We start from the raw sequence: 57,671 nt of genomic DNA, 5'->3' as shown, positions 1-57,671 counted from the left end.
CCAGTAGAGGCTGTTCAGCGGGCAGGCGTTCTCCGTTGTTTTTTCTTTCACGCTGTAATGGCAGTCACGGCAGTAGTCGCTCATCTTGTTGATGTAATTGCCGCTGGCCGCATAAGGTTTTGACGCCACCAGCCCGCCGTCGCCAAACTGGCTCATACCCCGGGTGTTGGGCAGTTCCACCCACTCAATGGCATCCAGGTAAATCCCCAGGTACCAGTCATCGACCTGGCCTGGCTCAATCCCGGCAAGTAAACAGAAGTTGCCGGTCACCATCAGTCGCTGAATATGGTGGGCATAGGCGAAATCCAGGGACTGGCTGATGGCCTGCTGCAAACAACGCATTCGGGTTTCGCCGGTCCAGAAAAACGCAGGCAATGTTTGCCGGGCCTTAAAATGGTTCATCGTCCGGTATTCCGGCATATTGGCCCAGTACATGCCCCGCACAAATTCACGCCACCCCAGTATCTGCCGGACAAAACCTTCCACCTGGGCAATGGAGATAGTGTCAGGCGACGCGTGCCAGGCAGCAATGGCCGCGTCAATCACCTGTTTCGGATGCAGCATCTTGGTATTGAGCGCAAACGACAGCCGTGAATGATACAGACTCCAGCGATGTTCACTGTCAGCAGTCATAGCATCCTGAAAACGCCCAAACGACGGCAGGCAATATCGACAGAAATGCTTGAGTACCTGTAAGGATTGCCTGCGGGTAACGGGCCATATCAAGGGATCGATCGGTACACCGAAATGTGCCACCCGGTGACGCTCAATGCGCTGCAGAATAGCCGTAACCGGGTTGGCGAAAAGAATCGGTTCAGGAATCGTGGCAAGGTCCGATTTTTTCAGGGATTGCCGGTTATCACTGTCAAAATTCCACTGCCCGCCTGCAGGCTGTTCGCCCTCCATCAGGATATCGAATCGCTTGCGCATCTTGCGGTAAAACGCTTCCATCCTTACCGCTTTGCCGGGCGTAAAACAGGATTCCAGTTCATCAAACGGCAGCATGAAATGTTCTGACTCATACCGGCTGATGGTAATCCCTGCCCCCAGGGACAGCTGTGATAGCTGTTGCTGGAGCCGGTACTCATCAGGCTGCTGATATTCAAATTCAGTGATGCCGTATTTTTCCGTCACATGCTTCAGCAGTGCCGGCAAATCGTTAAATGACGCGGTATCGTCCAGCGTCAGGTGCTGCACATGGTGGCCGGATTGTTTCAAGGCACCCGCAAACGATGCCATGGCCGAAAAAAACGCACAGAGCTTCTGGATATGATGGCGAACGTAATCTGTTTCCCGGGGCAATTCGGCGATCAGGTAAAGACAGCCGTCATCCTTTTTCCGGAACCAGCGGTGTGCGGCATTAAGCTGATCCCCCAGGATCAGGCGAAGGCGCTGGTACTTTTTCATGACTTCCCTACCCGGTTACGGTTGCGACGACAACGCTCAGAGCAATACCTGACCTGCTGCCAGCATCGGGCCCATTTCTTTCGCCAGGTGAAGGGGCGCTGGCATACGGCGCAGATTTTTACATCATGGGTTTTGTTATGGGGTTCTGACTGGCTGGCCACCAGGGGCATCCTGATTATCCACGTCAATCCATACAGCATAACGGCTAAACGGGATTGAGTAGAAGCAACCCGTCGTTTTCATCGGAAGCGGCCATGTTTGTCATCCGCACCGTTTTTCATCAAATACGACAGACATGATCACAATACGGCCTGAAAAACAGGGTTCATCACCCTGGCACAGGACAAACACTGTTCAATGAGGCGTTTTCAGTATCCCTGGTTTCCCGCCAATTTTTGAGTGTCAATCGCACTGAAACATTGGATCATGTGCCCAACGCGTATGGACAGGTCTTCGAGTCTCCATCAGCTGCAGGGATGCCTGGCGCTCAAAACAGCGTCAGTTCAACGACACAAGGTAATTTCATGACCACCCACTTGCCAAAAGCGACCATCATTCGTTATCCCGAAGGGGGGACCAGCGGTACGGGAACCGTAGTGAAAACCGTCCCCCTGAACGACAATCGTAGTGCGATCCTGGTGGACAACACCCCCTTCCACCCCGTCGACTACCAGTGGCCGGACCAGCCCGCCGACCACGGCGAGATACACTGCGATGGTATGGTTTACCCTGTCGTATCCTGCCTCACTGGCGCCATTAACCTGGAAGATGACACGCTTTATCTGGATACCGATATCCCGGTCAAAAAAGGTGCTGACGACTGGTGTTTTGTAGTCGCGCATGTGATTGACGGCACACCGGATCTGACTGGCAAAACGGTTCATCTTCAGGTGGATGCGTCCTACCGACATGCCCTGGATTGCGGTCACAGCGCCTGCCATATCGCCGCCCTGGCGTTGAACCGTGCCCTGCAGGGTTACTGGCGAAAAGACCCGGGACGGCACGACGCCCTGGGGCAGATTGATTTTGATCAGCAGGCCATCACACAGTCGTCCATCGGTGAGTACCAGAGCACTGACCGTTATCGCTGCGGCAAATCACTGAAGAAAAAAGGCCTCAATGCCGCAGATGTGTTCACGGATTTAAACGACATTGAGCAAGCGGTTAACCGACAGCTGGCTACCTGGCTTGAAGAAGGTGGTGAGATCCATGTGCGTTGTGAAGGACAAACGCTGACCGACCGCCGATATTGGGAGTGCCAGCTCGACCAGGAAAACAAGGTGATCATTCCCTGCGGCGGCAGTCATGCGGATACGCTGGGAGCACTTGGCAAAATCACTGTGTCAATGCACGCGCTGGATGAACAAACGTTTGAAGTTATCACCCGCTGCCAGCCATAAGTCAAACAGCGCTATCTCATAATGGGTATGGGCACTGGCGATGTGGGCGGCATCCGCCAGTGCCGGATTTTGGATTCTCGTGGTATCACTGGCAAATATCACGATCTTTTCACCACACCTGACGCCAACGGATCTGCCGGGCACAAGACCCATCCGGCGCCAAACGGAAATAGTCGTGATTTAACGCATGGCATTAACGTCCCATCAGGCATACCATGTCGCAATTTTTTTTGAGCCACTGACCGGACCCCTGCCGTGACTATCGACCTTCTGGCGCTCCTCAACCAGAGTTCTGAGCTACTTCTGTTTGTTATCCTGGGTATTGGTTTGCTGATTGGCAAACTGTCGATTGGCACTTTCAAGCTCGGGGCGACGATCGGGGTGCTGGCAACGGCGCTGGCGTTCGGAGAGATGGGGTTCTACCTGCCACCCGGCATAGAAAGTGTCGGTTTCATGGTCTTTATCTTCTGTGTCGGGATTGAAGCCGGACCCCATTTTTTCAGCGTCTTTCTGCGGGACGGCAAGTACTATGCGTCACTGGCCCTGTTCCTCACCGGCACCGCTTTCGGCCTGACACTGCTGATGTCGCAACTGTTTGATTTTGACAAAGGTCTCACCGCCGGCCTGCTCGCCGGTTCACTGACGTCTACCCCTGCCCTCGTCGGTGCACAGGAAGCCCTGAAAAGCCTCAGTAATCCAGACGTGGTCAGTCATCTCAGCACACTGCAGGACAACATGAGCATCGGCTATGCCCTTACCTACCTGGTCGGTCTGGTCGGTTTGATGCTGGTTGTCAGGTACCTGCCACGCATCGCCCGTGTCGATCTGCCCGATGCCGCCAGCACGATCGCCCGCGAACGGGGAATAGACGACAGCGAAAATCAGAAAACCTATCTGCCTATCATCCGTGCTTACCGGGTCAGCAAAGACCTGGCGGCCTCCTTTGCCGGCCAGAACCTGCGTGAGGTTGGCATCTACCGGCGCACCGGTTGCTATATCGAAAGAATCCGGCGCAAAGGCATCCTGGCCGAACCGGCCGGCGACGCCATGCTGCAAAAAGGTGATGAAATCGCCCTGCTGGGTTACCCGGACAGCCATGCACTGCTCGACCCGCTGTTTCGTGAAGGTAACGAGGTCTTTGACCGGGACCTGCTCGACATGCAGATTGTCACCGAGGATATCGTGGTCAAGAACGACCAGCTGGTCGGCAAACACCTCAGTGACCTGAACCTGACCGAGGCCGGCTGCTTTCTGAACCGGATTACCCGTTCCCAGATAGAGATGCCGGCCGAGCGGGATATTCTGCTGAACAAAGGGGATGTCCTGCGCGTCAGTGGTGAAAAACGACGGGTGGCCGCCCAGGCCGACAAGATTGGTTTTGTCAGTATTCACAGTCGTGTGACTGACCTGGTCGCCTTTTCAACATTCCTGGCCATCGGCCTGCTGATCGGGCAAATCACACTACGCTTCAACAACTATGACTTTACGATCGGTAATGCCACCGGCCTGCTGATTTCCGGCATCATGATGGGCTATCTCCGCGCCATGCACCCGACGATTGGCCACGTACCGGAGGCCGCGTTGCGTCTGTTAAAAGACCTCGGGTTGCTGGTTTTTATGGTCGGCATTGGTTTGAATGCGGGACGGGGTATCCTGGAATACATGGCCCAGGTGGGGCCAATGATCATTGCATCCGGCCTGGTGGTCAGCACGGTGCCTGTGATTTTGTCGTATATCTTTGGCCGTTATGTTCTGAACATGAACCCCGCCCTGCTGCTCGGCGCCATTACCGGCGCTCGCACCTGCGCACCGGCTATGGAGACAGTCAACGATATGTCCCGCAGCTCCATTCCTTCACTGGGCTATGTGGGCACCTACGCACTGGCTAACGTGTTGTTCACCGTGGCAGGTTCGCTGATTGCCACGCTGTTCTGATAACGCGTCAGACGCCTGTCGTTGACCCTGGTGGTATTGAGCCGATGTGACCGGGATTGTCGGCACGGTGAGAATAGAAAGGGACGCAGAGACCAGCCAGAAGCGACGGGTGTCAAGAAGCCTGGGCCTGCGCCTCACGGATAATACCCAGCTTCTGCATACGCGACAGCAAGGTGGTTCGTGGTAAAGCCAACTCACGGGCAACCGCGGAAAGGTTATGGTTGTGCCGTTGTACCGCTGTGCGAATCAGTTGTGTTTCATAACTGGCCAGACTTTCCCGCAACGGTTTTGCTTCAGGCAACGGTAACGCACCGCGGTTATCCAGTCCGGAGGCCAGGTCAGACAGACTATCCGGCATCAGGGTAACGGTTTCCATGGTGGCGTCATGCCCCGCCAGCAACAGACTACGACGGATGACATTTTCCAGCTCACGCACATTGCCTGGCCAGTCATGCTGTTCCAGTTGTCGGATCGCGGTTTCCCCCAGGTGGGTCACTGCCGGATTCAGGGACGGGCCGTACCGGGAAACAAAGCGCCGGGAAATAATACCAATGTCGTTCATTCGATCCCGAAGGGGTGGTATTACGATAAACCCGACGCTGATCCGGTAATAAAGGTCTTCCCGAAGGTTACCGTCCCGAACCGCATCAAACGGCGGCTGGTTCATGGCAGTAATCAAACGGATATCGGCTTTCAACGGTTCCTGACTTCCCAGCGGCCGGTAATAACCATCCTGCAAAACCCGTAGCAACTTGCTTTGCAGGGTAATGGGCATGGAGTTCAGTTCGTCCAGAAACAGTGTGCCGCCATCCGCCAGCGCCAAAAGACCCTTGCGATTTTCCGCGCCAGTAAAGGCACCGCGGGTGGTGCCGAAGAGCGTACTTTCGAGCAGGTTTTCAGGAATCGCCGCACAGTTCAGGCAGAGCATGGATCGACCCGCCCGTGGACTCATGGCATGGGCCCGGCGGGCAAACAGTTCCTTTCCGGTTCCCGTTTCTCCGTAAATCAGTACGGGCAATTCACTGGCGCCATAAATATCCACCGCCTCGATCTGCCGACGCATGGCCGGATCGTCACTGATAATCTCCGGGATTTCACGCTGTTTGTCGTGTTTATCCGGGCAAGCCGTCAGGACACGTCCAATTTCAATGGCGCCGATAATGTCACCACTTCGTCCATACAGCGGCATCGCACTGTGCATATAGTGCAACTGTTCTCCGGCCACACCATTGTATGCCTGGTAATGATCGGTGAAGCGGGACTGCTCCGACAGGCAACGCAGTAACGTGCTGTCTTCCATCTGCAACCAGGGGCTGACCTCAAGGATATGGTGGCCCAGGATATTGTCCGGATCGACGCCATCCATTCGCGCACTCGCCCGGTTGTAATACACAAAATACCCGTCGCGATCGACGATTGTGACCGGTTGTGCCAATGAATCCAGCACATGCTTCATGCTCAGGACCAGCCAGTTCAGCTCTTCCACCCATCCCCCTTTATCGTTTTTTCGACAGGTCTTGATCAATACCCTGTATCAGCAGGCAAATTCATCTGTCGTATTTTCGACCCCTGTCGAAAAACGGACAAAACCGGCGGCAATCATTGCTGAAAACACCCCCGGCCTCCAGAAAAAACAGCGAAAAACCGGATAAACAGCACCTTTTTCATGATCTGCATCAACAGTCACCGGCACCGGCTTGGCACGCATGTTGTTAGAGAAGGAAGCGTAGATATAACGACGAAAAAGGTAGCAGTTCATGTTCAAGCACATCATCGCCCGTACCCCCTGTCGTGCATTGGTTGACGGCCTGAGTGAAGCTAACCTGGGCAAGCCCGATTACGCCAGGGCGCTGGCGCAGCACAACACCTATATCCAGGCCCTGCAAACCTGCGGCGTTGACATCACCATTCTCCCGCCGGCTGAAGACTTTCCCGATTCTGTGTTTGTTGAAGACCCCGCACTCTGTACACCGCACTGCGCCATTGTCACCCGCCCGGGCGCAGACAGCCGTCGTCAGGAAGCCGAACTGATTGCCCCGGTTCTGCACCGTTTTTACAAGAATGTTGAACGCATCGTTGAACCCGGCACGCTGGATGCCGGCGATGTGATGATGGTCGGCAGCCATTACTACATTGGCAAGTCCGCACGCACCAATGAAGAAGGGGCGCAACAGCTGATCGCCATCCTGGAAAAATATGGCATGACCGGCTCCATCGTCACCCTCGAAGAAGTCCTGCACCTGAAAACCGGCCTGGCCTACCTGGAAAACAACAACCTGCTGGCGGCTGGCGAGTTTGTCACCAAGCCCGAATTCCAGAAATACAACATTATCGAGGTGCCGGTCGAAGAGTCCTACGCCGCCAACTGCATCTGGGTCAACGGCAAGGTCATCATGCCATCCGGCTACCCCAACACCCGCGACAAGATTGCCGCACTGGGATACGAAGTGATTGAACTGGACACCTCCGAATACCGCAAGGTAGACGGCGGTGTGAGCTGCATGTCTCTGCGTTTCTGAATCATCCCCGGTGGTTCACACCCGCAACAGGGATGCCCGTGCATCCCTGTTCCCGCCCTTACCCAAAGGCAGACACGGAGTACACAATGACGCAGGGGCATGAGAAAAAACTGGGCGTTGTCGCCATGACCGCCCTGGTGGTCGGCGCAGTGGTCGGCAGCGGCATTTTCAGCCTGCCACAGAATATGGCGGAAGGGGCAGGCGCCGGCCCTATCGTTATCGCGTGGGTCATTACCTTTATCGGTATGCTGGCACTGACGCGTATCTTCCAATGGCTCTCCCTGAACCGTCCGGATATTAACGACGGTGTTTACGGTTATGCCCGCACCGGCTTTGGTGATTACCTGGGGTTCAACGCGGCCTGGGGCTACTGGATCTCTGTCTGGGTTGGCAATGTCGGTTACCTGGTGCTGTTGTTCAGCGCACTCGGTTCCTTCTCATCCCTGGGCTTCTTTGGGGAAGGCAGCACACTGCCTGCCATGCTGTGCGGACTTGCCGTTCTCTGGACACTGCACTGTTTTGTGCTGCGAGGCATCCGGTCAGCGGCCATTCTGAACATCATTGTGACCCTGGCCAAGATTGTGCCGATCGGTTTGTTCGTCCTGTGTGTCATGCTGGCGTTCAAGGTGGAAACATTCCAGATGGACTTCTGGGGTAATGATGCACTCGGCAGCATTACCGACCAGGTCAAGAACACCATGCTTTATACCGTCTGGGTGTTCCTGGGCATTGAATCTGCGACAGTATATGCCAGCCGTGCGCGCGACATGAAGGTCGTCAGCCAGGCGACACTGCTGGGCTTTTTCATTACCATCTCGCTGCTGGTCTGCGTGTCAGTACTCTCTCTTGGGGTTGTGCCCCAGGCGGAACTGGCCACCATGCGCAACCCTTCCATGGCGGAGGTAATGGAACGGGCTGTTGGCCCGTGGGGCAGCGTACTGATCAACCTGGGTCTGATCATATCGGTCAGTGGTGCATTGTTGGCCTGGAGCCTGATCTCATCCGAAATGCTGTACCTCGCGGCACGGGGAAAACAGAATACGGCGCCCGCCTTTTTTGGCCGTCTCAACAGCCATGGCACACCCGCCAACACCATGTGGCTGACCAACTCCCTGATTTCACTGTTCCTGATCATTAACCATTTCAACGGCGCCGGTTACAACCTGCTGATCCAGCTGGCTTCATCCATGGCGCTGATTCCTTACCTGCTCTGCGCGGCGTTCGGATTGAAAATGGCGCTCAAGGCCGAAGTTCGCTCCATCACGCTGATTGGTTTAACGGCGCTGGGAACACTGTATGGCGCCTGGTTGATCTACGCCGGCGGTACGGAATTCCTTCTGCTATCAATGATCCTTTATATGATAGGTGCACCGTTTTATCTGAAAGCACGGCATGAACGGGGTGAAAAACTGTTTGCCTCACCGCTGGAGACCACCGGTGCGGTTTTGGTGGTCGTGTTAGGGATCTCGGCACTCTATCTATTAAACGTCGGAGAACTGGTAATCTGATGTTCTAAACCTGAAAAATCATCGAGTCTTCTTTGTTATTCACGCCCTGTCAGACTGGCAAACATATCTTGTCAGTCTGACTGTCCTGTTTGTTATGTTCATTCCCAGACTCTACAGTTAAAAAAATTGCAGCAAAAATAACAATTGTTGAACGGGGTTCAGCCCTGTAGTCTGCAAACCCTTTTTTACCTGCTGACCGGAACCGGGACGACACATTGATTACCACCGCCAATATCACCATGCAGTTCGGGGACAAGCCCCTGTTCGAAGACATCTCCGTCAAGTTTGGTGACGGCAACCGCTACGGCCTGATTGGCGCCAACGGCTGCGGCAAATCCACACTGATGAAAATCCTGAGCCGTGAGCTTGAGCCTTCCTCCGGTACGATCAGCAAGGATCCGAACGACCGCGTCGCTAAACTGAACCAGGATCAGTTTGCCTACGAACAGCACACCGTGATTGATACGGTCATCATGGGTCATGCCGAGCTCTGGAAGGTCAAGCAGGAACGCGACCGTATCTATTCCCTGCCGGAGATGACCGAAGAAGACGGTATGCGCGTGGCCGACCTGGAAGTCCAGTTCGCGGAAATGGACGGTTACTCGGCCGAAGCCCGTGCCGGTGAACTGCTGCTGGGTGTCGGCATTCCCACCGAACAGCATTTCGGCTTGATGAGCGCCGTCGCTCCCGGCTGGAAACTGCGGGTTCTGCTGGCACAGGTGCTGTTTGCCGATCCGGATATCATGTTGCTGGACGAACCGACCAACAACCTGGATATCAACGCCATTCGCTGGCTGGAAGGCGTGCTGAGCCAGCGTGACTGCACCATGATCATCATCTCCCACGACCGCCACTTCCTGAACAGCGTCTGCACCCATATGGCCGACCTGGATTACGGTGAACTGCGCGTCTACCCCGGCTCCTATGATGAATACATGACCGCCGCCACCCAGGCCCGTGAACGCCTGCAGGCCGACAATGCCCGCAAGAAAGCCCAGATTGCCGAACTGCAGACCTTTGTCAGCCGCTTCTCCGCCAATGCCTCCAAGGCGAAGCAGGCGACCTCTCGCGCCCGCCAGATCGACAAGATCAAGCTGGATGAAATCAAGCCTTCCAGCCGACAGAGTCCGTTTATCCGGTTTGAGCAGGAGAAAAAACTGTTCCGCCAGGCGCTGGAGGTGACCAACCTGTCACAGGGCTATGGTGACGAGTTACTGTTCTCCGGCGTCAAGTTGCTGGTAGACGTCGGCGAACGTATTGCAGTGATTGGCCAGAACGGTATCGGCAAGAGCACCTTCATGAATACGCTGGCAGGTGCAATGGCGCCGAAGTCAGGCGAAGTGAAATGGTCGGAAAACGCCAACATCGGTTACTACGCCCAGGATCACAGCGCAGACTTTGAAACCGACATGAACCTGTATGACTGGATGGACCAATGGAAGCCGGCCGGTAACGATGAGCAGTTTACCCGCAGCTTCCTGGGCCGGATGCTGTTCTCCCAGAACGACATCAAGAAATCCACCCGCGTCATTTCCGGTGGTGAGCAGGGACGGATGCTGTTCGGCAAGCTGATGATGCAGCAGCCCAACATCCTGCTGATGGACGAACCCACCAACCACATGGACATGGAATCCATCGAAGCACTGAACCTGGCGCTGGAGAATTACGAGGGTACGCTGATCTTTGTCAGCCATGACCGGCAGTTTGTGTCCTCCCTGGCGACGCGGATCATCGAGATCACGGAAAACGGCATTACTGACTTCCATGGCAGCTATGATGATTACCTGCGTAGCCTGGATGTCACCGGCTGATTAGCAGACATGTAAATAGCTCACGAGACACGTTGTATTGAAGGCGGGAGTCCCTCTCGCCTTGATTACGCCGACATTATTCTCTCTTTAGCGAGATCAAACCAAACCCTGTCAGTGACACGTCTGCCTAACCGGATCAAAGCAGATCCAGCAAATCATCAAACGCGAACGGCTTTTCCAGGATAACATCTGCACCTTCACGCTGCGCTTTACGCAGATAAGAACCGACCAGGTTATGGTTTTCCTCGGATACCTTGCCACCGCCTGATATCGCCACGATTTTCAGCTCGGGCCGGTTTTTCCGTAATTCCTCGCATAACTCCATGCCATCCATTTTGGGCATGAGGATATCGGTAATCACGGTACCGACATCGTCCTGCTGCGCCAGTACTTCCAGCGCCTCAATACCGTTGCCCGCCTGGTACACCCGGAAACCTTCATCTTCCAGGCAGAGTGCCAGCTCTTCACGGAGTTCACTCACATCATCAACTACCAGGATCGCCTTGGCCATCGTTATGCTCCTTGCTCAATGTCAGGATGAAACAGGTATTGGGGCATTGGGTATCCACCCTGAGGACGCCGCCGTGCCCACGAATAATGGTCTGGGAAATGCTGAGCCCGAGTCCGGTGCCCTTGCCGATATCCTTGGTGGTATACATGGGGTCGAATATCCGCTGGACAATTTTCCCGGGAATACCGGAACCGGAATCGATCACCCGCAATGCCACCTGCTTGTCGGACTGGTTCACCTGGATGCGAATCCATTTGTCATCCAGTTCGCTGACCGCGTCAAAGGCGTTATTCAGGAGATTGACAATGACCCGCGACAGGTGGAGCCGCTGGCAGTCAATCTCGGTGGAGCCGGTGTCGTCCTGGAAGTCCACCTCGAAACCAATACCGTTGACCTGGAATTTTTCGTTGACCAGGCCAGTGGCGTCCGTGACAAAATCCCTGACCTGGCAACGCTTGAACTCTTCATGGTGACTGTGGCGCGACAGCTTGCTGATGCTGTTGATGATCCCGGAAACCCGCTGCACCGATGACTGGATCTTGTCCAGGGAGTCAATGTCTTTTTCCTCCAGCCCCCCCTTGCGCATCTTGCGGGTCAGTCGCTCGGCGCTGAGCCTGATGGCCTGTATCGGGCTGTTGATCTCGTGGGCCATGCCGCTGGCCATATCGCCCAGCGCCGCTTTCTTGGCTGAAATCATCGCCTTGGCCTGGTTCTGCAGGATAGCGAATTCTTTTTTCTTGAGCTGCGTACGCATGGCGTCGAAGGCCCGGGCCAGTTTGCCGATCTCGTCCTGGCGCTTCACCGGCAGCACCGCGGAGTAGCTGCCGGTGGCCAGGGCCTCCGAGGCCTTGATCACGTCCTCCAGCGGGTTGAGGATACGATGCGCCCAGAGGCCGACAATCGCCATGCAGGCCACCACCAGCAACGACAGGAAGACCAGGGTCTGATACAACACGCCCATGGAGTCCGCCAGCATCATCCGCTCGGACGACAGCAGGAACACGCGGATAAACCGCCCGCTGTCCCCGGGATCAAACCGGGCCAGTTTCATCCGGAACAGCCAGTCCTCCCCGCTGGAATGAAAGTGATGATCTTCCTTAGCGTCAAACACCGTCGATTCCCACCACAGTTCCTCGGGCACATGGTCGGCCATGTTCGACTGTTGGTTGAATTCAAAGGCAAAATTGAGCGAGCCGTCCGGGTTCAACAGGATATCGCCCCGGGCATTGGTCAGGTAGATATCTGCATGGGGCAGGGAGTTGGCAATGATACGCTCAAATGTCGGCTGGAACGCCATGCTGATCACCACCAGTCCCCGGAGTTCTCCCTTAACGTAAACGGGGCTGGACACCCGCATCACCGGCCTGTACGGCCTGGAAACCAACCCGTATTCACGGTTCAGGGTAATATCAGAGAGATAAACCTCCCCCGGGGCCAGCGTGAGTGAATGCTTGTAATAGAGGCGGTGCGACTTGTTCTGAAGTTCCTGTTCCGAGAGGTTGTCTATCCTTTCCTGGCGCCGCTCCATCGAGACAATCTCCTCTCCCCCGTTGGCCACGCCAATCAACCGCACCTTGTAGTAATGGGGCCGGGAAAGGGCGAATTGCAGCAGAATGTCTTCGAGGTGTTTTCTGTCATGGGCAGCCCGCCTGCCCTGTGGATCCGCGGGGGATACAGCCGACAACACCGTGTGAACAGGCTCCAGCCGCCCCAGGAACACCGCGTCATTGATGAGGTTGTCAATCTCCTCCACCAGCACCATGCTGGCCATCCGGGCTTCCAGGTCAAGACTGGACTCCGCCTGCTCAACCAGGATATGCGCCGAACTGCGAAACAGCAAGGCGCCCAGCACCAGCGTCGCCAGGAAAACGGAAACGCCGGTCACCAGCGAAAATTTTGACGTTATGGTCAGCGTATGCAGGAACGGTTTGAAGAACTTAATCATCCCTGGAAGTCGTCCGGTATTATCAGTACTCCAATCTATTCAACATAGTTCATCTGGTTATTCATTACGGATTCAAGCGATCCGCAGAGGGCACAAATCCAGTCATCCTGCCTTATCGCTATGACACACCCTGGTGAAATAACAAAAATGGCAAATCCGGCGGGGTGTTAATCTTTCCTAAATAATCAGCAATGCCCGCCTGATAAAGTCAACCTATGGAAATCAAACCGCTGGAATAGGACCTGTCGCAATAAAAAATGTGGATACAGGCTTTTATTGATGCAATGCAAAAAGGGGCGCCAGGAAGGAATGCTATAACAGCGCCGACGAACACGAGCACACATTCAACATTGCCCATGACACATTTGCACCAGATTTATGATGTCGATATCAAACTGCTGCGGCTGTTTACGGCCATTGTCCGTTGCGGCGGGTTTTCTTCGGCCCAGACGCAGTTGAACATGAGTCAGTCGACCATCAGTCACCAGATGAGCCAGCTCGAAGACCGGTTAGGCCTGGTGCTGTGTCAGCGAGGGCGCGGGGGGTTTGCGCTGACCAGGGAAGGAACCGCGGTATTCAGTGCAGCGGAGCGATTACTGGCCGCAGTGGAAATGTTTCGCCAGGAAGTCGGCACCATCAACCATGTATTGTCAGGCGATCTCAGCATCGGTGTCGTCGATAACACCATCACCGATCGCACTATGCCGCTGACAACCGCGATCCGGGAATTCAGTAAGCTCGGCGGTGACGTCAACATCCATATTTCCGTGGACTCGCCTGAGCACCTGGTCGCTGATGTCGTCCAGGGAAAACTCCACCTGGCTATCGGCCTCTTTCCTGTCGCCCATAGCGGATTGAACCATACGCCACTTTACCGGGAAAAACATTGCCTCTACTGCGCCAGCAGTCATCCGTTTTATTTTGAAACACCGTCACTGTATGACCTGGCGGAATGTCCGGCAGTCCTGCGCAGCTATATGTACGACAACGACCAGAAGTATATCGGCAATGGCGCCCGAAACGCCTATGCCAATAATATTGAAGCGCTGGTGACATTAATTCTGACCGGCGGCTATATCGGCTTCCTGCCTGAACACTATGCCCGGAAATGGCTGGAGAATGGCGACTTGAAAGTGCTGCATCCCGACACCTGTGTCCGCTATTCAACCTTTGACCTGGTCACGGCCAGGAAACAGCCGGATACGCTCGTGCTCAGGCAGTTTATACAGTTGTTCAGGTCACTGTTGGATCAGCATCATCCATCAACAGGAACCCGCCATGCTATCGGACAGAATGCGTGAGTGAAAAGAAAGAGAGGATCAATGAACAACCTGCCCGGGACAAGGCAGGTTGTTCATCGATCAGATCAAGTCCTGTTAACGGAGGGTAATCGCAGCCGGTGCCGGGTCAGCATGAAAATGACCGATGGTTTCCAGAACAAGCCCTTCCTCACGAGCCGTAGCCAGAAATGCCTGCTCGGCATCGGGGCTGACCGCAACCAGCAAACCACCACTGGTCTGGGGATCGAGCAGGATTTTGATATCCCTTTCTGCCATCGGCGCAATACGCTCACCATAACTGTCGTAGTTGCGCTGGCTGCCACCCGGTGCACAGCCCAGTGCCAGGTAGCGGTCCACATCCGGCAACAATGGCACGGCATCACAGTAGACAACAGCACCCAGGCCACTGCCTTCACACATCTCCAGAAGGTGCCCCAGCAACCCAAAGCCTGTGACATCGGTCATCGCCGTCACACCCTCGAGCGCCGCAAACGCCGCACCCGGTTTGTTCAGGCAACACATGGTTTCCGTCACCAGACGTTCATGCTCTGGCAGGCAATGCCCTTTCTTGATTGCCGTCGACAGAATACCGATACCCAATGGCTTGGTCAGGTACAGTCGGTCACCGGCTTTCGCGTCACTGTTACGCTTCAGGCGATCAACCGGCACACGGCCATTGACGGATAAACCGAAGATCGGTTCCGGCGCATCAATGCTGTGTCCACCCGCCAGCGGCATGCCGGCATCGCGACACGCATCACGACCACCGCGCAAGACTTCACGGGCCACTTCCGGCGGCAACGTATTGACTGGCCAGCCCAGAATGGCAAGCGCCATCATCGGCGTTCCGCCCATCGCGTACACATCGCTGATGGCATTGGCTGCCGCTATTCGTCCGAAGTCGTAGGGATCATCGACAATCGGCATGAAAAAGTCAGTGGTGCTGATAATGGCTTCACCGTTATCCAGCGCATAAACCGCGGCGTCGTCCGCGGTATCGTTGCCCACCAGCAACGACGGGTGTCCGGTATTATCGGACAACCCTTCAAGCATCGTTCCCAGGACCCTGGGAGAAATTTTGCAGCCTCAGCCACCGCCATGGGAGTAACGGGTCAGGCGCACCTTCTCCGTGGTTTCATCCGCCCGGACCGGACGGAGATCGGCGTTGTTGTCACTCATACGTCACACTCTCACCAGGGCGGGATCAATGGCTTCCAGGCCGGATTTCAGGAGCTGGTAATCAATCAGCTGGAAATCGCCCAGCGTTCTGTCATCGTAATACCGGTTCCGTGGTGTTGCCGTCATCGTATTGAAACGGTCAATCGCACTTTCAATGACTTCCAGCGAGCGCATATCCAGCGTGCCTTCAATGTCATCAATCGCCACGGAACGGTAAGGCGACTCGCCGGGTTTCACACTGCCCGCCAGCGGGTGGGTCAGCAAACGGGCGCCGCCGTGTATCCGGTTACGAACCTGGTGCAGCACCTGCTCATAGCTGTCACAGGCCTGCTGGTTCAGCGTCGCAAAATCGGACGCCACCTTGGGATTGTTGCTGATGATCAGCAGTTGTTTTGCCATGGTTATGCCGCCTTATCCTGAGCATCAGGCAGTTTCAGTACGATACGGTCGTTGTCGTCCCGCCGGACCCAGCGATCCAGTTCCATTTTGTTCAACAGGGGAATCATGTATTTACGGCTAAGCCCGGTGCGTTCACGGGCCAGGTTGATGCCGAAACGTTCACCTTCGGTCAGACCCGCCAGAACATCCCGCAACAGTTGTTCGTAGAGTTCTGTCGCGTAATAGATCTTGCCTTCAAGCGCAACAACAAACCCCAGTCGCACAAGGTTCCGCAACAGTTTCTGGCCACCGACGATCTTTTCCTTATCCGCTTCAAGGCCGTCCTTGCCGCAGGCACGGATACGGGCCAGTAACTGTTGCCCATCCTGACCCAGATCGTCTTCGGAGGCACCGCCACCGGCCATCCAGGCATCCTTGCTCATACGAACTTTGTCTTCGTCTTTCAGACCCAGCAGTACCTGTTCCATCACAGCGACATTGACTGACAACCGCGTACTGAGCTCTACCAGCGTCATGGCGATACCTTCGCCATCCAGCAGTTTCAGGATACGTTCACGTAACGCATCACTGAACGTACGGCTGATCAGCCAGTCACCCAGCGCAAGGTAATTGTCGCTGTTGATCACGGCGTCACCCGCCGCTACCGCCGCCAACGGCGCATAACCGTTCAGGTCAAGGCTGAGCCGTAACTGGGCAGACGGCGCCAGCGCTTCCGGCAGGTCATTCAAAAGCGCCTGCAGTCGTTTACGCAGATGCATGGACACATCACTGGTCCAGACAATATGGCCACTGTGAATCAGTTCACTGCCACCATGGCGGATCATGGCCATGGACTGTCCCCAGAAACAGGGAACCGGTTTATCCAGTTTCAGCAGGGCAAGGCGGGTGTCCTTGATGTAAACCAGTCGCGCCAGTCCATTCCAGGTACCGAGTGCAACTTCCACTTCCCGGTTACGGCGACTGGTATCCGCGCCTTCCTCAAGGCGAACAAACAGACGATCTGTGACCTGGCAAAGGGCATCACGCCCAGCGATACAGCAGCCACGTTCCAGTTCCTTTCGGGTCACGCCTTTCAGACCGACCGCGACACGGGAGACCGGCTCAGCCTCATCCAGGTTTTTGTGATACGACTGCAGGGTTCTGACCTGTACATCCTTGCCGGAAGGGTACATCTTCAGCCGGTCACCCACTTTCAGGGAACCGTCTGCAAGGCTGCCGGTGACTACTGTGCCAATGCCGTTTACCGTGAACACCCGGTCAATATACAGGTGAGCTGCATGGCCTAATGGCTGACGCTCAACCTGGCGCAACTGTCGTAGAATCATCTTGCGCAGGGCGTTGATATTATCCCCTGTCAGGGCAGAGACGGTGATGGATTCCGGTATTTCGTCGGTGATGGCAAGGCAGTGTTCCAGCGCTTCTTCTTCCACCAGCGCCAGTGTTTCGGCGTCTACAGTGTCCGACTTGTTGATGCAGAGAATGACATTACGGATCCCCATGGCATGCGCCACTTTCAAATGATCCGTGGTCATTGGCATCCAGCCTTCGTCGGCCGCTACCACCAACAAGACCAGGTCAAGGCTCCAGACCCCGGCGACCATGTTGCGAATAAAACGTTCATGACCAGGTACGTCGATAACCCCAACGGTATTACCGTCATCATCATCGAAGTGGGCAAAACCCAGATCCAGGGTCATGCCCCGTGCCTGCTCCACCGGCCGGGCGGTGGTTATACCGGTCAGCGCCTTGATCAGGGCGGTCTTGCCATGGTCCACATGGCCGGCTGTGCCAATCACCGCTTTCATAAGCCGAGGTAACTCCTGAGTTGTTCTGTCAGCACGGGGATTTCCCGGGGCAGAATCGCCGCCATGTTCAGCTGTACACGGTCATTCCTGATCACACCAATCACCGGCAACGGCATGGCCCGCAGATCCGCAAGGATCTGGTCAGCCGGTTTATCGCTCTGTAATTCCAGCGACCAGGACGGGAAAAATTCATCCGGCAACGTGCCGCCACCCACAACCATTTCCGAGGGCAGCAAACGTACTTTGTCGCCCAGTTCGGACGCCAGCTGCTGAGCACGCTCCTGGATGACAACCTGGCCGGTCGCCGCCTTTTCTGCCACGCCCTGCCCTTCCGATTCGCGGTTGAGTTTGCGAATCAGCAGTTCTTCGAGCAGGGAATACACCATCCGACCGGGACGGAAGGCTCGCATCAGGGGATTTTTCTCCAGCTTCTGCACCAGCGATTTCCGGCCGCAGATGATACCTGCCTGGGGACCACCGAGAATCTTGTCGCCTGAGAAACAGACAAGATCGGCGCCCGCACGGATATAATGCGACGACGGTGTTTCATTCGCGGCAAAACGCTCTGTCGACAGTCCTGATCCCTGGTCAACCGCCAGGATCACATGATCCGGCAACCGACGGGCAACTTCACGAATATCCGGGGATTCAGTAAAACCACGCACGACGAAGTTTGAACAATGCACCATCAACACCATCGCGGTGTTTTCTGTGACGGCATTGATATAGTCATCAGCTGTCGTAATGTTAGTGGTGCCGACCTCAACCAGTTTTGCGCCAGACAAGGCAAGAATATCGGGAATTCTGAATCCACCGCCGATCTGAATCTGTTCACCACGGGAAACAATCACTTCCTTACCGCGGGCCAGTTCATTTAACAGCAGGTACACGGAAGCGGCGTTATTGTTGACCACCATCCCTTCTTCGGCACCGGTCAGGCTGCTCAGCAACTGACTGACAATGCCCTTGCGCTGGCCGCGCTTGCCATCCGAGAGTTTGATCTCCAGATTGCAGTAACCCGTGTTCACATCAGCAACAGAGTCCCACAACGCAGGATCAATCGGCGAACGTCCAAGGTTGGTATGCACGACAGTTCCCGTGGCATTGATCACACGGGCATGGCGCTGGTTCAGCAGGAAACGACAGTCGTCTTCCAGCCGGGCATATAACGCTTCATCGGAAATACCGCCTGTGCGGAAAGAAGCCTCTTGTCGTATGGCTGCCAGTGTACGGCGCACGACATCGGTAACCAGCGGACGACTCAGTTGACGGATATAGGGGGCAAGGATCGGTTCCTGGAGCAGCTGCTCCACTTGCGGCAGGCGAACGATTCCCTTCGGGTTTGCGCTCATGGCTATAACAACCCCGCAGTCTTGCGTGTAATAAGAAGGAAAGAAAAGCGGTGGCGGAAGGAGCAGGAATCGAACCTACCAGAGCCTTCGCGGCTCACATTGGTTTTGAAGACCAAGGGGACCACCAGATCCCATCCACTTCCGGAGTACGGGACGGATTATCTGGATCAGATTGACGAAATCCTATTACGGTTTTCCGCAATCAAGAGCATGATGCAGGGTTTTATTGAGCAATATCAACTTTCTCACCTTTTCCACTACGACCCGCTGTTTTTGAACGTCACACTGACGACCGCATCAGCCTGGCTTCACCGATTGCGGGCAAAGCCAATATTCAGACCACTTTTTGCTTGCGTCTGCATTTCCCTACTTCTACTTTTGGTGCAGTCATATGCAGTGACATATACGCGATTAGGACATCATGATGCCAAATATTAAACCAGAACCTATAACCCGATAGGTATGCTAGTAATGAATATCTTCGCGAAAGTGAGATCAACGCCTGCACTGGCTTTTTTTTACAGCATAATGCTGATCAGTGTAATTTATAGCAGCCAGGCACTGCCAGACCATCATGAGTTTATAAAAGAAAATAGAAATACGGATGTGGCGCTGGCGACCTTCAACAATTTATACAGCTTATCCCGTAATGTAGAAATCCATTATGGTTACCCTTCATCATCGTATGATGAGATGACACATGTTATCGGCTCACTGGGTAACAATAAAAAACTTCCACTCCCTTATGGCACACGGGTCATTGTCAACTTTTGGCCTCTCTTTGATTTATGGTGTTACTATTTTGATGTTGTTGGCACAGGCAACACAAAAATAGATTTTTTTTCATTATTTGGGGAAACATACTTCCGGGTGGCAAATACCAATATTATCAAACCCGTCTTCGGCTCCGACTTTGGTTACATCGAGTCCGACGATCATTACAGGTGCCCTTGGCCAAGCCCAAACTAACTTAAATAAATAAATAAATAAAAATGATAGTGATGCATTTTCTGATGCATCACTATCTAATTAGAACTGATCTATTTTTTTCACTCATCCAGTTAGCATTTAGCATATTGACTTCAATACATTTCCACCATCTTTACTACAAATCAAACATTAAAACATACCACCTAAACATCACCTTTGTTTCGCTAAAGATGAATAAGCATCATGAGAACCTACCAAAATACCCACCATCAAAAAAGAACCCGATCGAATACAGTTAACCAGCACCTGACGTCAAAACTATTTCAACGTGACAAACCGTCAAAAAAACACCATTATCCAGCAATTCCATTCTCCAAACGCATCAATATAACCAATACCGAAATAAAGAAACATCGTCCTGAATAAGAGATATCACTTTAGCAATAATCCACATTCCATTGTTTTTATATGATTTATTATTCACCACTTATCTGTAGACAAATCTCAAATTGCTGTCTTATATCATGAGGCTTGCCAGTCAGCGGGAACATTCCTCATGGGAGATTTCACAAGTTACGCTATCCGAGGTGGTGCTGAAGGCGTAAAAAGAATGCGACTGATTGCCCCACTCATCGCTACAGATACCAACGCCTTGCTCGATCGTGTGGGTATTCACAGCGGCCTTGATTGCCTTGATATTGGCTGTGGCGGAGGCGATGTCTCGCTGGAGCTGGCCCGCCGGGTGGGACCTGACGGGCAGGTAACCGGCGCGGATATTGACGAAACCAAACTGACCATGGCACGGACGGAGGCCCATTTACAGGGTGTGGATAATGTGACATTCACGACACTGGATATCAGGACTCTGCGCGAGACATCCTGTTATGACATGGTCTATGCACGTTTTCTGTTAACCCATCTGCAGGATCCAGCCCAGGCTATCGCCAATCTCTACCAGAGCCTGAGACCGGGTGGCAGCATTATCCTTGAAGACATTGATTTCAAAGGCAATATCACCTACCCGGAATGTCCTGCTTTCGAGCGCTACCAGACCCTGTACTGCGCCTGCGTCAAACGCCGGGGAGGAGACCCCTTTATTGGCCCGAGATTACCCTCTCTTCTCAGGCAAAACCGCTTCACCAATATCAGAATGGCAGCAACGCAAACCCTGGGTATGGAGGGTGATATCAAGCTGATTGCAGCCATTACCATGGAAAATATCGCTGATACCGTGCTTAACGATGGGTTGGCGAGCGCACTGGAAATCAATGAAATCATCACAGAACTGTATGCGTTCGCAGATAATCCAGACACCATCGCCGGTATGCCACGCGTCATCCAGGCCTGGGGGTTCAGGCCCCTGGAAGAGTAACGCCTGTAACCGAATAATCAGCCGCTTACTACAGGCGATTTACTGTACAACGCTAAAACCAGCGACAGAAAATCGTCAAATCCCCGCTGAAAAGGGACTTTTCCTGCGTTGCCTGATACACGGGCCTACCCCTTTTTTTGGCAAAAGCGCTGCCCTGTAAATTCTGTGGTCAACAGCTCATCCAATGACCGGTTTTCCTCCATGGCACGGCACTGAAGGCGACGCCAGCGAATCGCATACTCATCGACAGATTCTCGCACCAGCAGTCGCAGCGAAACACTCAACACAATGACCACAACACCGGCCAGCGAGGGTATGGGTGACTCAATGGAAAATACCAGGGTAATCAACTCACACCCCATCAATCCACACCCCACCACGCTGGTCACAACCACCACATGGCTTAACAGGCTTTCCGCGAATACCAGGTTGGCAATTCGCTGATTACTAAGACGACCAAGAAACCAGCACCACACTGATCAACTCCCCCTGTATCCTGCTGCCAGAAAGCAGAAAAAGAGCCTACATTGCAGGACTAAAACCTTGCGCGCTCTAAATGTGTTTAACAGAAATGCTATTGACGGATACGCTGCACGACGTCAGCGATGATTATGCTTCTTCAAGGTGAGATCCCCCCATGATCACCTGTCCGGACATTCCGTCCGTCAGGCGCTGTATCGGCAGGTGCTTTTGCACACATATAACGATTTATCTCATTTTTCATGAATGGCAGATGGTACACGCTTTAAAACCCCCTTCAATAGATCACCCCCATGGCTTCTGAAGATGGGTAAATAACACGATAAAGCGCTGATCTTTGACCAGAGCCAGTATTTTTTGCTGAACAGATTCATCCGGACAATAACTTTTACGGCGTTTTCCCTGGAAGATCAGTATCACTTAGAGCAATCCATACGCCTAAAGAAGAAAAAAAGCATTCCACCCGACAAAAACAATAAGCCGGATGCCCTGAAAGGGCCGCCTTCCGTTTTCAGGCCAAACAACGTCATCGTTTTATCGTGCCTCGGCTATCCCATAGAAAAGGCTTGTCCACATACAACCTGCCTACGTATAAAAACAGGGCAACGGTCGTCGCTTTTTTGATCTGCGTTAAAACATGGCTTGCATCCTTTCGGCATATTAGTGGCCTTCTGCGACTATTGAACTCGCAACAAAAGGAAATACATGTTGTACTCATCGATTACCAAGGCACTTGGCCTGGGTGGTATGGTGCTGTTTATTGCCGCCTGCCAACCGGATAGCCAATCAATGACCACACCCGCAGCTTACAAGACGATTGATGCACCGCAGTTGTCCCAAAAGCTAAATTCACCGCAATACACCCTGATTGATGCCCGAAGCCCTGATGCCTTCAACGGCTGGACATTGCAGGATGAAAAACGGGGTGGACATATCCCCGGAGCAAAACTGCTCTCCGCTGACTGGATTAACCGCGACCTGCCGGAACTGGATACGGCGTATCAACGTACCGGCATCCAGCCTGATCAATCCATTGTCGTTTATGGCTATGACAATGACCAAAGTACGGTGGTTGCAAACTGGCTTGTCAATGAAGCTGGCCTCAGCACAGATCGTATCACGCTACTGAAAGGCGGTTATCAAGCGTGGGTGACCACCGAGGAAAACCCTGTTTCCTATTTGCCAGGTTATCGCTCACTGATTCCTTCCGGTTATCTCAACGCGCAGATAAAGAACAACCCTCGATTGAAAGTTGTTGAGATTGGTTGGGACGGCGGCAAAGGGAAAGACTATCGGAAAGGACATATTCCCGGTGCACTCTATTGGGATGACCTGGAATTCGAACACCCGCCCATCTACGAACTCAACAGCGTAGCGGATATCCGTGCCTCATTGCAGCGACTGGGTATCGATAAAGACACGCCAGTTGCCGTCTATAGCACAGAATCCATCGGTGCTGCCCGTGGTGCGTCGGTCATGAAATATGCGGGTGTCACTGATGTCGTGATGCTCAACGGTGGTAAAAATGCCTGGACAGCTGCCGGCCATCCCCTTGAACAAGGGTGGGTTGAGCCAACGCCGGTTGATCACTTTGGTATTGATGGTCCCGGTGATAGCAGTGTAGTGATTGATATTGATCAGGCTAAAACACTGCGAACCCGGCAGGATGGTGCGCTGGTCAGTATCCGCAGCTGGGAAGAGTATATCGGTGACATCAGCGGTTACGGATACTTCCAGAAAAAAGGCCGCATTACCGGTGCGCTCTGGGGGCATGCCGGCGACTCAGCCTGGGATATGAACGATTACCATAACCCGGACAACACCATGCGCAACTACCGTGAAATTGAAACCTTCTGGAACCAGTGGGGGATCCACCCCGACAGCATGGAACTGGCTTTCTATTGCGGTAATGGCTGGCGTGCGTCAGAAGTCTGGTGGTATGCACAGGCCATGGGTTACGAAAACAACCAGATATACAGCAGTGGCTGGATGCGCTGGAAAAATGATCCGGAAAACCCGGTATCAACAGGTGGCATCACCCGGGAAGACAGCCTTCAGGCCTGGCGTATTGCTTCGGGAAACCAGTCAACGGATGCATTGGCAGCCGAAAAAGTCGACGTTGTTACAACCCACTGATGCCATAAAATACCCTGCCCTCTTTCTGTACAGCGTTTGAAAGGGGGCATTTATGAAGCGCTGTCCGTTTGATCAAAATCCGGCAACCAGCCAAGAACAGTAATATTATCGCTGGACCCTGAAAGGTAAACCTGTTCTGCCAAATCCTTTGTAACCCTTCGCATGCTGCCGTGCTTTATGAAGTTCTCATAAATATAAGCAGCAATACGCTCGACACTATCCACTTCTGATACACCATCTGAGTAGATGATCACTAAGCACCTTTTATCCTTCAGGGTCAGCAAGCTGGTACGCCCCGCCTTAGCGCGCGCTGTCAACGCCCCACCATAACCGGGATCACCGAATGCACTGCTCATACTGAGCCTTGGTATCCCCCTGGAGCTTACAAGTCCCAGAACTTTTTCATGGCCGGGCGCAGTGTCTGCATCCAGCATTCCCCCATACAGGGCTACACGTCGGGCGGTAGCCTTATCTGCCATCAGCTCTTCGGCACTTAATTGCTTCACGCTAAACTTCTTTTTTTCTTTTTTTGTTTTTATTTCTGTTTCTGTTTCTGTTTCTGTTTCTGTTTCTGTTTCTGTTTCTTTTTTCAGGGTAATGAGCAGAATCGTGCTATCGCCTATATTACAGGCGTAAAGATGATCCCGGTGATGCAACAATATCGCAGCGGTTGTTCCGTCATGACCAGCATAACGATGATTCATCTTTACTGATGTCAAAACCAGGGCGTTATAAAACGCATCCAGCGACCAGCCAAAACGGCAACGTTCATTAAGCTCATCTTTAAGTGCATCACCAAATTGAGTAGAGAAATGCTCCGCCGCTTTAGCCCCTCCATGTCCATCACAAACCATCATTAAGGTGCAGGTTTCCTCAACATAGCCAGCCTGAAATGAAACACGCGTAGTATGGAATGTATCTTCCATACGGGGACGTCTCCCTTGAAGCGCCGCGACCCCTTTATCCGTCCCCGGTAATTTGAGACGTTCATTCTGTTCCGGCAGCTTTTCAAGCTGTTTTGCCAAAGCCTTTTCCTCTGCCGTTTTTTCTTTTAGGACAAATTCATCACGACGTTGTGTCAAATAAGATTGAACATTAGCAGACATCTTCGGACCCGTTGTTTTTTTCATTTTCCGCTCATGCAAATCAATCCTCCACTGCGGTGGCAATTGGCTTTTCTCCAATGAAAGATCTGCACTCAGGAAGCGACGCTTCGCCTTCTCCCCCTGCTTTTCAGCCTCCAGTGCCGTTGACACCATTTTTCTCCTGGCAATCTCAGGACAATAACATTCGGCATATTCAGCACGGAGAATCGTTTCACAGTGTGTCTTACGATAAGTGGCAGGCAGATCAATCAATGCAAGATCGAGTCTGCGAAAAAGCGCATAACGAATCAGTTTTGACAGGACGTTTTCATAACAAGCTTCCAATTCAAGGCGCTGGCCCACCCCATTGAGATATAGTTTCTCTTTTGACGCCATAAAAACCTGAAAAAGACGATTGCCTTTAACAACATCCTTATGCATATCCCTGATTAAACCCGCAAGTTTTTCAAACTCACTCAGTGTAAAGTATTGAGATTTAATTACGGCCATAAGCCGTTCTATTTCTAAACGGAGTTTCCTGGTCTCAGTCTGACTGTTTGTCTTAAAACATTCGTTAACCAGCAAAGATTGTAGTTCTCTCATTAATTGCTCAACGCATTTCCCAAACTCAGCCCCCATGACGTTTTTTTCTTCAGCACTGCCACGCCTCCACTTGAAAAAGAGGCTGAATAGATCATCAAAAACGCGTTTACACAGCTGGTCAAACTGACAAGTCACCTGCTTAACGGTGACCAAGGGCTGCATATGCACTGTTTCCAACGGTGGCTCTTGCAGTATGCTCTCCTGAATGCTTTCCTTTACAGCCCCCAGCGTTTGCGCCAATAGCTTTTCATGGCATAAATTCATAAACGTAACATCTTCATGTAGAGAAAAATATTCTTTTAACGAAAATTTAATCTTACCGCTTAAACCATGCTCCAATATTAAAAAGTCATCAGAACTCCAAACAGGTACATTTCCTTTTGACTTTTCAATTATTTTTTTAGCTGCAAAATCAATTACCTGCTTAAAATAATCACACCAAAAGAACACACTGACAAAATTAGCATATTTATAAAAAACCTCTATTTCATTAAAACCGCGACTATCCAATAATTCTGCACACTCCGTCAACTGCAAGTAAAATTTCGGTTTTATTATACTTATCGGTATTCTTTCTGATTCAGGTAAGAGCGCGTTCTGCAAAAGCGACTGAATGGACTTTACACAAACCTTTATCATACGGGCTGGTGCTGTCTGTATACTTCGCTCTTGTTTATAAAAAGCATCTTCTCTTTCAATGTTATCGTCATGCAGTCCGGGACAGAGACTTAATTGACTTCGCGAGGTCTTTTTATCCTTTCGACATACGCGCCAATGAAAAGCGCCTTCAAATGGCTCACGACACCGATTCGGTGTCCAGAGATTATCGTCTGAAGCCGCCCGCCTCAAATCCGCCTGACTTACTTTCATAAAACATCCTTACAACTCAATGACGCCTGGAATAGCATTAGTTATTCGCGTCTCGTTTCTGTATACGCTTCACTGATCATCAGCATCTAAATACAGGCTTTGCACTGGCTGAAGGTAACCGGAGACAAACCATCACCTGCAGCGCTGTTAGTCTGCTCTGTTTCACCTGAAGCGTTGATAGTTCAACCTGGCAAGAGCAGCAAAATGCGCTTATTGCGCTTTTCCTAATTTCCTGTCTTTGCCAGGTATATGTTCCAAGTAACACGTCACTTGCACAAAAGGTTGACGTTCCTCTTAACCAGGTAACCGGCTCTTTGAGATATCACAACTCCTTATCACCTCGAAAACAGAGACGTTCCCGGACAAAAAAGTTCCTGCCGAACAGTAGCGACATCAGTAAACCAAACACCCCTGTCAGCATTGCTGGGACAAGATAACCGGTTTACGATACTTATCCATAAATGGTAAACATAATAAGATTCAACACCCGGTTGTCGGCAGGAGCTCAGCAACCCATGGCTTATATAAAAGTAATGCTGTTTTACCTGATAGGGTTGACCTGCGGGATCATCACCCTGGCCATGGCCGTTGATCCAACCGTTGGATGGATGCCTCCTGCCCTGTCTGGCCTGATAACCTTTCTTTTTGTGTATCTTGCCGGTCCCGCAACCTCTGCCCCTGACTATGTAGATCTCCATGCAAGGCAGGTCGAGGAAGAAGAGACTCCGGCCTCCCTGCCCGCAACGGAAAAAACGCCACAGAACAACGCACTCAGCACGAATGATTCAGGCCGCCTGATCTATCAGATACCGCCTATCGAGAAAACAGCCAACGGCTATCTGCTCAATCCCGGCACCACCTTTCAGCTGACACTGGCCACAGACTCGGAAGATATCGCCCAGGCGGTGAGAGAACGCATTGATCACTATGAAAATGGCGAATGGCTGGAAAAAGCCCCACTTGCACCGGTGCTTGCCCGCTACCAGGTGCATTGCCATGAGATTGACGCCTATATCAAAAAACATAAAAAACAGTTTAAAGAAACCATCAACACTCTCATTGATAACTCACCGGACTGGGAAGGCGCAAAAAAAACAGATCAAATCTACATGATGAGTGAATTTACCGACAAAGCCATGGAATCGCTCCCCATCAGGCTCTCTTCCGACATTGCCCCATTATTACGTGATGTGCCTAATACCAACGGTCTTGATGAGATGATCATCACAAACCACGGTAAGGAGGCCCATGAAATCTACATGTCCTATGGCTCACATATCGAAAAAGTCATGGAGGTGAGCGACAGTGAAAAGCTGGTGATTCAGCACATGAAAAAGCTGATTAACGCCAACCTTTGCCTGCAGGGTCCTGATATTCCACAAGACAAGCTGCTGCAACAACTTAGCATGACCGATCTGTCCGAACTGATCTCAGACTGCAACATCCATGAAAAAGCCAAGAACAAGACCGACGCCATTTCCTTGCTGGAAGGCGCAAAAGGTGTCAGGGAAAAACTGGTCAATATGTTGCCTGTTAACGAACTCTATTACCTGCCCCCCCCAAAAGACATGGAGAAAAAAGTCCGCGATTTACAGGTCGCCTGGCAATACTATGAAGCGTTTGCGAAGCTCATAAAAGGCACCTATAGCGTGGCCCGAACCAATACGTTCCGACTCATCACCGCGCCCGAAGGTGAAAAACTTCGATGGGAAGTCAAAAGCTGCGATGACTGCTCTGACTGTGAATCCCTGCATCTGATCTATGCACACAGCCCACCACAACCACCGTTGCATGTCGGCTGCCAATGTCTGATTTTCTGGCACAATGCCGCCGAAGGCTAAGATTCAGAATTGCAAACACGTCAATCCAGTTCAATCTCCACCAGGGATCCTGCTGTTGTATGTGACCTTACCTGAGAGACTGCTTGCGCTTGCCCGGTAACAGATGAATCTGCCCTCTCGGCAGTACTCATCATCGGCTGAAACCACGAATCAGGGACAGGAATAAATACGGGAAAATAGCACAGTTGCACGTCTGGTTGAGGTACTTCCACTTTTCGTTTTTTATGACGGCTGATCACTCCCCGAGGGATACCGGTATCCCGTTCCACTGCTGCCAGGGTTTTCCCGTCTTTCAAAAGCTCCACGGCTTTATCTTTTTCATCCTGCTTGTAACGCTTTCTTTTACGGCGACCTTCTGCCACTTCACTTTGCTGAAGGCGTACCTGAGGAACGGCTAGCACAAAACCGAACCTCACTATCTGGTCATATTTCCTCATGTAATCATAGCGCTGATTAAAGGCTGCGATATTGGTCGTTATCGGTGATAGTCCCTCTGAAGATACTTTTTTACTCTGTGACTGGAGGTGTTCACCCAAGGTCCGGTCTCCATTGAGCTTTTCTTTTAACTTCTCTTTAGGAAGCTGCTCAATTTCACCTTGATAGAGTCTCAAAAGCTCAACAGGAAGAGACTTACTTGGAACAGACTTTAATACCAGTTTGTCCTGAACTTTGGATTTTGGCCTAATAGATATATTTCTTAAAACAGCAAAGAATTTCGTAGTTTTTTTCCTGAAAAACTCCATAGCATCAAGTGACATTACATCACAACTTTCATAATCATACTGAGATCTTATTTTGGGATATAAAACATCAATATTCTTTCTAGACGCAAAGCACGACCTCACGGAATCGACAATATCCTCCCTAAGCCTTTTTGCTACCTTGTCTGATTCACCTAATGTCTCATTAATATAACAAAGGATATTATTCTTACGAATAAAAACAATAACAGCAATGGTATGCACTGTTTCAAGACAATGAAAGAAAAACTGGCATTTCTTAAATTTATTACTGTAATCAAGAAATGAAGGCAATGTGGCTTTTGTACACCATCCCCAGGGAAAAGATTCTTGCTTACCAGAGACCTGTGCCTTCGGAGACTTTGCAACGCCAGCAAAATTTTCAAACACTGTTGTGCTCAATATTTCCGGCAAAAGCAACTCACCGTCATCAATGTCTACTGTTGCTTTCACATCTGAAATAACAAGCGGTTTACCTTGATAAACCAGTGTCTGAACATTTGCAGCTATTTTTTCATCACGCAGCGTAGAATATAACTTCCATGACATATCCCCTTTTACAAAGACAGCACAGCCGCCGGGTCTCAACCACACTTCATCAATCCTGATAGACTGCACCCGCTTTTCTTTTGGGCTTATAAATGTCATCTGGCTTTTTACCTTCTTAGCATTTTTTTTCTGGTTTATCTCATCAAATCGTTTTTTTGAAAAAAAAACAGCGACTATTTTATGAGCAACGACATCTCCTGTTGAAGGCATCACAGTAAAGTACTGTTCATGTATATTTTTACTACTACAGTCGTCTCCAGGACCGAACGTGAAAACTTCAGCATCTGCAGACTTCGGTTTTTTCAATTCTACCAAAAACTCGCAGGTTTCAGTGATGTCTTTTTCACTGACATCCACAGCAGATTTTTTCCCTTTTTTCTCTTTTTCAGCCTTGCGTTTTATCCCGAAGATATTATCCAGCATATCCTGTTGATCTTTATAGGCTACCAACTGAACATCCGCGGGAGATTTCGGTTCAAAATACTGAACCCTATGAGATTTGATGTTTTTTTTATCGGCATAAAGCGCTTTTACACTTTCTGGCACAGAGCTTTTTCTTTCATCGGGAGGAAGTGTAACAACACTCACCTTTTTCATATCATGAACCGGATACCCATCTTTTAAAGTAACCTTGTCCCCTAAATCAATAACATCTTGCACCATGGCAACCGATTGTTCTTGAAATTGTTGCCTATGCTGTAATCCGCTTACCCCGGGCATTGCGACGCCATTTTCCACTTGCAACCTCGTAAAGAAAAGAAGTTTAAACCCCCATCTTTGTCACATTTGCATTAAAAAAGTTCCCTGTTTAACACACTTAAGCCTTAAGATTTACCAAGTTAACTTAACCAGATTTTTTATAACAATATGAAATAATCAGGATCCAATTATCACAATGCCTCAAAATCCCCTTACAAAAAAGCAATCCTAATAAAACAGCGGAGGACTACACCAATAACGTCTTAACCGGTTCACTCACCCTACCGCCTCCATTGCTATGGTTGATAGGGATACGGACAATTCAGGGAGGACAGAGCAAAAGATGCACAGACCTTATATAGTTACCCTGGATTCACAAGCATTCTCAGAGCAGAGCGTTCCTCCTGAGGCCCGCCTTCAAGAAAGCGTGAAATATAACCATGCCACCGAGTCAATCATAACGACCAGTACAACGATGCTTGGTCATATGCTGTCGCGCTGCCAGCCACGCTTTTTTATCAACCGTTCTTTCTACACAGCAGTGGCTGACGCTTATGGAGAGCATGCGGTTAAAGAAGCCTTCAACGCGTATTATCACAATGCCTACTCGCACCAGCAAACCGTGATCACTCACCAGGATGCTGAACACCTCCTTCAGGCCGCACGCGCTATCGACCAGGGCATTTGGTCTAATCCACAGTAATCGCGGCAGGATATTTCCGTCGCAAACCGCTACCTCCCAACAACCTCCGGCTGTGCTTTACTTAGTTACGATAACACTATTCAGTAAGATTTCCTGACAGGGACGATAGCGCATGGAATTCAAGCAGATGCTCAAGATTCTGGCGAGCAAGGATGGTTCGGATTTGTATCTGTCCACCTATGCGCCTCCCTGTGCAAAATTCCAGGGTACGTTAAAGCCCCTGGCCAGGGAGCCGTTTCAAGCCGGTGACATTGAAGCCATCGCCAACAGCATTATGGATGAAGAACAGCGCCAGGAATTTGAGCGTGAGCTGGAAATGAACCTGGCCATTTCGATTCCCAACTGTGGCCGATTCCGGATCAATATCTTCAAGCAACGTAACGAAATTTCGATTGTTGCCCGAAATATCAAAACGGATATTCCCAGGTTTGACGATCTCAATCTGCCGGAAGTCCTGAAAGATGTCATCATGACCAAACGGGGACTGATCTTGTTTGTCGGTGGTACCGGCTCGGGTAAGTCGACATCCCTTGCCGCCCTTATTGACTACCGGAACAGCAACTCTGGTGGCCATATCATCACCATTGAAGATCCTGTCGAGTTCGTACACAAACACAAGAAAAGCATTATTAACCAGCGTGAAGTGGGTGTGGATACCCGTAGTTTCCATGCAGCTCTGAAGAACACACTGCGTCAGGCACCAGACGTCATCCTTATCGGTGAAATCCGTGATCAGGAAACCATGGAATACGCCATGGCCTTTGCAGAAACCGGGCACCTGGCGATATCCACCCTGCATGCCAACAACGCCAGTCAGGCGCTGGACCGGATCATTAACTTCTTCCCGGAAGAGCGACGCAAGCAACTGCTGGGGGATCTGGGTAATAACCTCCGGGCCTTCATTTCTCAGCGCCTGATTCCTACGGTGGATAAAAAACGCTGTGCCGCGATTGAAATCCTGCTCGGTACCCACACGATTCGTGAGAGTATTCAGAAAGGTGACCTGGCCTCGATCAAGGATGTCATGCTCAAATCCGAAGAGTTAGGCATGCAAACCTTTGACAGTGCCCTGTTCAAACTCGCAGTTGACGGGAAAATCACAGAAGAAGAGGCATTAAAAAATGCGGATTTTCCTAACAACCTTCGTCTGAAACTCAAACTACATCACGAAAATGATAACAGCTCAGGTAACGGCAGTCTTGATCTCAGTGTTGAACCCATTAAAACAGAAGCAGAGAAGAAGGAAGAAGCAGAGCTCGCTGAGCTTGAAGCATTAAAAAAACAAAAACTGAAAAAAAACGCCGATAAAAAGGTAGATAAAAGAAGTTAGTCCAAATAATCATGTGGCTATCTACCTTACAAGCATCTTTAGCAAGCCCTCTCGACACCCCCCAACCCCAAAGACACTATTCATTGAAAAATACGCAACTAAATTGCCAACTGCTTATGTTAGCAAAGATAGCGATCGTGACTGAACAACCCTCTTGTTATTCAGTCAAATTCTGCATTAACGAATAAATATGCAATTCGCTGCAACAACACAGGAATCAACCCATGGCATTTCCCATTCGGCAACAGCCGGGCTATAGAACGTTTGGAGGCCCGTCAAATACTGAAAATCAGGGTGTAAGAATACTAACTGATGAAACGGAATGTCTGGACATATGTTTATCCTGCTTAACATACTTACCATTCATAGGAAAATGTCTGTCCAACCGCCATGTGAGATTACAGCCTGGTTCCGACACCCAAGAGTATCAAGAACTTGAAGAGCAAATACAGGTCGACGATGAAGACCAAAGCCAATGGAGTCCTGAAGAACAAGCACAAAAAGAGTATGGTGAACTAACAAAAAAAGTAGCCAGAACGACAGATACCACAATAATCTCAGCGCGCGAGGATTTCAAAGCTGATATGCAGGAGGCTAAAGAATTATCCCCCCCCTCTTACCAACTATTACATGAATGTTTGATGAAACATATAGACAGCACACTACACGATCGTTTTGAAAGTAACAGCAACATATTTAAACTACAGCTACTCAGTGCTTTCGGGATAGAAACCCAAGAACAATTACCTCGTACAGGTGAGCACACAAGAGAAATCCTTGAAGTTTTAAAAGCTGAATTTAAAGCCATTGCATCTGGATGGGAGCCGCTAGAAGTTAGAATCCATAAACAACAAGACAGCTCACCTATTATAAAACCAGAAAAAATTGACCTGCTCAATGATTTCTTCCAACAAACAATACAAAAAATGATTCAGGAGAACAAAGATACTCACAATTTAAGTGATGAGGAAGGCTTCGAGAAAATCCCCAAATCATGTATTGCTCATTTGAAAAGGAATACAGGATCAAACACCTACTATATTGATGACAACAGAGACAACGGCAAACCGGCTTTGGTCGACAAAAAAGATAAAAACGAGTTTAAGGACGATCTAAAGGTATTCATTGAAAGATTACAAAATCTAGCGAATGAGAACACTCAACTTATAAAAGCCATTTGCCAATATATTACAGAGGACTTATCCTTTACGCTCATACAAACAATAAACTATGTATTAGTCGAAATATTCGGCGAATCTACCCAATTAAGCATACACTCACCAAACAACAACATTCATTTCAGTCGCATTCCAACTTCATTATCAGCAGATGAATTTACGATTAATATGACAGTGACCCTTTCACCTCAAAAAAATTCTATTTGCACTGATGCTTTTTCCTCAACACTTGACAATATCAATACCTACCGTAGCCAATGGAATAACACGATAATTTCAGCGCGTGTATCTCTGTATTTTCATTCCAGTGCCCCTGACACTGTAATATTTGCACCATTAAAACTGACTATTGATATACCCTAAAGCATCACAAGCCAAGCCTCCGGACTGGAGGCCTGGCAACATGTCACGCGCTTATTCTGTATTGATGTACTGACTTTATGAGTTCATCACCGGCTGAGGCTCAGCAGCCTTAGGCGCACCACGCAGTTTCATCTGAATCTCGGTACCAACAAAACCGGCCAGGGTACCACCGATCATCGCGACCACCAGCGCACCGATCACGTTCATCGGGTCGTTGAAGGCAAACGGTGCCAGCAGGCCGGGAATCGGCGCCGCAGTACCGGGCGCGTTGTTGATGATGCCGAAGTACACGGCGCCAAGGCCTGACAGCGCACCACCAAAGAAGTTGCAGGAGTAGAACTTCAGGGCGTTCGCGGTGACAATCGGCGCCTGGGTCAGTGGTTCCAGCATGATAGCCGCCACGTTACCGTTATTCCCCAGGTTCAGACGCTTGAGCACAATACCGTTGGTGAAGCTGCCGCCCACACAGGCAATGGCGGCAATACCCATCGGCAGGCCGGTCAGGCCGAGGATGGCGGTCAGCGCCATGGAACTCAGCGGTGAGGTGCAGACGATCTTGATGATGCCGCCCAGCACGATACCCATCACGTAAGGTGACTGCTTGGTGGCTTCACTGATGGCGAGACCCACAACCCCCAATGTCTCATTCACCACCGGTGCAGACCACAGGGCTATCAGGTAAGCGATTGGCGCCGTAATCAGCGCACCGGCAATCACGTTAACACCTTCGGGCAGCTTGTCTTCCAGGGTCTTGGCGACGAAGAAGCAGGCATAACCGGCAATGAAGCCCGGCAGAATACCCTGACCCGCCACGGCAACACCCGCCACGGCGCCCATCACGGGGCTGGCGCCCATACCGATGACAACGAGCATGGCAGCAGCCGGACCACCCATGGAGCCGGCGGCAAGTCCGGTTTCCTTCAGGAAGGCAATGCCCATGAAGTCACCGGTGATATAGGAGTGAACAGCCTCGACAAGAAAACTGGCGACCGCGGCGTTAGCCAATCCCCCCATGGCGGCGCGGCCTTTCGGCATGTAGGCACTGAACAGTGAAAACAGAGACAACGTGATGAGCAGTAACGTGACACCCTTTAAGAGTTCCATACTCAGACCCTTTTTTGTTGATAAAAGTCGGTTCGTACGTTACGTCGCAAAACCTGTTATCCACTGTTCCTGCAATTTCCCCCGGATGACAGGGGATATTTTCCCGTTTTGCGACGGCTTACAAATTCGTCAAACGCCTTTCACTCCATCTGGGCCGACAATCGGTCCTGCCCATTTTGTCCCTTACCAGCCAATTACACGTCTATTGTCGTTTTATTAATAAAGATTCAGCTGTTCAGGTTTTGCTGCTTTCAGTCATACGTATGGCGTCGTGCCAGACTCAGGCCTGCTGCCTCTTCAGCAGTCCGGGCGATAGCAGACGACATCCTGTCGTCTGCTTGTAAGCAATAACTATCAGCTCCAGTCCAGCACTACTTTGCCGGACTTGCCGCTGGCCATCACTTCGAAAGCTTCCGCGTAGTTATCCACGTGGTAGCGGTGAGTAATGATCGGTTCCATGTTCAGACCGCTCTGGATCATGCTGGTCATCTTGTACCAGGTCTCGAACATTTCACGGCCATAGATGCCCTTGATGAACAGACCCTTGAAGATCACGTTGTTCCAGTCGATCACGGTGTCCTTGCCGGGAATACCCAGCAGGGCAACCTTGCCGCCGTTTTCCATGTTGGCCAGCATCTGGTTGAAGGCGATACCGTTGCCGGACATTTCCAGACCAACGTCGAAACCTTCTTTCATGCCGAGTTCTTTCATGACGTCGGTCAGGGATTCGCTGGCAACGTCAACCACGCGGTTGGCCGCGCCCATTTCACGGGCCAGCGCCAGACGGTAGTCGTTCACATCGGTGATCACGACATGGCGGGCGCCCGCGTGACGGGCAATGGAAGCGGCCATGATGCCGATGGGACCGGCGCCGGTGATCAGTACGTCCTCACCCACCATGTCGAAAGACAGTGCGGTGTGAACGGCGTTACCCAGCGGATCGAAGATCGCGGCCAGGTCATCGGAGATATCATCAGGCAGCGGGTAAACGTTGGCCGCAGGAATCGCCAGGTATTCCGCGAAAGCGCCCATACGGTTAACGCCCACACCGACAGTGTTCGGGCAGAGGTGGTGACGGCCGGCACGGCAGTTACGGCAGTGACCGCAGACGATGTGACCTTCACCGGAGACACGGTCACCGATCTTCAGGCCTTTGACTTCCTTGCCGATTTCAACAATCTCACCGGCGTATTCGTGACCGACAGTCATACCCACGGGAATGGTCTTCTGCGCCCAATCGTCCCAGTTGTAGATATGGATATCGGTACCGCAGATAGCGGTCTTCTTGATCTTGATCAGGACGTCATTGTGACCGATTTCAGGAATCGGCTGATCGTCCATCCAGATGCCTTTCTCAGCCTTCAGTTTGGCCAGCGTTTTCATGTGTGTACCTTACAACTATTACCTTGTGGGTATTCTGGCGACCATTGTGCAGTATCCGTGGAAATACAGTCTTGACCGCACCCCCTTGACCCGGACTGCACTTTTGGTGTCAGTCCCCGGACGCCGGCTTTTTGGGCAGGCGCCGGTCATTTTTTCGATCAGATTACGCCCAGTTCGCGGCCGATCTTGGCGAACGCCGCGATCGCGCGATCAATGTGCTCACGGTCGTGGGCAGCAGACATCTGGGTACGGATACGCGCCTGGCCCTGGGGCACAACCGGGAAGGAGAAACCAACCACGTAGATGCCTTCTTCCAGCATGCGATCCGCGAACTTCTTGGCCAACGGTGCTTCAAAGAGCATGACCGGGATGATCGCGTGATCCTTGCCCGCCAGGGTGAAGCCCAGCTTTTCCATTTCCGCACGGAAGTAGGCGCTGTTGTCACGCAGTTTCTGGCGCAGGTCAGCACCGGCTTCCAGCATGTCCAGCACCTTGACGGAGGCATTGGCGATCGCCGGGCACAGGGTGTTGGAGAACAGGTAAGGACGTGAACGGTTGCGCAGCATCTCGATCACTTCCCTGCGCGCGGAGGTGTAACCGCCGGACGCGCCGCCCAGGGCCTTGCCCAGGGTGCCGGTGATGATGTCGACACGGCCCATGACGTCGCAGTACTCGTGGCTGCCGCGACCGTTTTCACCGATGAAGCCAACGGCGTGAGAATCGTCGACCATCACCATGGCGTTGTACTTGTCCGCCAGGTCGCACACGCCTTTCAGGTTGGCGATGATGCCATCCATGGAGAACACGCCGTCGGTCACGATCAGCTTGTAGCGGGCGCCGGCAGCCTCGGCTTCCTTCAAACGTTCTTCCAGTTCCGCCATGTCATTGTTGGCGTAACGGAAACGCTTGGCCTTGCACAGACGTACGCCGTCGATGATGCTGGCGTGGTTCAGGGCGTCACTGATGATGGCGTCTTCTTCGCTCAGCAGGGTTTCGAACAGGCCGCCGTTGGCGTCGAAGCAGGAGGAGTACAGGATGGTGTCTTCCATGCCCAGGAAGTCGGAGATCCGCTTTTCCAGGGTCTTGTGGATTGCCTGGGTACCGCAGATGAAGCGCACGGACGCCATGCCGTAGCCCCACTTGTCCAGGCCTTCCTGGCCGGCCTTGATCAGTTCAGGCGCGTTAGCCAGGCCCAGGTAGTTGTTGGCGCAGAAGTTCAGCACTTCAGCACCGGAACTCACGGTGATGTCGGCCTGCTGCTGGGACGTGATCACACGTTCGTCCTTGTACAGACCCTGTTCTTTCATGTCGTTGAGCTGGCCTTGCAGGTGCTCGTAGAAAAATGCCTTGTTCATTCGCGTTTCAGCTTACTTCTTCGTAGGTAACACATTGACCTGCCGGAAACCGGCAGGCCGGATCAATTTCTATTTAACGACAGCTGCCGTATTACCGGTCGCGTCCTGATCGTTAAGCGTTTTCATGGCGGCCTGGTCCTTCGCGGTCAGCTTGTCGACGATCATGGAGATCGCGCCGTCGCCGGCCACGTTGGACGCGGTGCTGAAGGCATCGTTGGTGATACCGAGGGTATACATGATGCCGGACATTTCCGGGGTGAAGCCCATGAAGCTTTTCAGGACAGGGACAGTGGCCGCGGGCGCGCCGCCGGGAACACCGGGGGCTGCAATCAGGATGATGCCGAGGAAGATGACCAGCGGCAGCATCATGGCCAGGGTCGGCACTGTACCATGGAACAGGAAAAATACCGCCATGGAACCGAACGTCTGGGTCACGGCAGAACCGGTCAGGTGAATGGTGGAGCACAGCGGAATGGTGAAGCCGCGGACATCCTCGGACACACCGTTAGCTTCCGCACACTTCAGCGTCACCGGAATGGTCGCGGTAGACGACTGTGTACCCAGCGCGGTGAAATACGACGGCAGCATGTTCTTGATGCAGGTGATCGGGTTACGGCCGGTCAGGCTGCCCGCGGTGAAGTACAGCACCAGCAGGTAAGCGACCTGCAGCATGATGATCACGCCAATGATGCTGGCGAAGTTGACCAGGTTCTGCAGGATATTTCCCTGGGCGGACATCTTCGCGAAGATGATGCCGATGTGGTAAGGCAGCAACGGCACAATGAAACCACCGAGAATCTTGATAACAATCTGCTTACCGTCGTCAAGGAACTTCGGCAGGGTTTCACTCTTGATGAACGCCGCCGCCAGACCAATGGAAAATGCCAGCGCAATGGCGGTGATAATGCCCATGATCGGCTCAAAGCTGAAGCTGGCCGGCAGGAATGAGCCGACATTGATCGCATTGGCTTCAGCGGCAGAACCGGGCGTTACGATAGAAGGAATAATACTGGCGCCCAGCAGGTAGGCGATCAGGGAAACGCCGAAGGCGGAACCGTAGGCCAGCGCCACGGTAATCAATAACGCCTTGGAGGCTTTCATGCCCAGGTCAGCAATAGAGGGTGCGACCAGGCCGACAATTAAAAGGGGTACAAAGAAACCGACATAGCGGTTGAATATATCACTGAACGTGGCACCGACCCGCAGGCCATAGGTTAATACTGTGCCAAGACTGCTGCCGTCGGTAGCGGTGACGACCTGTCCGAAAAGAATACCGATGATGATTGCAATGATGACCTTCAGGAGTAAGGGCATCTTTTTCTTACCGTCTGTCATAACGACTTTCCCCTGGATGTTTCGTTGGTACTAGCGCATCGAAGTGGAACGGGTAATCCGGTTAGTCGTCAGGGAGGGACAGTGGCGATGGTCGGGAGAAAACACATTCTTCAATCCTTGTCTGGTCGAGGGTCGCGTTGTTGTTATGGATGGAGCCGAAAAAAAATCCCCCGGCGCCGAAACACCGGGGGATATTTCTTAGAAGACGGTCTGGTCTTCGATCTCAGTGGTCAGCGCGACCAGCGCTTTTTCCACCAAGCCTCTTCTCAGAACCTTCTCTTCAGCCGCATCAGCCTTGGGGTTACCCAGCGGATGAGGAATGGCGATAGCAGGAACGATACGGTTAGCACCTACAGTCTGGGAGATCGGCACAACAGTGGCGATGTGGACGACAGGCATAACTTTTTCGATTTCTTTGACGAGCGTTGCACCGCAACGCGTGCAGGTTCCTCAGGTGGAGGTCAGAATGGCGGCGGAAACCCCCGCATTCTTCAGGTGCATCGCGATTTCAGCGCCGAAGGCTTTGGAGTTGGATACGGAAGTACCGTTACCAACCGTGGTGTAGAACAGATCGTGCAGTTTGCCGATCTTGCCTTCCTTCTCCATGTCGCGCAGAACGTCGACAGGCAGAACGCGGTTCGGATCCTGGTTACAGGCAACCGGGTCGTAACCACCGTGGGCAGTTTCGTGGGTCGCGCTGCACAGGCATTCCAGACCGGCGATGCTGTATTCGCCGTACTTGGACGCACTGGAGGATTCGATGTGGTCAGGGTTGCACTTGGGCACAACACCACCGGAAGTCACCAGGGCGATGGTTGCAGTGCTCAGGTCCTTGATGGCAGGCTGAGGTGCAACACGGTCGAATACGGGCATTTCGTATTCGGTCTTGAAGGGCTGGCCTTCGATCTTGGCAATCAGCATGTCAACCGCACGCTTGGCGCCACGCTCTTCAGCGAAGAAGTTAACGCGCAGGCCGCGAGGCATGTAGCCTTCTTCTTCCGGAGAACCCAGCTTGCCTTCCTTCTCGATGTAAGCAGTGATCAGCTTGGTCATCGCAGGGATGGCATCACGCATGCCGGCAGCGCTGTTGGTGGTCTGAACCATGTAGGAGAAGTTCCGGTACAGTTCGTAGCCGGGGTTCTCGTTGTACATACCGGTGATAGCCGGGATGCCCAGACCGTTAGCCACTTCACCGACCTTGCCGCAAGCCATGCCGTAACGGCCAGCGTTGAACGCAGGACCGGCAACGATCATGTCAGGCTTGATGTCTTCGAGAATTTCACGGATGCCCATGCAGGCAACGCCTTCGTTCTCGTTGAAGTAGGAATCGCCGCAGATGATGGTCTTGACGATTTCTGCTTTGCCAGCCAGGGCTGCATTCAGTGCAGTACCGGGGCCGACGGGGCCGTCGACCAGTTCCATGGGCAGGTTGGCTGCTTCTTCGCCGCCCTTCTGACCGAAGAACTGGTTGATGTAATGAACAATCTTGATAGTCATGATCTGTTCTCTTCCTGTAAGTCTTAACCAGCCATGGCAGTCAGGTTGCTGTAACCCAACTCGTTGGTAGCACCGGTGATCACCTGGATCTCGGCAGTGATGGAGCCGTCAGCGTGCAGGCTGCCGTCCCAACCACCGGCGATCATGTCGGCGTAGGTGTCGTGGCCGATCAGACGATCCATGGCGGGCAGGTGAATAACCTGGTTGGCGTTACCGTTGGTGACCACAGCGTCGCCCTTAGGCGTAGAGTCAGCCAGAGACTGGCTCTCACCGTTCTGGCCGGCGTATTCGTCGGTCAGCAGGACGGTCTTGATACCGGCTTCTTCCAGCTTGCGGCAGTTCATGACCAGGTCAGCGTCGGGGTTACCGAAACCTTCCTCGCTCACGATGACCGCGTCCAGACCCATCTGTACAGCCAGCTTGGCGACGTAGTTGGAGGAGCGCTCCTTGTCAGCCAGGGTCACGTTTTCGTTGGTGACGATCGCGCCCATGAAGTTGTACTTGGTGCCGTGGTGCTCATACAGCTCGTGGATGACCGGGCTGTTCTGGTGCACGATGCTGGGGTTCTTGTCACAGGCGGATACGCAGTTACCGCTCATGATCGCACCGTCCATCACTTCTGTGGGGTACAGCAGTGTGGGCAGGATGGTCTTCACGTCAACACCGTACAGGTAGGTGTCGTGCAGCAGGCCCTGGCTCTGCAGCATGTAGATGTAGCCGACCTTGGGCAGGTTCGGGTACTGGGCAGCCTGCTCCAGCAGTGGTTTGGTTTCGTAGGTGCGGGTTTCGTCCGCAACTGCAGCCTTCGCCAGCTGGCCAACACGGTTAGCGGTTTCGATGCCGACCTTACGCAGGATGGCTTCGTGGTCGTACTGGTTGCAGCTGTCGTCTACTTCACAGGTGATCACCAGGTTCATGGTCTTGGAGAACGGAGTGTACTCCGCGCCAGGACCGCTCATGTCGATGATACCTTCCTGGAAGCCAACAACCTTACCGGTAGTGACGATGGCCATGCCTTTCAGCACGTGGGTACGGCCTTCGCCGACCATGGACTCTTCGCCCGGGTTACGGCCGGGGAACATGGAGCCCTTGCCTTCTACCTTGACGCGAGGTTCGATAACGTCTTTCACCGGCATGATGCGGGTCTTTTCGCCTGGCAGGGCGATGTCCAGCTTCACTTCAGTGATACGGTGGTCGAGTTCACGGATGAAACCAGTCAGTTCTTCCTGGTTGATCTGCACCCGTCCGGAGGAAAGAGCGGTGTTCTCACCGAACGCCAACTCCTTCACATGGATATTGCCAATCTCTAGTTTCATTACACTCTCCTGAATAGCCTGTTGATCGGGCGCCGGTGGCGCCTGATCGATCAAGCGATAAACCCGGATTCCTTCAACACCTGGCGTGCCTGCTCCATGTCCTCTTTCGCCACCATGACGACAGGACCGGTGCAACCCATACCGGTGCGTGCAAAGATCTGTTTGGCCCACAGGGCGTCGCGTGCGGTTTCGATATCGAGGATATCGATGCCGTTGATATCACCGTCGGTGACCTTCTCGGGCGGCGCAGTGACAGCTTCGGTCTTCTCGACCGCAGCCTTCGGTTTCAGGCCCTGGAGTATGTCGTCCAGACCGGCCTCTTTGGCGGCCTTCAGTTCACGACGGTAGACGTCCAGCAGGTCACCCTGGGCACTGTCAGCCATCAGGCGCATGGCGCCCGCGATGACCGGTGCGCCGGAGGCGCGGGAGATGATGCCCACCAGGCGGCTGGCCTCTTCACCCAGGCCCGGACCGTAGCCGTAACCCAGAGCTTCGTAGCTGCCACCGGTGTTGAAGGAAGAGAACACCTTCATCATCAGGTTGCCGGTCAGGCTGTCAGCGACCATCACGTCAGGCTCGCCCTGCAGCAGGTCGTTGCCGCGCATCAGGACACCACCGTCCGCACGGGCGGATTCGGTGAAGTTCATGCGGTAGCCGTTCTCGATCAGCTGACGCAGTGCACGTTCCACCTGTGCCGCACCTTCCACATTCAGGATGCCCACGGTGGGTTCCTGGATGCCGGTGGCCTTGGCCAGCGCGACACCGGCGATAGCGTTCTTCACCATGGCGATATTGCGGATGGTGTCACTGGTACCCGTAGTGGTGGCCAGGATCATCTCGCGGCCAACCGCCGGGGTGATGACCTTGCCCACGGTGCTGACACCCAGCGGGAAGCTGTAGTGCAGGGTGACGCAGGCGTCGATCTTGCCTTCGTCCAGCAGCGCTTCCATTACCTGGTGGCATTCGTGCAGGTCGGAGGCCGGGTGCAGCTCGAAAGGTGCTTCGGCCACATCACCGATCAGGACCGGCTCGATATCCGCGTAGGAACGGGCTGCCAGTGTGGCCGCGCGCACCAGTTCCTCGGAACCGTGCTCGCTGCCGACCAGGGTCAGACCGATACGCTTTTTGCGTCCGAAGCTGCCGCTGACCAGGCCGTCGGCCATGTCACTGAAAGCACTGGCCAGGGCTTCATTAAGATTTGCCATGACCGTCTCCTTATTGCTCACCGGCTTTTTCCAGCAGACGTTCAGCGACGTCTTTCATGGCTTCAGCCACCAGTTTGCGGGCTTCGCTGCCGTCAAAGCTGCTGCCAGCAGAGACGCCAGTGTTCTTCTCGATCAGGGTAGAGATACCGTCGAACTGGTTAGTCATGCGGCCCAGGAACAGACTGCCCTTGCCCACTACCATGAAACTTTTGATTTCACCGTTCATGATCGCGTCGCGACCGTGGCCCAGGTAAGGCACACCAGATGGGATGTGACCCTGGGTCAGCGCGTAGCCGGGGATACCGTGCTTGCCAACAAAGTTCATCAGTTCGCTGCGATCCAGCTGACCTTCTTTAACAGCCAGGGCGGCGATCATCTTGTAGTTGGCTTCCGGTACGTTACCCGCGCCGGCAGGCTTGGTGATCTCGGCGTTCTGCATCTCGGTGGAGAACTTGTCCACGTCAGTGATGGTGCGGCCAGCACGCTTGAGCGGTGCCGAGATCAGGCTGGTCATAACGGCCTGCGGTGCAGAACCGGTACCGATGGTGTGGCGACCCACGATGTCGGTGTTCAGGATTGGGCTGACACCGTCGTTTTCGCTGATGATGGTGGCGAAACCGGCCAGTGCGTCTTCCAGAACCGGCAGACCTTTCTTGACGTGGTCACGGCCGTTCATGGCCAGCTTGGCAACCGCACCGCCAGCAATCACCATGACGTTCTTGAATACGCCGCCTTTCACCAGCGCTGCCGCGTGGATCAGGGCATGTGCAGGCGCCGCACAGAAACCGCGCAGGTCGCTGCCGGTTGCGCCAGTGCAGCCCACCAGTTCACCGATGGCCTTGGCGAAGTTGCCGCCGCCACGCTGGTTGATGTCACCGCAGGCTTCTTCGGAACATTCGATGATGTAATCCACCTGGGACAGGTCCATGCCCTGCTTCTTCAGGTGCAGCGCCGCCAGGACACCGGAAGCTTTCACGCTCAGGTTTTCCAGGATGATGTGGGCGCTCAGGTTTTCGTCATCGTCGTGGGCACGCTTAACGCAGCCGACCAACTCACCATCAATGGTCAGCGGTTCAGCAATGTGCTCTTCCACCAGGGCGTGCATGTCGGTAGCAGACATCGCACACTTGTCGTCCAGCACGATGTGGCTGAGCAGCGGATGGGTACTCAAGCGCTGGTTAGCGCGCTCAATGAATTCGGGGGTCAGTTTGACCAGGTCAAACACGTCAGAGTGTTTGATCAGGGCGAAGAATTCGTCCTGCGGCATGATTTCGCCGAAACGGCCCTGGCGCTCAGCACCGTCGATCTGGTTTTCATACCAGGGTGCAGTGATGCCTTCGAGGGCTTCAGGCGTGATGTTTCCGATAAAGCACTGGTTTGCCGGATAGGCGACAACGTCTTCGAAAGGACGCTGGTGCTTTTTCAATGAAGAAAGGTATTCCTGGTCATTCGACTTACGGGCAAATACCTGGGTAGACCCGAAAGGAATAAAATCCGGGGTGTGAGCAAGAACGTAACTTGCGCCTTTAATAACGGGGTAGTCCACGGCACGAACTCCATCTGGTCAGCCGCAAAGGAAACAAACCAATGTTCCCGTTGGATCTATGTCTGATTACCGCGGCAATTCGAGGAGCTGTACTGCAGCTTATGTATATCGCCGAAATAATCGCCGGATACTGGTCTGGCAAATCACTGCCCACCGGCAGTCCTGCCATCACACATCTACCCCATCCGTTACACTGAACCGATGCCCCTGGGGACACCTGGTTCGAACACCGTCGTCTGCCTGGATCAACACAGGCTGGTCCCGGACAGACGACAGACGCACAAACCTTACGGTTCAGTGCAACATCCGGGTGAATGGTTAGCCGAGAAACTTACAGAATTTCTCGCGGTACTCCCTGACCTCACCGGTGATTTCATCAACCGGCATAACCATTTCCATCATTCCAACCTGCTCTTCGTAAACATCAGGATCCACTTCATCCTTGATCTCTGCGTCTACGATATGGTGTACACGAAGTCCCAACGGGACTCCGGCCAACGGACCTGCAAAAGTCGGGTCGCCGCTAGTTACGGTTTCAGCTGCCAGGCCGGAAGCTTCGGCCTCTGCGCCGCCGAGAACAACAACGATGTTCTCAGGGCCGTACTTTTCGGACAATTCCTTGACCCGCTTTTGATTTTCAAGATCCATTGCGCCTGCGCTAGTTCAGACGAAACACTCGGTGGTGCTGAATACAACCTCGGCACCTGCGGTCTTGACACATTCTTCAATGGCAGGACCTGGGACGCCGTCGCGATCACCGAGTATTACGACTTTCTTGTCTTTCAGCATGGCTTTCTGACCTGAAAAATCGCAATAAAGCGAACTCGAAAAATCAACCTCCCCGAAAGGAGATCACCTTACAAAATGCTGTCATCGAACGAATCGAATCCAGCGTCGGAATAACAGTCTTTCAATCATTCATTAATAACGGCAACGATGATGTAAATTCTGTTATGCCTGTTTTAAAAATTTCAGTAATGAAACTTTTAAAATGCTTTCAGTGATTAAACGTATTCTTTAATCACGTCTTCAATCTGCTGGGCGTCCAGTTCTTCACCGGACAGGTGCTGCTGCTTTTCACCGTCTTTGTAGAAGACCATGGAAGGCAGACCCATAACACCCTGACCCATGGCAACACGACGGTTGCCGGCAATGTTCAGCTTGGTGAACTTGATCTTGTCACCGTACTTTTCGGACAGGGCAACCACATCGGGCATCAGCTCCATGCAGCGACCGCAGCTTTCACCCCAGAAGTCGACCATGACGATGCCCTGGTGCTGCTTCACTTCCTGTTCGAAATTGTCTTTGCCTACTTCGATCATCTCACTCACCTCAAACGAGCTTTTCAAGCTGGTCCGCTGCGGGGGCTTCGAGACGGCTCGCCGGCTCACCCTGACTGAAGCGGATCACTGTGGGAATCTGGCTGACTTCGTAGCGGTCAGCGATGTTGCGGCTCTTGTAGGTGTCCATAGTCACCAGACGCAGGCCCTTGTCCGCCGCCAGCGCTTCCAGGTGAGGCATCAGCTCCAGGCTCTTCGGATCAACCGGGCTCCAGAACGCCACCAGAACATCCTTCTCGGCATCCAGCACGGATTCGCTCCAGTGCTCTTCTTCCTGGACATAACGGTCTGCTGCGACTGCCGCTACAGCACCGTCACCGGCCGCGGTAACCACCTGACGCAGGAACTTGTCGCAAACGTCGCCAGCTGCGAAGACACCCGGCATGGAGGTTTCCTGCTTGTCGTCAACGACAATGTAACCGCCCTTGCTCAGTTCGATGGTGTCTTTCAGGAAGTCAGTCATCGGTACGGTGCCGACGAACATGAAGACGCCGTCGCAGGCTTCGTCGGTGATTTCACCGGTCTTCAGGTTCTTGATCTTGACGCCGTTAACCAGTTCGTCGCCGCAGATTTCATCAACGCAGGAGTTCCAGATAAAGGAGATCTTGTCGTTGGCGTAAGCCTGATCCTGGGCGGTACGATCCGCATCCAGCACGCCTTCGTCGTGCAGTACGACCATGCGGACACTGTTAACGAACTTGGTGAGGAAAACGGATTCTTCTACCGCGGTGTTGCCACTGCCGACGACGATAATATCCAGATCTTCATAGAAGTCTGCATCGCAGGTGGCACAGTAGGAAACGCCCTTGGCGGTGAATTCTCTTTCGCCCTTGATACCCAGGACGCGCGGGTTGGCGCCGGTGCCGATGATGACACTCTTGGCCATCAGGGTCTGACCGTCGCGGGTGGTGACGCGCTTGTGGAAGCCGTCACTGTCGAGCGCAAGACCAGTCACTTGTGCACGCTGGAACTCAACACCGAACTTGTCACAGTGGGCCCGGAACATGTTCATCAGGCCAGGACCGGTGGATTCAACAATACCGGGATAGTTTTCCAGCTCTGAGGTTTTGGCGCACTGGCCACCGGTGTTGCTGCTGGCTTCGAGAACCAGGGTCTTCATTTTACCGCGTGCACAATACACACCGGCAGACAAGCCGCCAGCGCCGCCACCAATAATGATGACGTCATAAACTTCTGACATTGTTGCGCTCCGATCCGTTAAACAAGTGGTACAGGCTGGAACGCCTGTTACGTACTTATACTTACGTAGCGGAGGCGCTATTTAGCCCGAAACCATCAGTTCCGACTTGGTGCGTATGGTGCTACTCCGAACGTCCGTATGTATTGATCTATAACAATATCTGTACCGATCACTGGAAGGGGCATGGAACAATATGCGACATATGATGCTTATTAGCTTTTTCTGGTGAATATTTCTGCCACTCATAAATATACAATGCTTACTCTCTGAAAAAGTCCAAGAATTGGCATCGAGAAAGATCGACAAATCCCCGACATATGCACAAATACCTACCTTATAAGTGCTTCTGACTATGCAACAAATGCTTTTTTGCTTTTCCTTTACTTACAGCTCTAATGATATTTCGCGCTTTATCTCGCTGTGCAACACCCACCCAAAACAGAAAATCCATACTGTATGAAGAATTGATTTTCATATATCAATTTTTTATGGGAAAAATAATCATGTGACGTCTACCTTATTAAGTCTATTTTTATTGTTCTGCCAAAAATAGCTTTATCAATAAACCGCAGGAGTTGCGTCATGCGCCTGTCATTCTACCCGCTACTCATTACATTTCTGGGGTTTATTTCCCAACCCCTCTTATCTGAAACAGTCAGATCACCCAATGACCGGGTTAGCCAAGATATCAGAGAACTGACAAATCTTTTTAAGAATCGGTTTTCTTTTTATCCTTTTCATGAAAAAAAAGATGTTTTGCTTCAACTGGATGGACTTTCATACTTTAATCTGCCCGAAGATACTCTCTCTTACCGAATCGCATTACAGGAAATTATCGCACCATTCGGTGACGCGCATGCAAAAGTCAAAGACATATTCGATACCAGCGAAACAAACGACAACGGATTATACGACAGCGCCATTGGCGATATCAGGGTAATACCCGGACATAAGCCTAAACTGGTTATTCTGAGTCCGGGAGTAAATACTTTTGATGAGAATGGCAGTTACTGTGAGCAAGGATTACTCGACCCGCAACACCCTTTTCTAGTCGCCATCGACGGTATACCGGTTCATCAATGGATTGCCCAATTACAGCCCTTTATCTCTTCCTATAATCAGGCCCGTATATTCCACAAAGCAGCGTCCCATTTACAATATCTTAATGAAGCCAGGGCATTGACGGGGCGTACTGTATCAAATAGTGCAAAACTCACACTGGCATCCGCCGCAGACCAGCGCGTTGTAGTCCTCGTTACACTTGGCAGATGGATGACCTCATGTCGTCTGGAAACCGATACCTCGATTTTTCCTGTGGACATCGACAATAACGGCAATCTGACAAATTCTGATAGCCCCATCATGTATGTAAGGCTGTCTGAAATGTTTAACATTGCAGACAGTCAAGACGCTCCCCATCTCTTAAACCTGGTATCACAATTCAAACAAGTATCGGGAAAGAAAGGACTTATTCTTGATATGCGTGGCAACGGTGGGGGGAGTCGAACTACCCTGATTGCCCTCTATCCGTTTCTATCTCACAAAAATTCATCTCCACGTATCACAAATGTGGCGACGTACCGGTTACTGCCTGAAGAACAGCAGCCATGGGGTAATGCTGACAGCGAAGAATTAGCAGGGCGCTTTGTCTTCAGGCAAGACCATCCTGTCTGGTCAACGGCGGAACAACAGGCGATTGAATCATTCAAACTCTCTCGTTTCAGGCCAGACCTGAGCCCTGTCTCGACAGAAAAACCCTCAGACTGGTACAAGCCAGACCAGTACAGCAGTTGGCACTATCAGGTGATGTCAGCGGAGCAAGCCTTTTTCCGCAATTTTGTCGATAAAGCGATTGTGACAGAGGAAGAAGACGTCATCATAAAAAATAACCTGCTGACTCTCATAGAGATTTGGGACAACCTGCTCCCCCACTACCAACGACCTGAGCAGATCGTCGTTTTGACCGACGACGGTATATTCAATGCTGCCGACATCATGCTCGGTGCGCTCAAAGGAATGGATGGCATCACCCTGATAGGGTCAACCAGTAGCGGAGGTAGCTCAAAAGCAAGAACCTATGAATTACCGTCAGGGACAAAAGTAAAACTGGGTACAATGGTATCGTTCACCCCTCAAGGTTTTTTATATGACAGCAATGGTATTCAGCCTGATACAACAATCTTGCCATCACCGGATTCATTTCATTTCAATGGACATGAAGACAGTACCGATGCGCAAATTGTGTATCCCAACGATAACCTGCTGAAGGCGGCTATTCGTTTTATAAAAACGAACAAGACAACAACACGAACAATGGATGCAGGCCTCATATCGGATATGCGTGATGCCAAGAAGAAATGTCCACCTGTCTGCCATTCACAGGGTGGGAAATGGAAAAAAGTATGGTGGACTACCATCGTTAATGAAATGTCAGTCTGCCAATGTGAAGTACCCATAGCAGGAGTTCAATAACAGTGATCGATAAAAATTAATTTTAATTATATAAAAGCCGGAGCTCCCTCACTAAAAAGCTCTGGCTTTAATTAGAACCCAGCAAAAATACTATTAAAATACATCTAATAACATGCCTATTATTGATGTGAGAAAAAACTTCCAGATTACCCCTGCGTAAAGCTGCCACCTCAGAATCAGAGGTGTTCATGAGCAAGTCGAACCTGAAGAATAGGGTGATACCACTAACACATTGATTACGGATAAGAACTGCTGACAGAACGGTTATATTGCCGCATTTTTATCTGCAGATTCTATGGCAAAGATTGAGGTCGTTTGTACCCATTGTGGTGCTACTAAATCTGTAGTGAAAAACGGTAAAGCAACTTCCGGGCTTCAGCGTTACCTCTGCGATGATTGTAGGCGCAGCTTTCAGTTTGAGTTCATCTACAACGCAAACAAACAGTGACACACGAGCGCATTATCGACATGGCGATGAATAGCTCAGGAGAGGGATAGGGGGCGGGTACTCGATATCAGCACAAATACCGTATCTCGCCATTTAAAAAGCTCTCTCCAACGGGTGGCAAGCCAGCCTTTGAGAATACCAGAGTGCTGCTGCTCTGTGAGATGGACGAGCAGTGGTCTTTTGTAGGCAGCAAATGCAACCAGCGATGGCTGTTCTATGTCTGGGAACAACGTTTAAAGCGGATCATAGCCCATGCGTTCGGGCGCAGGACGGAGTCTACACTCCAGTCACTGCTCAAGCGCCTGGAACCCTACCATTTCAGCTTTTATTGTATTGATAACTGGAGTCTTTACACCTCACACTTGCCGGAAGATCGACATGTTATTGGCCTGCTGTTCACGCAAAGGATCAAGAGAAATAACCTGACCTTACACACACGGTTAAAAAAAACTGGCCAGAAAATCGATTTGCTTTTCCCGTTCGGAGGAGCTTCACGATAAAGTGATTGGTGAGTTTATCTCTTGTACGCACTATCAACGTGTTTAAGGCATTGCCCACGTGTTAGCAACACTGACGTCCAGCCCGGTTAACCTAACACCTGCGGCATAACACCGCAGGTTTGAACACAATCAGAGATTATTTCTCAAAAGCTGCCGTACATCCCGGTTCATGGGCAGGCGGTAATCCATCGAGGCGATGACCAGGTTGGTACCTGCATCAATCAGCCGGGTATTGATGTACAGATACTCCGTGCCGACGGCATAGGTGCCAACCGCCACAGCCTGCGCCTCATGAAAATTACTGATATGGCGCAACTCTCTGGACAACATAAACTCACCGGCACCGGCATTAATGAAAATCCGGTCACGCATTTTCAGCTCAATCACCCGGTAACCAGCGTCGGCCAAGCCCGTAGCCACCTGCTCCCCAACAATACGCCCGAGGGTTGAGGAGGATTCCAGACTGTCAATGCTAACAAAACTGGTAGCGATCACAGATACACCAGGCGGCAGCGCTCCACCCGCTTTCCTGACCAGCTCACTGGCGGCAAAATGGCTGTTACTGATCAGGTTGGAACCAGACGTCTGACTGTTGATACTCTGGCATCCGGCCAGTAGCGTCAGCAACAGTACAGACCCTGCAAGCTTTGCAATACGACGATACATGATAATAACCTCCCTCTTCTTACTCACTACCATTGGTCAACTGGAAGGTTTTCCCGCCAAGGTTTCCCCCCATGTAGTGGGACGCCGAGTGATCAGTGATGTAATATACGCCCGTCTCTGAAAACAACACCTGTCCACTATCGGTGACACGGGTGGTGATTGCGAGTTCGGTACGGGTTCGGGAGGGTTGCAGCCGGGCGACATCCGCGCCCACCGCCATAACCGCTGCAGCATCGCCAGCCAGACCGTCAATAAGGTAATACGTCGCAGTGGCGGCGGAAAACCGCCAGGGATACTCCCCATCACGATCCGAGGGCTGTCTGACCGTTACAACATCATAACTGATAGCGAGTGCGTTATCGGGATACTCCGTCACCCTTGCACCGGACGCCAGAAGCGCACTGGTCATCATGTCGGCAAACACACGCCCGAAGACACCTTGCCGACCTTCACTGTCAATATAAAAAGGCTGATCAGAACTAACGGCGGAGGTGGTGATTTTACCGGCAAGATGGCTGGCGATCGTCTGCCAGTGCTGGGTCGCCTGAATTTTTTCCTGCACCTGGTGGCTGATGCCGGTTGCCGGTGGAACAGGATTGCATCCGGCCATTACTGCCAAAGCCGCCCCCAGACAGAAGGATCCTGCAATATTTTTCATTGTAATCCTTTATTGTTATTGTACGTATGAGCATGGTTTGCGAGGCTAACTCTAATCGAAGCGGTTGTATTTTGTCCATGCAGTCAGAATGACTTTCACTGCTGTGCGGTTAAAAATTTCGAGTTCAAAATTGCACAAACATTGATCAGCAGAAGCGCCCCTTAAGCACTTCAAAACCAATTTAGAGAAAAAAAGTGACTTTTTTCGGGATGCTCATGATTAAATATTGATCGGAAACATCCCGATTTGTCCTGTTTTTCGTTAACTGGACAGTAGTGAAAAATGCTAACGAATAGTGAACAGGAATACGATTAATCCAGATGCACCTATCCGGATTTCTCATCAATCTTTTAATTTATTCAACAGGATATTCATAGCGGATATCGACTGTCTGGTAATCCCCCATTTTATCCGCAATATTGCCTCTGCCTTTGAAACGTAGCAGACGCTTTGTATCGCCCTCATAAGCAAGAAAGATCGGATCCAGCACTAAGCCAAGCAACCAGGAATCCGGCGCGATGTTAAAACAAACATCACTGGATGATGAACACTGCACTTCGTTGATTCGCAGAGCCACCGTTTGTCGTCTGGATGGTGCCAGGTAGGCAATCGTCAAGGATCGCCCTTTGCGTAACGTCTCCCAGTACTCCCGAACAAAGTGATCAAAGCCCGCATCGACGACCATCAATGATTCAATGGCTACCCGTTTCTGCTTTGGTTTTTGTTTATCGTTTGCCTGGTACGTGACTTCCAGCTTGTCACTGTAAATTCTGACAACCTCAATCACTTCACCGTTACGGGTATTTTCCTGCCTGAAATCCGGCACCGTAAAACTGTGGCTGTAATCCAGGATTTTTTTCGCAAACACCTCACCCGACGCTTCCCGGTAAGTGACCGAGTGCTGGTGCTGTGAAGGGTAAAGGTGTTCTTCTGTGTATAACAACACATCCCCATCAAGATCATAAGCTCGTCCTGTCACGCTCCCGAAAGGCTCCCCATTAGCCTGACAAACCATTAATGGCAACAGCAGACAAAATGATAAGGCAGTCCATCTAGCCATTGGCGGTCTTCCCATTACCTTGATTGTCCATAATCCGCCCAGCGATACGGAGTCCAACAGGCAACAGGATTGCCCAGATAGCAGCTTCAGCCAGCAGCGGAATCACAACCGGTTGAGACAATACGGATCCCGATAAGTGTCCACCAGCGTAATAACTTAAAGGCACGGCAGAACAGGTCAGCAAAACTGACAGCCAGGGATAACGATTAAGCCATAACAGACTGTGGCACAGTGTGGTCGAGAACATCAGCCAGAGACACAGCAGCCACAACGGCGCAATGACCACTGGCACTGTACCACTTATCACCGGTAGGGAGCCGGAGAACATGATCCATCCGGCAGTATTGATAAGACTGTCTAACAGGAAGCCGATCACCGTAAATCCAGCAATCAACTGCCACTCGGCGAACTTCGTCACCAGGAAGCGTGCATGTATCAGTAATGCCAAAACGGTAGCAACCAACGCCAGCGCGTTGTGCCCCTGAACACAGACAAACCACATCAACTGAAACAGTGCTGCATTCGCCAGAGTACGCTTCATAAATAATGATCTACAGCTCGGGTAATGGTTCTTTGTAATAGTTATACGTCGTTTGTTTTTATCTCAATTCACTGGGGATAACAATCTTTGGAAATATGACAATACAATAAGACGCCTACAGCAAACTCAACTCAGGCTCTCAAAGTGCGTGACCTCATAGATCAGATGGCACAAATTAAAGAGAATGGTTATCTGTACAAGCTTTTGGAAAATAAAGGCAGATTTGACCCGGGGACGACCGAATATCTTCAGGCTCTTGGACAGTTGGATAATATTGGAGATAAATACAATTTGTTGATGGATAACATTAAACCAACTTCCCTACCACATCTTGAGACCATAGGTAAAATGACGAAAAAGAATGGTCATGCTATAACCCTGAAAACCATTCACGGATAGAACCGGAATGGTCGGGTTGCACACCGAAGGTTAAAGTGTTCAGGCCAAAGAACGTCGTATTATTTCAATTTCTGAAAGGCCAAAAATTGGTTATTCGCCGGCATGACATGATCTGCCACCAGAATCATGCCCACATCGTCTGCCCAGGCAACCAGCTGTTCCATATCACGTATGCCCTGATGCTCCGCACGCTGTTTCAACCGCTGATCAAATGCGGCATTGGAATCACTGGTAAATTGGCCGCCGTACTTAAAAGGACCATAGAGAAAAAAATACCCTTTGTCCGGCAATAGCCGGCCAGCGCCCAGAAACAATTGCTCAACCGCTGCCTGCGGCATAATGTGTGTCGTATTGGCAGTAAAAACATGATCCACAGAAAAACCCGACCAGTCTTCACAGACATCCAGTTCGAGGGGTTCTGCAAGATTACCCAGACCACACTGCCGATGCCACGCGTTAAGCCCTGACAGATTGGCTGACAACTCTGTTGGTATCCATGTCACATGAGGCAGGTGTTCAGCAAAATAGACGGCGTGCTGGCCTGTACCGCTGCCAATTTCCAGGACGGTCGAGGGCACCGTTAGATATTTATCCAGCTGACCCAGAATCGGTTCCCGGTTACGGTGGGTCGCAGGCGCATCGGGGAGTGATTCGTTCGTCATTTCTGCTGGCACCTGTAGATTAGAGCGTTATTCAGCATCCGTTATTTCAACGCAAACGCATCACTTAACAAAAATGATCGCAGTATGCATTATTGGACAGGAACTCAATGACGATAATGTCCATATGACTAACGCTATAGTCAGACAATGTAGCCGAGCCTGCCTGCACACTACATTCTCCTGATTTATTGACAAAACCCCACTGAACTTTTCCCTGACATAAAAATCTTACTAACCATAGCAGTAAATAAACAATAGCAATTTGGGTTAAATGATGGCTAATCCTCCTTCTGAAACAAACACTTCATCACCAGCACCCGCTTCCATCCACGAGGCCATCAATAAACCCAACCCAGACACAGAGCGTTTTTCTGTGTATACCGTCAAGAAAGTCAAATCGTTTCTCGGCAAACTGTTACCTGAAAAAGAGGCCTCTCACCAAACACCGTCACTTGCCACAGACAGTCGTACAGTACAAACCCATGAACCAGAAAGAAGTACATGCATCATTTGCCTGAAATCTGCAACATTCAAAAAGGCATGTATTATCATCGGTAAAGTTCTCGCGATCACCATCATCAGCTTACTGACTGTCGCGCTGCCTGTTGTTGGTGTATTTGGAATCTGCATTGCGTATGTCGGCTTATCCAGTGGGCTTATCATAGGTGGTGTTCTCTCTGCTTTGACACTGCCATTATCCATAACCCTGTTATCTATCCTGATACCAAGAATTTGGGGGAACACACCACAGCCAGTAAAGAGCCTGAGTGTGGCAAACCCTTCCTCTGCTGCAAACTCGTATAGAACCAGTCACCTTGATGAGTCTTTCCTGGTATTGTATCTCAATCAACTAAAAGCCTATTTTGATAATGAGGAATCACGGTCACAGCTTGCCAGTGATAATCATGCACAATGGCTGTTTCATATCACCCTGGCTCTACACAATCTGAATTTCTTAAGTGATCTGAAGCCTTACCAGGACACATGTAATAGCCTATTTCAATTTCTGGAAGACAACCCTGAACTTATTACAAAAATCATTAACCTGGCCAAGAATGAAGACCAAAAAACGGTTGAAGACTTACAACGAAGTCTGAATGAACACATGGGGTTTAGCATTGAAGAACTTGAAAAACTATTCCACTTACTTAATGAAACCTGTCCTCTGGAAAATTATGGCGACACCATCAAATCACTTAAAGTACAGTCAGGGGAACAACTCATTACCACGCAAGTGCAACTGATATCGAAACAGACACAACAATTTACCGAAAAAATAAGCGAGTATATCAATCAAAATAAACCTGATGCAGATGGCGATTCCCTGCAAGAAACAAGTCAACAACCTGTAACAGAATGCCAACAATTAGCAGCGTTTTTTGCAACTCAACACACTGACATCAACAACGGCAATTTCTGTTTTCTCGTACAGCAAGGTATGGATATCCTGCACCATATAAGAATAACAATGCGTTTACTGGATAGGATATATAACAAGCAAGGTTCCAGGATCATATTATCCTGTGAACAGCGCTACAACATCAATGAATGCCTTATGTTCTACCGCAATTTCCGCAATGCTTTGGTGGATTATCAAGCAAAATTACCGGCCGATAATTCAATCCCTGCCCGCCCCAAATTTTTATGGGCCTTACTTCCAATCGCAAGAGCATTGCACGATTCATGGCTCATAAACCATAAACATTGCCCACTGACAGAGCATGATGACTGCGTTCAGGACCGAGTCTTTTCCACTGATTCATTACAGGATATGGAATGCGCGATAGACTACGATGACTTTGATGAAATGGCACCTACTGTCAATGACGCCGACAACATCACACTTTTAGCCACCCTGAAGAAGATCTTTGGGCTAAATGCTTTACTCAGGTTTATTCCCAGGCAGGCTGCATCGTCGGAAAGCACTCAAACAAACGGGCTGCACCTTGGAAAACCATGGCAAATTATCGACATTATTCCTATTTCCCTGCTCATCCCCATACACAAATTTGCCACACACAACCTTTTACCGGAACTGCCCGGGTCCTTTGACTTCCTGGCAAAAAACCTGAAAAAACCGGTACCGTTGGCAAAACATCCCATGGATTCAAAGCATTTCGCTGCTCCTCAGGCATAACCCCCAACCTCACACACAAAGGCCTGACAACATTAACAAATAGAACGATACACTTTGTTACCAATTAGCTGGAACCTATCTGCCTTCTAACACTCTCTACTGATAAATGTTCAGTATCAGTAACTCATTTAGTTAGGCTATCCAGGATATTGTTCCAGCATGACCCGTGTTTCCCTGACTGCTCAGCCTTCACCATCCTATTCATCCTCAACACTATCGACACGTGATATCCCAAAATCCTTCACCAGTTATACCGTTAACCGGGCGGCCACTGAAAAACTGGTTCCAAAACCTTCAAGAATAAGAGGCTTCTTTCGAAAATTAGCGAATTTTTTCATTAAACTTTGTCCCTGCAATCGTCAATGTCTTCAAAACCCGGCCACAAAAGACCGGATTCGTTTAGCCGCCATCACAATAGCCACGCTACTGGGCATATTCGCCCTGCTTTTTTCACTGAGCTTTGGGCTTGGTTGTATTCTGCTGGCATCGGTTCCCAAGGCACTGATCTTCGCTGGCTGTGTCTCTGTCACACCGCAGATTTGCGCTTCGCTCTATGTGCCTTTACTACTGCAGGAACGCTATCCATGCCGGCCGTACAAGAAGGTCAGTTCTCCCTCGAGCACAATATCAGCTCCTGCCACGCCACCTGTCCCCCCCCAATTCTGGGGGACGATTGATCGCCAGCTGGAGCACTTAAAAGCCTGTAATGGCGAGGATATGGCCGCACTTTATCGCTTTGCCCAGGAGCTGGAAAACTTCCGTTATCTGGCAACATCCGCTCCTTACAGGCAAGCAGCCGAGTGGCTGGAAAACCTGTTAAAACACAATCCCTCACTGGCTACCCGCCTGAAGACCTATTCCCGACAACTGGATGACAGATTCCTGAGAGATATTCATTCTGACAGCCAGCTATCGA

47 protein-coding genes, 1 tRNA gene and 1 pseudogene (2 of these 49 running past the window's edge) are annotated in these 57,671 nt (G+C 51.4%); 18 read left to right on the top strand and 31 right to left on the bottom strand.

Features of this window, described 5'->3' with window-relative positions:
- Positions 1 to 1,407, bottom strand: the 5' portion of a protein-coding gene (locus AC27K1_RS02180; RefSeq protein ID WP_487147960.1) for a cryptochrome/photolyase family protein. Its footprint begins 147 nt before the window's first position; the window shows 1,407 of its 1,554 coding nt (coding positions 1-1,407); its start codon is at positions 1,405 to 1,407; the stop codon falls past the left edge of the window.
- On the bottom strand, positions 1,404 to 1,577 hold the full coding sequence (locus tag AC27K1_RS02175; protein WP_487147958.1) for a DUF2256 domain-containing protein: 174 nt from the start codon (positions 1,575 to 1,577) through the stop codon (positions 1,404 to 1,406). The genes AC27K1_RS02180 and AC27K1_RS02175 overlap by 4 nt, the downstream gene beginning before the upstream one ends.
- Before the next feature lie 354 nt (positions 1,578 to 1,931).
- Here AC27K1_RS02175 and AC27K1_RS02170 point away from each other — a divergent pair, with 354 nt between their 5' ends.
- On the top strand, positions 1,932 to 2,807 hold the full coding sequence (locus tag AC27K1_RS02170) for an alanyl-tRNA editing protein (protein WP_487147957.1): 876 nt from the start codon (positions 1,932 to 1,934) through the stop codon (positions 2,805 to 2,807).
- Here AC27K1_RS02170 and AC27K1_RS02165 read toward each other — a convergent pair.
- Positions 2,751 to 2,951 carry a hypothetical protein gene (locus tag AC27K1_RS02165; protein ID WP_487147955.1) on the bottom strand — a complete coding sequence of 67 codons (201 nt, stop codon included), beginning with the start codon at positions 2,949 to 2,951 and terminating at the stop codon, positions 2,751 to 2,753. The genes AC27K1_RS02170 and AC27K1_RS02165 overlap by 57 nt on opposite strands.
- Positions 2,952 to 3,062: 111 nt before the next feature.
- Between AC27K1_RS02165 and AC27K1_RS02160 the strand changes: the two genes are divergently transcribed.
- Positions 3,063 to 4,742, top strand: coding sequence for an aspartate:alanine antiporter (locus tag AC27K1_RS02160; protein WP_487147953.1), 1,680 nt, complete (start codon positions 3,063 to 3,065; stop codon positions 4,740 to 4,742).
- Between the two features lie 112 nt (positions 4,743 to 4,854).
- On the opposite strand, the gene AC27K1_RS02155 is transcribed toward AC27K1_RS02160, so the two are convergent.
- Together AC27K1_RS02155 and AC27K1_RS02150 are read right to left on the bottom strand one after the other, a co-directional pair.
- A complete protein-coding gene (locus AC27K1_RS02155; RefSeq protein ID WP_487147952.1) occupies positions 4,855 to 6,228 on the bottom strand; it encodes a sigma-54 interaction domain-containing protein in 1,374 nt (457 codons plus the stop codon).
- 48 nt (positions 6,229 to 6,276) lie between these two features.
- The gene (locus AC27K1_RS02150) at positions 6,277 to 6,501 is read right to left on the bottom strand and encodes a hypothetical protein (protein ID WP_487147950.1); all 225 of its coding nucleotides are present in this window, start codon (positions 6,499 to 6,501) and stop codon (positions 6,277 to 6,279) included.
- Between AC27K1_RS02150 and ddaH the strand changes: the two genes are divergently transcribed.
- The 3 genes from ddaH to AC27K1_RS02135 all read left to right on the top strand — a co-directional run bounded on the left by ddaH (position 6,500) and on the right by AC27K1_RS02135 (position 10,580).
- Positions 6,500 to 7,261, top strand: a complete 762-nt coding sequence (gene ddaH / locus AC27K1_RS02145) for a dimethylargininase (protein ID WP_487147948.1) — start codon at positions 6,500 to 6,502, stop codon at positions 7,259 to 7,261. The two genes, AC27K1_RS02150 and ddaH, sit on opposite strands and share 2 nt — an antisense overlap.
- 86 nt (positions 7,262 to 7,347) lie before the next feature.
- Positions 7,348 to 8,769, top strand: a complete 1,422-nt coding sequence (locus AC27K1_RS02140) for a basic amino acid/polyamine antiporter (RefSeq protein ID WP_487147947.1) — start codon at positions 7,348 to 7,350, stop codon at positions 8,767 to 8,769.
- A gap of 215 nt (positions 8,770 to 8,984) precedes the next feature.
- Complete coding sequence (locus AC27K1_RS02135) at positions 8,985 to 10,580, top strand: ABC-F family ATPase (RefSeq protein WP_487147946.1); 1,596 nt, start codon at positions 8,985 to 8,987, stop codon at positions 10,578 to 10,580.
- Positions 10,581 to 10,716: 136 nt separating this feature from the next.
- Here AC27K1_RS02135 and AC27K1_RS02130 read toward each other — a convergent pair whose 3' ends face one another.
- A complete protein-coding gene (locus AC27K1_RS02130) occupies positions 10,717 to 11,091 on the bottom strand; it encodes a response regulator (RefSeq protein ID WP_487147944.1) in 375 nt (124 codons plus the stop codon).
- The gene (locus AC27K1_RS02125) at positions 11,066 to 13,036 is read right to left on the bottom strand and encodes a sensor histidine kinase (protein ID WP_487147943.1); all 1,971 of its coding nucleotides are present in this window, start codon (positions 13,034 to 13,036) and stop codon (positions 11,066 to 11,068) included. Before AC27K1_RS02125 ends, AC27K1_RS02130 begins: the two co-directional genes overlap by 26 nt.
- 356 nt (positions 13,037 to 13,392) lie before the next feature.
- On the opposite strand from AC27K1_RS02125, the gene AC27K1_RS02120 reads away from it, so the two are divergent.
- The gene (locus AC27K1_RS02120) at positions 13,393 to 14,337 is read left to right on the top strand and encodes a LysR family transcriptional regulator (protein ID WP_487147942.1); all 945 of its coding nucleotides are present in this window, start codon (positions 13,393 to 13,395) and stop codon (positions 14,335 to 14,337) included.
- Between the two features lie 75 nt (positions 14,338 to 14,412).
- Here the strand turns inward: AC27K1_RS02120 and selD are convergent, their stop codons facing one another.
- From selD to AC27K1_RS02095, 5 genes are all read right to left on the bottom strand, one after another.
- Positions 14,413 to 15,495: a selenide, water dikinase SelD gene (gene selD / locus AC27K1_RS02115; protein WP_487147941.1), complete on the bottom strand. Its 1,083-nt coding sequence runs from the start codon at positions 15,493 to 15,495 to the stop codon at positions 14,413 to 14,415.
- A 3-nt stretch (positions 15,496 to 15,498) separates the two neighbouring features.
- Positions 15,499 to 15,894: a GrdX family protein gene (locus AC27K1_RS02110; protein WP_487147939.1), complete on the bottom strand. Its 396-nt coding sequence runs from the start codon at positions 15,892 to 15,894 to the stop codon at positions 15,499 to 15,501.
- Between the two features lie 2 nt (positions 15,895 to 15,896).
- Positions 15,897 to 17,699 carry a selenocysteine-specific translation elongation factor gene (gene selB / locus AC27K1_RS02105; RefSeq protein WP_487147937.1) on the bottom strand — a complete coding sequence of 601 codons (1,803 nt, stop codon included), beginning with the start codon at positions 17,697 to 17,699 and terminating at the stop codon, positions 15,897 to 15,899.
- Complete coding sequence (gene selA / locus AC27K1_RS02100; RefSeq protein WP_487147935.1) at positions 17,696 to 19,051, bottom strand: L-seryl-tRNA(Sec) selenium transferase; 1,356 nt, start codon at positions 19,049 to 19,051, stop codon at positions 17,696 to 17,698. The genes selB and selA overlap by 4 nt, the downstream gene beginning before the upstream one ends.
- Before the next feature lie 51 nt (positions 19,052 to 19,102).
- Positions 19,103 to 19,194: transfer RNA gene (locus AC27K1_RS02095), tRNA-Sec, on the bottom strand.
- Between the two features lie 328 nt (positions 19,195 to 19,522).
- Here AC27K1_RS02095 and AC27K1_RS02090 point away from each other — a divergent pair.
- On the top strand, positions 19,523 to 20,020 hold the full coding sequence (locus AC27K1_RS02090; RefSeq protein WP_487147934.1) for a hypothetical protein: 498 nt from the start codon (positions 19,523 to 19,525) through the stop codon (positions 20,018 to 20,020).
- A gap of 517 nt (positions 20,021 to 20,537) precedes the next feature.
- Positions 20,538 to 21,353 (top strand): class I SAM-dependent methyltransferase, encoded by an 816-nt coding sequence (locus tag AC27K1_RS02085; RefSeq protein WP_487147932.1) that lies wholly within the window; start codon positions 20,538 to 20,540, stop codon positions 21,351 to 21,353.
- A gap of 125 nt (positions 21,354 to 21,478) precedes the next feature.
- On the opposite strand, the gene AC27K1_RS02080 is transcribed toward AC27K1_RS02085, so the two are convergent.
- On the bottom strand, positions 21,479 to 21,829 hold the full coding sequence (locus AC27K1_RS02080; protein ID WP_487147930.1) for a hypothetical protein: 351 nt from the start codon (positions 21,827 to 21,829) through the stop codon (positions 21,479 to 21,481).
- Between the two features lie 709 nt (positions 21,830 to 22,538).
- Here AC27K1_RS02080 and AC27K1_RS02075 point away from each other — a divergent pair.
- Positions 22,539 to 23,969, top strand: coding sequence for a rhodanese-like domain-containing protein (locus AC27K1_RS02075; protein WP_487147929.1), 1,431 nt, complete (start codon positions 22,539 to 22,541; stop codon positions 23,967 to 23,969).
- Positions 23,970 to 24,019: 50 nt separating this feature from the next.
- On the opposite strand, the gene AC27K1_RS02070 is transcribed toward AC27K1_RS02075, so the two are convergent.
- Entirely contained in the window at positions 24,020 to 26,527 is a 2,508-nt protein-coding gene (locus AC27K1_RS02070; RefSeq protein WP_487147928.1) for a PP2C family serine/threonine-protein phosphatase, read from the bottom strand.
- Positions 26,528 to 27,042: 515 nt separating this feature from the next.
- On the opposite strand from AC27K1_RS02070, the gene AC27K1_RS02065 reads away from it, so the two are divergent.
- Entirely contained in the window at positions 27,043 to 28,368 is a 1,326-nt protein-coding gene (locus AC27K1_RS02065) for a hypothetical protein (protein ID WP_487147927.1), read from the top strand.
- A gap of 20 nt (positions 28,369 to 28,388) precedes the next feature.
- On the opposite strand, the gene AC27K1_RS02060 is transcribed toward AC27K1_RS02065, so the two are convergent.
- Positions 28,389 to 30,395, bottom strand: coding sequence for a hypothetical protein (locus AC27K1_RS02060; protein WP_487147925.1), 2,007 nt, complete (start codon positions 30,393 to 30,395; stop codon positions 28,389 to 28,391).
- A 304-nt stretch (positions 30,396 to 30,699) separates the two neighbouring features.
- Here AC27K1_RS02060 and AC27K1_RS02055 point away from each other — a divergent pair, with 304 nt between their 5' ends.
- The 3 genes from AC27K1_RS02055 (at position 30,700) to AC27K1_RS02045 (ending at position 33,930) form a co-directional block, all read left to right on the top strand.
- Entirely contained in the window at positions 30,700 to 31,059 is a 360-nt protein-coding gene (locus AC27K1_RS02055) for a hypothetical protein (RefSeq protein ID WP_487147923.1), read from the top strand.
- A 112-nt stretch (positions 31,060 to 31,171) separates the two neighbouring features.
- Complete coding sequence (locus AC27K1_RS02050; RefSeq protein ID WP_487147922.1) at positions 31,172 to 32,389, top strand: PilT/PilU family type 4a pilus ATPase; 1,218 nt, start codon at positions 31,172 to 31,174, stop codon at positions 32,387 to 32,389.
- 224 nt (positions 32,390 to 32,613) lie between these two features.
- The gene (locus tag AC27K1_RS02045) at positions 32,614 to 33,930 is read left to right on the top strand and encodes a hypothetical protein (RefSeq protein ID WP_487147920.1); all 1,317 of its coding nucleotides are present in this window, start codon (positions 32,614 to 32,616) and stop codon (positions 33,928 to 33,930) included.
- 75 nt (positions 33,931 to 34,005) lie between these two features.
- Here AC27K1_RS02045 and AC27K1_RS02040 read toward each other — a convergent pair whose 3' ends face one another.
- The 11 genes from AC27K1_RS02040 to AC27K1_RS01990 all read right to left on the bottom strand — a co-directional run bounded on the left by AC27K1_RS02040 (position 34,006) and on the right by AC27K1_RS01990 (position 47,212).
- Positions 34,006 to 35,034 carry a PTS sugar transporter subunit IIC gene (locus tag AC27K1_RS02040; protein ID WP_487147918.1) on the bottom strand — a complete coding sequence of 343 codons (1,029 nt, stop codon included), beginning with the start codon at positions 35,032 to 35,034 and terminating at the stop codon, positions 34,006 to 34,008.
- Positions 35,035 to 35,388: 354 nt separating this feature from the next.
- Positions 35,389 to 36,417, bottom strand: coding sequence for an L-threonine 3-dehydrogenase (tdh, locus tag AC27K1_RS02035; protein WP_487147917.1), 1,029 nt, complete (start codon positions 36,415 to 36,417; stop codon positions 35,389 to 35,391).
- Between the two features lie 158 nt (positions 36,418 to 36,575).
- Positions 36,576 to 37,772, bottom strand: coding sequence for a glycine C-acetyltransferase (locus AC27K1_RS02030; RefSeq protein WP_487147915.1), 1,197 nt, complete (start codon positions 37,770 to 37,772; stop codon positions 36,576 to 36,578).
- A gap of 69 nt (positions 37,773 to 37,841) precedes the next feature.
- Positions 37,842 to 39,107, bottom strand: a complete 1,266-nt coding sequence (locus AC27K1_RS02025) for a cation:dicarboxylate symporter family transporter (protein ID WP_487147914.1) — start codon at positions 39,105 to 39,107, stop codon at positions 37,842 to 37,844.
- A gap of 198 nt (positions 39,108 to 39,305) precedes the next feature.
- Positions 39,306 to 40,604, bottom strand: coding sequence for a glycine reductase complex selenoprotein B (gene grdB / locus AC27K1_RS02020; RefSeq protein ID WP_487147912.1), 1,299 nt, complete (start codon positions 40,602 to 40,604; stop codon positions 39,306 to 39,308).
- Between the two features lie 23 nt (positions 40,605 to 40,627).
- Complete coding sequence (locus AC27K1_RS02015; protein ID WP_487147911.1) at positions 40,628 to 41,920, bottom strand: glycine/sarcosine/betaine reductase component B subunit; 1,293 nt, start codon at positions 41,918 to 41,920, stop codon at positions 40,628 to 40,630.
- A gap of 50 nt (positions 41,921 to 41,970) precedes the next feature.
- Positions 41,971 to 43,125, bottom strand: a complete 1,155-nt coding sequence (gene grdD / locus AC27K1_RS02010) for a glycine/sarcosine/betaine reductase complex component C subunit alpha (protein WP_487147909.1) — start codon at positions 43,123 to 43,125, stop codon at positions 41,971 to 41,973.
- Positions 43,126 to 43,135: 10 nt separating this feature from the next.
- The gene (grdC, locus tag AC27K1_RS02005) at positions 43,136 to 44,671 is read right to left on the bottom strand and encodes a glycine/sarcosine/betaine reductase complex component C subunit beta (RefSeq protein WP_487147907.1); all 1,536 of its coding nucleotides are present in this window, start codon (positions 44,669 to 44,671) and stop codon (positions 43,136 to 43,138) included.
- A 318-nt stretch (positions 44,672 to 44,989) separates the two neighbouring features.
- Positions 44,990 to 45,460, bottom strand: a complete 471-nt coding sequence (grdA, locus tag AC27K1_RS02000; protein WP_345195250.1) for a glycine/sarcosine/betaine reductase complex selenoprotein A — start codon at positions 45,458 to 45,460, stop codon at positions 44,990 to 44,992.
- Between the two features lie 215 nt (positions 45,461 to 45,675).
- The gene (trxA, locus tag AC27K1_RS01995; protein WP_395177131.1) at positions 45,676 to 45,993 is read right to left on the bottom strand and encodes a thioredoxin TrxA; all 318 of its coding nucleotides are present in this window, start codon (positions 45,991 to 45,993) and stop codon (positions 45,676 to 45,678) included.
- Positions 45,994 to 46,003: 10 nt separating this feature from the next.
- The gene (locus AC27K1_RS01990) at positions 46,004 to 47,212 is read right to left on the bottom strand and encodes an FAD-dependent oxidoreductase (protein WP_487147906.1); all 1,209 of its coding nucleotides are present in this window, start codon (positions 47,210 to 47,212) and stop codon (positions 46,004 to 46,006) included.
- 582 nt (positions 47,213 to 47,794) lie between these two features.
- Here AC27K1_RS01990 and AC27K1_RS01985 point away from each other — a divergent pair.
- Both AC27K1_RS01985 and AC27K1_RS01980 read left to right on the top strand, forming a co-directional pair.
- Positions 47,795 to 49,684, top strand: a complete 1,890-nt coding sequence (locus tag AC27K1_RS01985) for a S41 family peptidase (protein WP_487147905.1) — start codon at positions 47,795 to 47,797, stop codon at positions 49,682 to 49,684.
- A 295-nt stretch (positions 49,685 to 49,979) separates the two neighbouring features.
- A pseudogene (locus AC27K1_RS01980) lies at positions 49,980 to 50,678 on the top strand (IS1 family transposase).
- Positions 50,679 to 50,761: 83 nt separating this feature from the next.
- On the opposite strand, the gene AC27K1_RS01975 reads toward AC27K1_RS01980, so the two are convergent.
- The 4 genes from AC27K1_RS01975 to AC27K1_RS01960 all read right to left on the bottom strand — a co-directional run bounded on the left by AC27K1_RS01975 (position 50,762) and on the right by AC27K1_RS01960 (position 53,557).
- Positions 50,762 to 51,298: a FlgO family outer membrane protein gene (locus tag AC27K1_RS01975; protein ID WP_487147903.1), complete on the bottom strand. Its 537-nt coding sequence runs from the start codon at positions 51,296 to 51,298 to the stop codon at positions 50,762 to 50,764.
- A gap of 19 nt (positions 51,299 to 51,317) precedes the next feature.
- The gene (locus AC27K1_RS01970; RefSeq protein WP_487147901.1) at positions 51,318 to 51,956 is read right to left on the bottom strand and encodes a hypothetical protein; all 639 of its coding nucleotides are present in this window, start codon (positions 51,954 to 51,956) and stop codon (positions 51,318 to 51,320) included.
- 355 nt (positions 51,957 to 52,311) lie between these two features.
- The gene (locus AC27K1_RS01965) at positions 52,312 to 52,935 is read right to left on the bottom strand and encodes a hypothetical protein (RefSeq protein ID WP_487147899.1); all 624 of its coding nucleotides are present in this window, start codon (positions 52,933 to 52,935) and stop codon (positions 52,312 to 52,314) included.
- Positions 52,936 to 53,008: 73 nt separating this feature from the next.
- The gene (locus tag AC27K1_RS01960) at positions 53,009 to 53,557 is read right to left on the bottom strand and encodes a DUF2878 domain-containing protein (protein ID WP_487147898.1); all 549 of its coding nucleotides are present in this window, start codon (positions 53,555 to 53,557) and stop codon (positions 53,009 to 53,011) included.
- A 144-nt stretch (positions 53,558 to 53,701) separates the two neighbouring features.
- Here AC27K1_RS01960 and AC27K1_RS01955 point away from each other — a divergent pair, with 144 nt between their 5' ends.
- Positions 53,702 to 53,956, top strand: a complete 255-nt coding sequence (locus AC27K1_RS01955) for a hypothetical protein (protein WP_487147896.1) — start codon at positions 53,702 to 53,704, stop codon at positions 53,954 to 53,956.
- 59 nt (positions 53,957 to 54,015) lie between these two features.
- On the opposite strand, the gene AC27K1_RS01950 is transcribed toward AC27K1_RS01955, so the two are convergent.
- The gene (locus tag AC27K1_RS01950) at positions 54,016 to 54,618 is read right to left on the bottom strand and encodes a DUF938 domain-containing protein (protein ID WP_487147894.1); all 603 of its coding nucleotides are present in this window, start codon (positions 54,616 to 54,618) and stop codon (positions 54,016 to 54,018) included.
- A gap of 271 nt (positions 54,619 to 54,889) precedes the next feature.
- On the opposite strand from AC27K1_RS01950, the gene AC27K1_RS01945 reads away from it, so the two are divergent.
- Both AC27K1_RS01945 and AC27K1_RS01940 read left to right on the top strand, forming a co-directional pair.
- Entirely contained in the window at positions 54,890 to 56,755 is a 1,866-nt protein-coding gene (locus tag AC27K1_RS01945; protein ID WP_487147892.1) for a hypothetical protein, read from the top strand.
- Positions 56,756 to 56,914: 159 nt separating this feature from the next.
- On the top strand, positions 56,915 to 57,671 hold the 5' portion of the coding sequence (locus AC27K1_RS01940) for an RING finger protein (RefSeq protein WP_487147890.1). It continues 671 nt past the right edge of the window; the window shows 757 of its 1,428 coding nt (coding positions 1-757); the start codon lies at positions 56,915 to 56,917; the stop codon falls past the right edge of the window.

The organism is Kistimonas ophiarachnellae (genome assembly GCF_057552235.1).
The sequence above is the reverse complement of the archived record's forward strand: the minus strand, read 5'-3'. Positions and strand labels throughout refer to the sequence as shown.

Bases quoted from the DNA above. Each gene is read 5' to 3' on its own strand.
- AC27K1_RS02175 (WP_487147958.1), bottom strand. From the start codon at position 1,577: ATGCCCCTGGTGGCCAGCCAGTCAGAACCCCATAACAAAACCCATGAT.
- AC27K1_RS02170 (WP_487147957.1), top strand. From the start codon at position 1,932: ATGACCACCCACTTGCCAAAAGCGACCATCATTCGTTATCCCGAAGGG.
- ddaH (WP_487147948.1), top strand. From the start codon at position 6,500: ATGTTCAAGCACATCATCGCCCGTACCCCCTGTCGTGCATTGGTTGAC.
- AC27K1_RS02150 (WP_487147950.1), bottom strand. From the start codon at position 6,501: ATGAACTGCTACCTTTTTCGTCGTTATATCTACGCTTCCTTCTCTAAC.
- AC27K1_RS02140 (WP_487147947.1), top strand. From the start codon at position 7,348: ATGACGCAGGGGCATGAGAAAAAACTGGGCGTTGTCGCCATGACCGCC.
- AC27K1_RS02130 (WP_487147944.1), bottom strand. From the start codon at position 11,091: ATGGCCAAGGCGATCCTGGTAGTTGATGATGTGAGTGAACTCCGTGAA.
- AC27K1_RS02125 (WP_487147943.1), bottom strand. From the start codon at position 13,036: ATGATTAAGTTCTTCAAACCGTTCCTGCATACGCTGACCATAACGTCA.
- AC27K1_RS02120 (WP_487147942.1), top strand. From the start codon at position 13,393: ATGACACATTTGCACCAGATTTATGATGTCGATATCAAACTGCTGCGG.
- AC27K1_RS02110 (WP_487147939.1), bottom strand. From the start codon at position 15,894: ATGGCAAAACAACTGCTGATCATCAGCAACAATCCCAAGGTGGCGTCC.
- selB (WP_487147937.1), bottom strand. From the start codon at position 17,699: ATGAAAGCGGTGATTGGCACAGCCGGCCATGTGGACCATGGCAAGACC.
- selA (WP_487147935.1), bottom strand. From the start codon at position 19,051: ATGAGCGCAAACCCGAAGGGAATCGTTCGCCTGCCGCAAGTGGAGCAG.
- AC27K1_RS02090 (WP_487147934.1), top strand. From the start codon at position 19,523: ATGAATATCTTCGCGAAAGTGAGATCAACGCCTGCACTGGCTTTTTTT.
- AC27K1_RS02085 (WP_487147932.1), top strand. From the start codon at position 20,538: ATGGGAGATTTCACAAGTTACGCTATCCGAGGTGGTGCTGAAGGCGTA.
- AC27K1_RS02075 (WP_487147929.1), top strand. From the start codon at position 22,539: ATGTTGTACTCATCGATTACCAAGGCACTTGGCCTGGGTGGTATGGTG.
- AC27K1_RS02070 (WP_487147928.1), bottom strand. From the start codon at position 26,527: ATGAAAGTAAGTCAGGCGGATTTGAGGCGGGCGGCTTCAGACGATAAT.
- AC27K1_RS02065 (WP_487147927.1), top strand. From the start codon at position 27,043: ATGGCTTATATAAAAGTAATGCTGTTTTACCTGATAGGGTTGACCTGC.
- AC27K1_RS02055 (WP_487147923.1), top strand. From the start codon at position 30,700: ATGCACAGACCTTATATAGTTACCCTGGATTCACAAGCATTCTCAGAG.
- AC27K1_RS02050 (WP_487147922.1), top strand. From the start codon at position 31,172: ATGGAATTCAAGCAGATGCTCAAGATTCTGGCGAGCAAGGATGGTTCG.
- AC27K1_RS02045 (WP_487147920.1), top strand. From the start codon at position 32,614: ATGGCATTTCCCATTCGGCAACAGCCGGGCTATAGAACGTTTGGAGGC.
- AC27K1_RS02040 (WP_487147918.1), bottom strand. From the start codon at position 35,034: ATGGAACTCTTAAAGGGTGTCACGTTACTGCTCATCACGTTGTCTCTG.
- tdh (WP_487147917.1), bottom strand. From the start codon at position 36,417: ATGAAAACGCTGGCCAAACTGAAGGCTGAGAAAGGCATCTGGATGGAC.
- AC27K1_RS02030 (WP_487147915.1), bottom strand. From the start codon at position 37,772: ATGAACAAGGCATTTTTCTACGAGCACCTGCAAGGCCAGCTCAACGAC.
- AC27K1_RS02025 (WP_487147914.1), bottom strand. From the start codon at position 39,107: ATGACAGACGGTAAGAAAAAGATGCCCTTACTCCTGAAGGTCATCATT.
- AC27K1_RS02015 (WP_487147911.1), bottom strand. From the start codon at position 41,920: ATGAAACTAGAGATTGGCAATATCCATGTGAAGGAGTTGGCGTTCGGT.
- grdD (WP_487147909.1), bottom strand. From the start codon at position 43,125: ATGGCAAATCTTAATGAAGCCCTGGCCAGTGCTTTCAGTGACATGGCC.
- trxA (WP_395177131.1), bottom strand. From the start codon at position 45,993: ATGATCGAAGTAGGCAAAGACAATTTCGAACAGGAAGTGAAGCAGCAC.
- AC27K1_RS01990 (WP_487147906.1), bottom strand. From the start codon at position 47,212: ATGTCAGAAGTTTATGACGTCATCATTATTGGTGGCGGCGCTGGCGGC.
- AC27K1_RS01985 (WP_487147905.1), top strand. From the start codon at position 47,795: ATGCGCCTGTCATTCTACCCGCTACTCATTACATTTCTGGGGTTTATT.
- AC27K1_RS01975 (WP_487147903.1), bottom strand. From the start codon at position 51,298: ATGTATCGTCGTATTGCAAAGCTTGCAGGGTCTGTACTGTTGCTGACG.
- AC27K1_RS01970 (WP_487147901.1), bottom strand. From the start codon at position 51,956: ATGAAAAATATTGCAGGATCCTTCTGTCTGGGGGCGGCTTTGGCAGTA.
- AC27K1_RS01960 (WP_487147898.1), bottom strand. From the start codon at position 53,557: ATGAAGCGTACTCTGGCGAATGCAGCACTGTTTCAGTTGATGTGGTTT.
- AC27K1_RS01950 (WP_487147894.1), bottom strand. From the start codon at position 54,618: ATGACGAACGAATCACTCCCCGATGCGCCTGCGACCCACCGTAACCGG.
- AC27K1_RS01945 (WP_487147892.1), top strand. From the start codon at position 54,890: ATGATGGCTAATCCTCCTTCTGAAACAAACACTTCATCACCAGCACCC.